At 41.7% G+C, this 57671-nt stretch carries 39 protein-coding genes and 1 tRNA gene (2 of these 40 running past the window's edge); 21 read left to right on the forward strand and 19 right to left on the reverse strand.

What is annotated here, in order from left to right:
- On the forward strand, nucleotides 1–435 hold the end of the coding sequence (locus tag ACHWSC_RS22910) for a hydrogen peroxide-inducible genes activator (RefSeq protein WP_120334676.1). It extends 504 nt beyond the left edge of the window; 435 of the gene's 939 nt are visible here — the last part of the coding sequence; its start codon lies beyond the left edge, outside the window; its stop codon occupies nucleotides 433–435.
- 6 nt (nucleotides 436–441) lie between these two features.
- A complete protein-coding gene (locus ACHWSC_RS22915; RefSeq protein ID WP_394678289.1) occupies nucleotides 442–2241 on the forward strand; it encodes a chloride channel protein in 1800 nt (599 codons plus the stop codon).
- A gap of 91 nt (nucleotides 2242–2332) precedes the next feature.
- On the opposite strand, the gene ACHWSC_RS22920 is transcribed toward ACHWSC_RS22915, so the two are convergent.
- The 7 genes from ACHWSC_RS22920 to ACHWSC_RS22950 form a co-directional block, all read right to left on the reverse strand.
- A complete protein-coding gene (locus tag ACHWSC_RS22920; protein WP_201664830.1) occupies nucleotides 2333–2923 on the reverse strand; it encodes a riboflavin synthase in 591 nt (196 codons plus the stop codon).
- A gap of 672 nt (nucleotides 2924–3595) precedes the next feature.
- Entirely contained in the window at nucleotides 3596–4189 is a 594-nt protein-coding gene (locus tag ACHWSC_RS22925) for an RNA polymerase sigma factor (protein WP_394678290.1), read from the reverse strand.
- Between the two features lie 198 nt (nucleotides 4190–4387).
- Nucleotides 4388–5878 (reverse strand): arylsulfatase, encoded by a 1491-nt coding sequence (locus ACHWSC_RS22930; RefSeq protein ID WP_394678291.1) that lies wholly within the window; start codon nucleotides 5876–5878, stop codon nucleotides 4388–4390.
- Complete coding sequence (locus ACHWSC_RS22935) at nucleotides 5875–7398, reverse strand: sulfatase-like hydrolase/transferase (protein WP_088161080.1); 1524 nt, start codon at nucleotides 7396–7398, stop codon at nucleotides 5875–5877. Before ACHWSC_RS22935 ends, ACHWSC_RS22930 begins: the two co-directional genes overlap by 4 nt.
- Before the next feature lie 55 nt (nucleotides 7399–7453).
- Nucleotides 7454–9109 (reverse strand): RagB/SusD family nutrient uptake outer membrane protein, encoded by a 1656-nt coding sequence (locus ACHWSC_RS22940; protein WP_394678292.1) that lies wholly within the window; start codon nucleotides 9107–9109, stop codon nucleotides 7454–7456.
- A gap of 17 nt (nucleotides 9110–9126) precedes the next feature.
- On the reverse strand, nucleotides 9127–12555 hold the full coding sequence (locus ACHWSC_RS22945; protein ID WP_394678293.1) for a SusC/RagA family TonB-linked outer membrane protein: 3429 nt from the start codon (nucleotides 12553–12555) through the stop codon (nucleotides 9127–9129).
- 184 nt (nucleotides 12556–12739) lie between these two features.
- The gene (locus ACHWSC_RS22950; protein WP_394678294.1) at nucleotides 12740–13915 is read right to left on the reverse strand and encodes a FecR family protein; all 1176 of its coding nucleotides are present in this window, start codon (nucleotides 13913–13915) and stop codon (nucleotides 12740–12742) included.
- Nucleotides 13916–14288: 373 nt separating this feature from the next.
- On the opposite strand from ACHWSC_RS22950, the gene ACHWSC_RS22955 reads away from it, so the two are divergent.
- A complete protein-coding gene (locus ACHWSC_RS22955) occupies nucleotides 14289–14714 on the forward strand; it encodes a hypothetical protein (protein ID WP_394678295.1) in 426 nt (141 codons plus the stop codon).
- Here ACHWSC_RS22955 and ACHWSC_RS22960 read toward each other — a convergent pair.
- From ACHWSC_RS22960 to ACHWSC_RS22975, 4 genes are all read right to left on the reverse strand, one after another.
- Nucleotides 14695–15567: an EamA family transporter gene (locus ACHWSC_RS22960; protein ID WP_394678296.1), complete on the reverse strand. Its 873-nt coding sequence runs from the start codon at nucleotides 15565–15567 to the stop codon at nucleotides 14695–14697. The two genes, ACHWSC_RS22955 and ACHWSC_RS22960, sit on opposite strands and share 20 nt — an antisense overlap.
- Nucleotides 15554–16372 carry an alpha/beta hydrolase gene (locus tag ACHWSC_RS22965; RefSeq protein ID WP_394678297.1) on the reverse strand — a complete coding sequence of 273 codons (819 nt, stop codon included), beginning with the start codon at nucleotides 16370–16372 and terminating at the stop codon, nucleotides 15554–15556. Before ACHWSC_RS22965 ends, ACHWSC_RS22960 begins: the two co-directional genes overlap by 14 nt.
- 74 nt (nucleotides 16373–16446) lie before the next feature.
- Nucleotides 16447–17022, reverse strand: coding sequence for a Crp/Fnr family transcriptional regulator (locus tag ACHWSC_RS22970; protein WP_183043953.1), 576 nt, complete (start codon nucleotides 17020–17022; stop codon nucleotides 16447–16449).
- 112 nt (nucleotides 17023–17134) lie between these two features.
- A complete protein-coding gene (locus tag ACHWSC_RS22975; protein ID WP_394678298.1) occupies nucleotides 17135–17911 on the reverse strand; it encodes a hypothetical protein in 777 nt (258 codons plus the stop codon).
- 356 nt (nucleotides 17912–18267) lie between these two features.
- Between ACHWSC_RS22975 and ACHWSC_RS22980 the strand changes: the two genes are divergently transcribed.
- Both ACHWSC_RS22980 and ACHWSC_RS22985 read left to right on the forward strand, forming a co-directional pair.
- Nucleotides 18268–19095 (forward strand): class I SAM-dependent methyltransferase, encoded by an 828-nt coding sequence (locus ACHWSC_RS22980; RefSeq protein ID WP_394678299.1) that lies wholly within the window; start codon nucleotides 18268–18270, stop codon nucleotides 19093–19095.
- 2 nt (nucleotides 19096–19097) lie between these two features.
- The gene (locus tag ACHWSC_RS22985) at nucleotides 19098–19310 is read left to right on the forward strand and encodes a hypothetical protein (RefSeq protein WP_120334664.1); all 213 of its coding nucleotides are present in this window, start codon (nucleotides 19098–19100) and stop codon (nucleotides 19308–19310) included.
- A gap of 366 nt (nucleotides 19311–19676) precedes the next feature.
- Here the strand turns inward: ACHWSC_RS22985 and ACHWSC_RS22990 are convergent.
- The 4 genes from ACHWSC_RS22990 to ACHWSC_RS23005 all read right to left on the reverse strand — a co-directional run bounded on the left by ACHWSC_RS22990 (nucleotide 19677) and on the right by ACHWSC_RS23005 (nucleotide 23467).
- Nucleotides 19677–19749, reverse strand: a tRNA-Lys gene (locus tag ACHWSC_RS22990).
- A 141-nt stretch (nucleotides 19750–19890) separates the two neighbouring features.
- Nucleotides 19891–20169, reverse strand: coding sequence for a lipopolysaccharide assembly protein LapA domain-containing protein (locus ACHWSC_RS22995; protein WP_182981140.1), 279 nt, complete (start codon nucleotides 20167–20169; stop codon nucleotides 19891–19893).
- A 55-nt stretch (nucleotides 20170–20224) separates the two neighbouring features.
- A complete protein-coding gene (locus tag ACHWSC_RS23000; protein ID WP_394678300.1) occupies nucleotides 20225–22975 on the reverse strand; it encodes a heavy metal translocating P-type ATPase in 2751 nt (916 codons plus the stop codon).
- A 258-nt stretch (nucleotides 22976–23233) separates the two neighbouring features.
- Nucleotides 23234–23467 (reverse strand): hypothetical protein, encoded by a 234-nt coding sequence (locus tag ACHWSC_RS23005; RefSeq protein ID WP_313182968.1) that lies wholly within the window; start codon nucleotides 23465–23467, stop codon nucleotides 23234–23236.
- A 269-nt stretch (nucleotides 23468–23736) separates the two neighbouring features.
- Between ACHWSC_RS23005 and fbp the strand changes: the two genes are divergently transcribed.
- Together fbp and ACHWSC_RS23015 are read left to right on the forward strand one after the other, a co-directional pair.
- Nucleotides 23737–24747 (forward strand): class 1 fructose-bisphosphatase, encoded by a 1011-nt coding sequence (fbp, locus tag ACHWSC_RS23010; RefSeq protein WP_394678301.1) that lies wholly within the window; start codon nucleotides 23737–23739, stop codon nucleotides 24745–24747.
- A 114-nt stretch (nucleotides 24748–24861) separates the two neighbouring features.
- A complete protein-coding gene (locus tag ACHWSC_RS23015) occupies nucleotides 24862–26310 on the forward strand; it encodes a L,D-transpeptidase family protein (protein WP_394678302.1) in 1449 nt (482 codons plus the stop codon).
- 41 nt (nucleotides 26311–26351) lie between these two features.
- Here the strand turns inward: ACHWSC_RS23015 and ACHWSC_RS23020 are convergent, their stop codons facing one another.
- A complete protein-coding gene (locus ACHWSC_RS23020) occupies nucleotides 26352–27884 on the reverse strand; it encodes a DUF3943 domain-containing protein (protein ID WP_394678303.1) in 1533 nt (510 codons plus the stop codon).
- 101 nt (nucleotides 27885–27985) lie between these two features.
- Between ACHWSC_RS23020 and ACHWSC_RS23025 the strand changes: the two genes are divergently transcribed.
- Nucleotides 27986–29518 (forward strand): SulP family inorganic anion transporter, encoded by a 1533-nt coding sequence (locus tag ACHWSC_RS23025; RefSeq protein WP_346067199.1) that lies wholly within the window; start codon nucleotides 27986–27988, stop codon nucleotides 29516–29518.
- A 1-nt stretch (nucleotide 29519) separates the two neighbouring features.
- Here ACHWSC_RS23025 and ACHWSC_RS23030 read toward each other — a convergent pair whose 3' ends face one another.
- Complete coding sequence (locus ACHWSC_RS23030) at nucleotides 29520–30110, reverse strand: methyltransferase domain-containing protein (protein WP_394678304.1); 591 nt, start codon at nucleotides 30108–30110, stop codon at nucleotides 29520–29522.
- A gap of 252 nt (nucleotides 30111–30362) precedes the next feature.
- Between ACHWSC_RS23030 and ACHWSC_RS23035 the strand changes: the two genes are divergently transcribed.
- The 5 genes from ACHWSC_RS23035 to ACHWSC_RS23055 all read left to right on the forward strand — a co-directional run bounded on the left by ACHWSC_RS23035 (nucleotide 30363) and on the right by ACHWSC_RS23055 (nucleotide 38723).
- On the forward strand, nucleotides 30363–30821 hold the full coding sequence (locus ACHWSC_RS23035) for a hypothetical protein (RefSeq protein WP_394678305.1): 459 nt from the start codon (nucleotides 30363–30365) through the stop codon (nucleotides 30819–30821).
- 251 nt (nucleotides 30822–31072) lie between these two features.
- Nucleotides 31073–32344: a glucose-1-phosphate adenylyltransferase gene (locus tag ACHWSC_RS23040; RefSeq protein WP_145327434.1), complete on the forward strand. Its 1272-nt coding sequence runs from the start codon at nucleotides 31073–31075 to the stop codon at nucleotides 32342–32344.
- Nucleotides 32345–32540: 196 nt separating this feature from the next.
- Nucleotides 32541–33317 (forward strand): phosphatase PAP2 family protein, encoded by a 777-nt coding sequence (locus ACHWSC_RS23045; RefSeq protein ID WP_394678306.1) that lies wholly within the window; start codon nucleotides 32541–32543, stop codon nucleotides 33315–33317.
- A 379-nt stretch (nucleotides 33318–33696) separates the two neighbouring features.
- On the forward strand, nucleotides 33697–36942 hold the full coding sequence (locus ACHWSC_RS23050; RefSeq protein WP_394678307.1) for a SusC/RagA family TonB-linked outer membrane protein: 3246 nt from the start codon (nucleotides 33697–33699) through the stop codon (nucleotides 36940–36942).
- Nucleotides 36943–36953: 11 nt separating this feature from the next.
- Nucleotides 36954–38723 (forward strand): RagB/SusD family nutrient uptake outer membrane protein, encoded by a 1770-nt coding sequence (locus ACHWSC_RS23055; RefSeq protein ID WP_394678308.1) that lies wholly within the window; start codon nucleotides 36954–36956, stop codon nucleotides 38721–38723.
- Between the two features lie 110 nt (nucleotides 38724–38833).
- Here ACHWSC_RS23055 and ACHWSC_RS23060 read toward each other — a convergent pair whose 3' ends face one another.
- Nucleotides 38834–39763: a metallophosphoesterase gene (locus ACHWSC_RS23060; protein WP_394678309.1), complete on the reverse strand. Its 930-nt coding sequence runs from the start codon at nucleotides 39761–39763 to the stop codon at nucleotides 38834–38836.
- Nucleotides 39764–40370: 607 nt separating this feature from the next.
- Here ACHWSC_RS23060 and ACHWSC_RS23065 point away from each other — a divergent pair.
- The 8 genes from ACHWSC_RS23065 to ACHWSC_RS23100 all read left to right on the forward strand — a co-directional run bounded on the left by ACHWSC_RS23065 (nucleotide 40371) and on the right by ACHWSC_RS23100 (nucleotide 57287).
- Nucleotides 40371–40703 carry a hypothetical protein gene (locus ACHWSC_RS23065; RefSeq protein WP_394678310.1) on the forward strand — a complete coding sequence of 111 codons (333 nt, stop codon included), beginning with the start codon at nucleotides 40371–40373 and terminating at the stop codon, nucleotides 40701–40703.
- 149 nt (nucleotides 40704–40852) lie between these two features.
- Nucleotides 40853–41443 carry a YdeI family protein gene (locus tag ACHWSC_RS23070; RefSeq protein WP_394678311.1) on the forward strand — a complete coding sequence of 197 codons (591 nt, stop codon included), beginning with the start codon at nucleotides 40853–40855 and terminating at the stop codon, nucleotides 41441–41443.
- A 542-nt stretch (nucleotides 41444–41985) separates the two neighbouring features.
- On the forward strand, nucleotides 41986–45996 hold the full coding sequence (locus tag ACHWSC_RS23075; protein WP_394678312.1) for a two-component regulator propeller domain-containing protein: 4011 nt from the start codon (nucleotides 41986–41988) through the stop codon (nucleotides 45994–45996).
- 182 nt (nucleotides 45997–46178) lie between these two features.
- Entirely contained in the window at nucleotides 46179–49043 is a 2865-nt protein-coding gene (locus ACHWSC_RS23080) for a TIM-barrel domain-containing protein (protein WP_394678313.1), read from the forward strand.
- A 28-nt stretch (nucleotides 49044–49071) separates the two neighbouring features.
- Nucleotides 49072–52209 (forward strand): SusC/RagA family TonB-linked outer membrane protein, encoded by a 3138-nt coding sequence (locus ACHWSC_RS23085; RefSeq protein WP_394678314.1) that lies wholly within the window; start codon nucleotides 49072–49074, stop codon nucleotides 52207–52209.
- Nucleotides 52210–52221: 12 nt separating this feature from the next.
- On the forward strand, nucleotides 52222–53850 hold the full coding sequence (locus ACHWSC_RS23090; RefSeq protein WP_286733551.1) for a RagB/SusD family nutrient uptake outer membrane protein: 1629 nt from the start codon (nucleotides 52222–52224) through the stop codon (nucleotides 53848–53850).
- 49 nt (nucleotides 53851–53899) lie between these two features.
- Entirely contained in the window at nucleotides 53900–54838 is a 939-nt protein-coding gene (locus tag ACHWSC_RS23095; RefSeq protein ID WP_394678315.1) for a hypothetical protein, read from the forward strand.
- The gene (locus ACHWSC_RS23100; protein WP_394678316.1) at nucleotides 54819–57287 is read left to right on the forward strand and encodes a glycoside hydrolase family 2 TIM barrel-domain containing protein; all 2469 of its coding nucleotides are present in this window, start codon (nucleotides 54819–54821) and stop codon (nucleotides 57285–57287) included. Before ACHWSC_RS23095 ends, ACHWSC_RS23100 begins: the two co-directional genes overlap by 20 nt.
- 307 nt (nucleotides 57288–57594) lie before the next feature.
- Here the strand turns inward: ACHWSC_RS23100 and ACHWSC_RS23105 are convergent, their stop codons facing one another.
- Nucleotides 57595–57671, reverse strand: partial view of a transposase gene (locus ACHWSC_RS23105; protein ID WP_394678317.1) — the 3' end only. 142 nt of this gene lie beyond the right edge of the window; 77 of the gene's 219 nt are visible here — the last part of the coding sequence; the start codon falls outside the window, past its right edge — the gene reads right to left on this strand; its stop codon occupies nucleotides 57595–57597.

The following is a 57671-nucleotide window of genomic DNA, read 5'->3' on the forward strand; positions in this document are numbered from 1 at the left end:
ATTTCAGCCAATAGTCCGCTGTTTCCAAAAAAAATACTGAGTGGTGATGATATTGCCGATGATAAACTTTGGTTGCTCAATGAGGGACATTGTATGCGCGGGCAGGTGCTTAATATTTGTCATCATAAACATAATCAAGATCTTACAGGGCGATTTGAGTATAATACGGGTAGCGTAGAGACCCTAAAACGTATGGTAGATATCAACGACGGAATCACGATATTGCCTGAGTTGTCGATTTGGGATTATTCCGATGAACAATTGGATAGGATCCGTTATTTCAAATCACCGGAACCAGTACGGGAGATATCATTGGTGACGACGCAAAATTATGTAAAGAGACATGCAATTCAGGCCTTAGAAAAAGAAATATTGGCCGTAGTGCCCGATAAATTCAAAACAAAAAAGAAAAAGGAAGTGTTGAGCTTTCAATAGGACGATATGAGAAACCTCAAAAGACGTTTTTTTAAAAAAATAGACCAGATCAATCAGTGGCGGATGAAGAAAGTTTCTAACCGGAACTTTATCATCATACTCGCATTTTTGGTTGGAATTGTTGGTGGTATTATGGCATCTGTGCTAAAAAGATTAACCCATTTTATTGCAACGACTATACAGGATGATATCGATTGGAAAGTAAAATACTCGGTTTACTTGATTTTTCCATTGATAGGGATTTTGCTCAGCGTGTTTTTTGTTCGTAAATTTTTGAAAGGGAAGAAGATGGAGCACGGGATTACCCCGATTATTTATGCCATCAGTCGGAAGGGCAGCCGATTGGATCCCAGCAATATTTATTCTCAGGTGGTGACATCGGCTATTACCGTTGGCTTTGGCGGGTCCTGTGGTTTGGAAGCTCCTGTTGCTTTGGGTGGTTCTTCTATCGGTTCTAATATCGCCCGTTTTTTTGGATTGCAGTATAAGGAAGTTACCATGTTATTAGCTTGTGGTGCAGCTGCAGGAATTTCAGGCGCCTTCAACAGTCCTTTGGCAGGAATGATTTTTGCTATCGAGATCTTGCTTCCCGAATTTTCAATTCCAGTGTTTATTCCTTTGCTGATCTCATCGGCATTGGCTTCTGTTGTCTCTCGGGTGCTTTATAATGAACCCTTATTCAGTACGTTCAATTCCGATTGGCAAGTTTCGGCATTACTGTTTTATTTGCTATTAGCTGTGCTGATTGGGCTTTATACGATTTACTTTGCACGTGTTTCCAGGAGTGTGGGGAAATGGTTTTCTAAGATTAAGAATCCCTATAATAAAGTGTGGGTCAGTGGTATTGCCTTGGGTCTGATGATTTTTGTATTCCCAGCGCTGTATGGTGAGGGCTATATTACCATTCAGCAGATTCTCAATGGTCAGTTTAACTCGATTGTTAAGAACAGCTTGTTCTCAGACTACAAGGATATGGGATTAGTAGTTTTGGGCTATACGATATTGACTTTATTTGGAAAATCCCTTGCTGCGTTATTTACATTAAATGGCGGTGGAAACGGTGGGGTATTTGGGCCAAGTTTAGTGATGGGCGGTCTGTTGGGCTTTGCATTTTCTTATGGTGTAAATTTGACGGGAATTGCGGAGCTAAATGTACCAAATTTTGTGGTAGCGGGGATGGCCGGTGCGTTGAGCGGCATTATGCATGCGCCGTTGACAGGTATATTTTTGATTGCAGAAGTGACCGGAGGTTATACGTTGATGGTTCCATTGATGCTGGTTTGTTCCATTTCCTATTTGATTAATCGGTCGGTTTTAAAGCATTCCATTTACACCAAGGTATTGGCGGAGTCTGGCGATCTGATTTCTTATGAAGACAAGGATCGATCCGTGTTAAGTATGATGCGGATAAAATATGTATTGGAAACTAATTTTGTGATCTTACGCCCCGACGAAACACCAAAAGGTCGACAAACAGACATTATCCATAGTAAACGCAATATCTTTCCGGTAGTGGATTACGAAGGCAAATTTATGGGGCTTCTTTATAGCGAGTTTCTATTCTCAGTATTATTGGGTGAAGTGGATGGAGGAGATACGACCTTCGAAAAGTTAGCTCAGAAGCCAAATGATACGGTAGGAATCAATGAAAACATGGAAATCGTGATGGCTAAAATGAATAAGGACGACACGTGGATACTTCCAGTTTTGGGGGGTGAAAATAAGTATATGGGCTTTGTTTCCAAATCGAGTGTATTCAATAAATATCGCGCGTTATTGATACGTCAGGGACACTATTTGGAATAAACTGAGTATACATTGTTAGAACCCGAAACGAAGCGTGTTCGGATATGCTCCCTTGGGTCGGCTTTAAACCCGAGGAAGCATAGCAAATTTTTTAAGCGCGTAAAGCCATTATCTTTGTGACATATTTTCCGATAATATCAAACTCCAAGTTGACTGTGCTACCCACTTCAACTTGTTGCAAGTTGGTATGCTCTAGTGTATACGGAATGATAGCAACTGAAAACTGATCGTCTTTAGAGTCTACTACTGTTAAGCTGATACCATTTACGGTAATGGATCCTTTTTCTACGGTGATATTTTGTTTGGAAACATCATATTGAAAGGTGAAAATAAAACTACCATTTTCATCTTTCTTTTGGATACATCGCGCAGTCTGATCCACATGTCCCTGGACGATATGTCCATCAAATCTTCCTCCTGCCAAAGTACAACGTTCCAGATTGATCAGGTCGCCCACCTTTAATTGAGCGAGATTTGTCTTCTGCAAGGTTTCATCAATTGCCGTCACTTTATGCTGATTATTGTTCAATCCCACAACGGTAAGGCAAACGCCATTATGACTTACACTCTGGTCTATTTTAAGTTCATTGGAAATAGCAGAACTGACGTAAAAATGGATATTGCTTTTTTCCTGTTCGATATTTTCTATTTTTCCTAGGGTTTCTATGATTCCAGTAAACATGATATTTTTTTTGATTGATTCCAAAGTTACTAAATAATTAAATGAAATATCGATGTTTAGATAGCACAATGTGGTAGATAAGAGCTCATGGTGATTACATCTGAAATCAGACTTCACCACCAAGTTAAGTTGAATGGCAAACTTGAAAGTTAAGGGGCAATCAACAATTGTGGCCTGTATTGACGTGTAGGGTATATTTACGGATGCAATTGAGTACTTAAAGATAAAAGTGATAGCTAAAATGAGGGCAGGAGATGACCGGTCATTCTGTTGTAAAGATAAATAATGCAAGGGTTAAATACTGTGGCTGGGACTAGCTGAGCAAAGCAACCAAAAAAATAACCTGTTGAAAAATGCAAAAAGATTGTAGTGTACATTGTACACTTACTATTCCTTTTGTGATTGCTGTGCTAAAACAAATTTATGGGAGTTGAAAAAAAATATAACAAAATTTTTGTTTATATCATTTGAACCACTATCTTTGTCCTAGGTTTAGGTTGATTGCCTCTTACAAAGAGGTATTTATAAAAGCTTAGCAGGTCGCCCGACCGAATGCTAAGCTTTTTTTTGTGATCGTTTTTTTTGATTATTATTCTCGTAAATACTTAATAACAAGCTGTTTAATTTCTTTTATAAATTTCTGGGAGGAGGATGAGGGCTGTGTGGTAGCCGTTAACTTTTGAAGGTATACCATGCTGTCAGCACTAGGATGGTGAGATATTCAAATTTTTTCGATTTGAAACGTTCTTTTAACGCATGCAATGCTTTGGATCTCGCATAATAGATGGTTGATGCGGTTGTGTTCAATGTTTCACAAATTTCATCTGTATTCAAGCCTTCCAAAAAACTGAGCTTGCAGATCTGAGCTTGTTGTTTGGGAAGCAAATTGATTTCAGCAAGTAACAACTCGGTGAGTTCTGTTCGGAATATCTTCTTGAGTACATCTTCATCCGGAACTGACATATGCTGCAGAATATCGAGTTCCTCTTTCCGTATTTTGAATTGCGTAGTTCTTTGCATATCGATACAGGCATTTTTAGTAGCGATAAAAAGAAAGGCTTTGAGGCTTTCATAATGCTCTACCTTTTGTCTATTATTCCAGAGTTTAACAAAAACATCTGAGACAATTTCCTCGGCATCGGTTTTGTTGCGGAGATAAGAAAAGGCAAAATAGCGTAAAGAATGACCAAAATGATCCATAAAAAAGCATAAAGCCATTTCATCACCTTCTTTCAGTGTATTGATGTATGATTCTATTTGCCGCATACTTGGTTATTGATCGTTTTACGTTGGCCTTCGGGATATGTTTTGCTCCTTATGGTCAATACATCATTCAATAGGTAAATTCACATTCGAGCCCCGCTATGGATTGCTTGGCTAAATTACATAAAAAACTTGGGTTGTCATGATTCAATCCGGACAACCCAAGTTTTTTAAGATTAAAAAATTAAGAAAGAAATCGATTTATTTTTTAATCATCTTATTCGCTACAATCTCCCATTCCTGTATATGAGCAGGCTGGTGTTCATTATTGACAATTTCATCGAAATGCTGCAGCATTTGTGGGTGCTGTGCCGCGATATTTTTTTCTTCCCAAGGGTCTGTTGTTAAATCATATAATTGCCATTTTGCTTTAGGGTTTTTCTTCAGATCGAGTTTGACGGCCTTCCAGCGTCCTTCGCGGATGGCGATCTGGCCGCCCTTTTCTGGATATTCGAAATAGAGATATTGATGTTTTTGTTGGTTCTTTTGACCCAGCCAGGTTGGAAGGAGGGAGAGCCCATTACTGTGCCCGGGGCTTTGTTGAACCAGCTGAGCGAAGGTAGCCATGAGATCGTATTGGGCCGAAATCAAGTCTGTTTTGGAATTCGCTTTGATGCGGTTGGGCCACCTGACAATTAACGGAACTTTGATACCGCCTTCAAAAACATCCATTTTCAATCCTCGAAGTGAATCGACACTGCGGAAAAAACGATAATCTATGCCCCCATTAAAGCCAGTTCCGTTGTCACTGGAGAATAGAATAATGGTATTGTCATCTATTCCCAATGCTTTGATATGCTTCATAATCGTGCCGACCTGGTCATCCAGATAGGTGATCATACCGGCATAGGTTGCTCTTGGATAGGGGGTAGCCGTATAGCCGTCCTGTCCGTAATAAGGTTTGTCATGGAAGAGGTCCTTATATTTATCTACATATTCCTGTGGAACTTGTAGTGATAAGTGCGGCAATGTATAAGGAAGGTATAAGAAAAAAGGTTTGCGTTGGTTTTTGTCGATAAAAGCTAGTGCTTTCTCTGTCATTAGTTCAGGTGCATATTCCTTACCGTCAAACTGTTTGAAGTCCTCCGCCGTGGCCTTACTGGAATCTAAAGGAGAATGGACAAATTTTTCCTTGTTTTGAAGGGGATATTTTGTTTCATTTTCCCAAAGATGTGTTGGGTAGTAATTGTGTGCCTGTTTTTGGTCCAGGTAACCGAAGAAATAGTCAAATCCCTGTTTATTGGGGCTTCCGGTGGAATTATTCATTCCAAGTCCCCACTTTCCAATGGCAGCGGTCTGATAACCGGCTTTTTTAAATAGGTGAGCCATGGTATACGTTCCTTCAGGTAGTGGCATCTGGCCACCCTCGAGACTATCTGCGAAACCGCCCAATTCATAATTTCCGCGAATATAAGATTGGCCACCATGCTTGCCCGTTAATAACATGCAACGGGCTGGGGCGCATACTGGAGTACTGGTATAGTGGTTTATAAAGCGTAAACCTTCATGTGCCAGCTGCTGGATATTTGGTGTTTTGATCAATCGTTGTCCATAGGGCTCAGTTTCGGCATAACCTAAATCGTCTGCATAAAAAAATATGATATTGGGCAATTTATGCTGCTTTTTCTTTTGTTGTGCAAAAAGAGTCCCCCATCCGAGGAGGATGAGGGAAAGTCCAACTTTTAGTTTCATTTTTTACGTTCTCCTTCCAATAATTGCTTGAGTTCAGCGACCTTTTCTGGATATTTTGAAGCCACATTATTCTTTTCGCCGATATCATTTTTAAGATCGTATAACTGATCTTCCGGAAGACTTCCTGTTTCTGTATCGGTTAATTTCATGTAGGGGGAACCTTTGCTTGGCGCAATATATTTCCATTCGTCCTTTACGATGGCAAGTGTCTGTGCATGCTGAACCATACTGCTACGTCCCTTATTATCTTGACCGGTTAAGGTTTTCAAGAGCGGCGCGCTGTCTTTTGCTTCATCTGCTTTTAGTGGAACATCCAATAATTGGGCACTTGTTGCCAAGAGGTCTATTTGGCTGATCAATGCATTGGAAACTTTCCCTTGTGCAACGCCCTTGCCGCTTACGATAAAGGGCACGCGAGTTCCGCCTTCGAAGATGCTATATTTACCACCGCGTAGTGGACCTGCGGGTAAATGGCCATTTTGCTGGGCCACAGCGCCATCCATATAGCCGTCGTCGAGAACGGGGCCGTTGTCGCTGCTGAAAATTATAATCGTGTTTTTGTCAAGTCCCAAAAGTTGCAATTGCTGTTGAATTTGTCCGACGGTCCAATCCAATTGAAGAATTGCATCACCGCGGTAACCAAGTTTGCTTTTACCTTTAAATTGTGTTGCTGGCATGCGAGGGACGTGTGGTTCTGTCAAGCAGAAGTAGAGAAAGAACGGTTTGTTTTGGTGTTGTGAAATAAAGTCCTGGGCTTTGTGAAGAAATGTTGTGGAAACTTCTTCGTCTACCCATCTTGCACGTGTTCCACCGCTCATGTAACCAATTCTCCCGATACCGTTGACAATAGTTTGATTATGTCCCTGGCCAGGTGAAGAATGCATTTTGAGCAGTTCGGGATGTTCTTTTCCTGTGGGGTCGTTACCTATTTTCTTTTCATAGTCGACCAGGATTGGATCATTGGCCTCTGCAGCGACGACCTGATCATTTTCAAGGAACACTGTTGGGACGCGATCTGCTGTTGCAGGAAAAATGAATGAATAGTCAAAACCTACATCATTAGGTCCGGGTTTGATGGGAGCATTCCAGTCTTTTTGGACCTGATTTCCGAGTCCCATATGCCATTTGCCAACAATGGCAGTAGCGTAGCCCGCATGTTTAAATACTTTGGGTAAGGTAATTTTATCTGTTGGAACGATTAGCTTGGCATCTCCGGGCAGAATGCCTGTACCTTCCTGACGCCAGGGATACGTACCGGTCATCAATGCAAAACGGGAAGGGGTACAAGTTGCCGAAGTACTATGAGCATTGGTAAATCGTACGCCGCTTTGGGCGAGTTTATCCAGGTTGGGGGTTTCGATTTGCTTGGCACCATAGCTGCTTAAATCACCAAAACCAAGGTCGTCTGCATAAATATAGATCACATTTGGTTTACTAGCCTTTTGGGCAAAACTAACCGTGGGGAGCGCTGCGAAAAGGCTCGAGGAGAGTAATAACGTTAGGGATAGTGGCTTCTTCATATACGTTAAGTTTTGTTTAAAGGGTATCGTTTGACAATTGACGATACCCAAGATACTATTTTAGATTTGGATTGATATTAACTTCATTTTGCGGAATTGGCCAATGTTCATCTTGGCCAGCCCGGAAGGATTTGCTGGTCACATACCATCGGCTATAAGGGTCTTTACTTCCACCGGATTTTATACGAAGATTTTTCGCATTTGGAAATGGGGCGCCATAAAAGTCACCTTTCAGTACATCCTTTGCGATACCCCAACGTAGTAAATCCCAATAACGAAGTCCTTCCAATGCGAGTTCCACACGTCTTTCGTTGCGTAACGTCGTGCGCAAGGTGGTACTACTTTGGACGTTAATGGCTGGCATATTAACGCTGCTTCTTTTTCTGACAGCGTTGATGGTTTTGTCGAGTAGGTCGCTGGTAATAGGATCTCCATTTTCGAGTTTGGCTTCAAGGTAACTCAGGAGAACTTCGGCGTAGCGTACAATAGGAACGTCGGCTCCAGAGTTTTGTAAGTTTCCACTAAACCCCTCGTCGTTGAACTTGCGTAATCCGTAGCCCGTACGTGTGGCCTGTTTTGTGGTTGTCAATTGGTCGATAGATAGGGTGGAATCGGGGTGAGACGTATATTTAAGGTTTTTAAAACGATCACCATTCGTTATCACGGTGAAGGCTAAACGCGGATCTCGGTTTTTGCTAATGTCTTGCGCATTATAGCGCGCATCATCATACGAAAATGCCGTTCCATCGGTGAAACCATAGCTTTCTACAAGACTACCGAGCGGACAGTGAAGATGCCAGCCGCCTGCGATTGCCGGAAAATTGTGCTGAAACATACCGTTTCCGGCAAGATCAACCAAGTACTGCGTGGCAAAAATAATCTCTTTGCTCGTTTCGTTGGTTCCATTAAATAAGCCTGAATAGTTCGGATCTATGCTATTTTCATTGGCATTGATGATCTGCTCATAGCTTTTGATAGCGTCGGCGTAAGATTTTTCTGCCAGTTGGATGCGTCCAAGGAAAGCGAGGGCTGCCTGTTTGCTTGCGCGGCCCCTTTCTGCGGTAGTCAATTTGCCATAACTAGGTAAGTCGTTTGCCGCTTCCTGCAATTCACGCGCGACAAATGTAACCAATTCCTGTTTTTTCGCTTTGGAAACCTGATTCGCTTCACTGGGCGTTAAAGTTTTGGTAACTAAAGGGGCATCACCCCAGTATTGGGACAGGTAGAAATATTGGCAAGCACGAATAAACCGAGCTTCGGCTTTAAAGCGTGCGAGTAGATCTGCTGAAATAGGAGTTTTATCTATATTTTCAAGAAAATAATTTACACGGGCGATTTTCTTGTAGGTATACATCCAATAATTGTCTAAGTTGCTATTATTGCTCGTTAAGGTACCATCGGATAGTTTGTTGAAAACCGAATTATCACCACGTCTATCGTAGGCATTGTCCGAAGCAAACTCCAGGTAAAGAAGTCCGTTATAGGACCACCAATCTGTGGGGCTGAATTCGGCGAGGGAGTTCATTTGTATTTCCGCTTTGTATAATCCTGTCAGCGCTGCTCGGGCATTCGTTTCGTTTGTCCAAAAGGTTTCGTTGGCAAATTTATCCAGTGGATTGGTTTCCAGCTGTTTTTTGCAACTGGTACTTAGGCTTGATGCAAAAAGAATGCATAAGGCCAATTTTATAGGTTTATATGAGATGTGTATCATGTTTTTTTATCGATTGGTTAAAAACTAAGGTTAACCCCAAATGTAAAATTGCGCATAATAGGGTAGTAGGCGCCGCTTGAATTGATTTCGGGATCCCATCCTTTTCTATAATTGCTTGCTGTGAATAGGTTTTCGGCATTTGCGTAAACCCTTAGACCTGACAATTTCCATTTGTTAAGGATATGCTTCGGAATGGTATAGCCCAATTGGATGTTCTTAAGCCGTAGGTAGCTCGCATCCAGTAACCAGTAGTCTGATAGCAGGGTATTTGGTGTGCCGGTATTCGGCAATTGTTCAATTCTTGGGTATATGGCATTTCGATCGGGATTGGCTGCAGTCCATCTGCCGTCAGCTTGCCAGCGTTGGATATTGCCGTTTTGTGTCAACCCAAATCCAGCATAATTGTCCAATAAGCCTTTGACACCGCTTACACCTTGAAGAAGTATTCCTAAGTCAAACCCTTTGTAGTTCATTCCGATATTCATCCCGTAGGTGTATTTGGGGATACGTGATCCAATTACAGTTCGGTCGTACGTAGCGTCTACTTTTCCATCAGGTACACCGTCGGGGCCACTGATGTCCTTGTAGCGGATATCGCCTGGTTGCGGTTTGGGGTTGATGCTGGTTTGATTGGCATAGCTTGCAATATCGGCTGCATCAATAAACAAGCCATCGGCCTGGTAGCCGTAGTAGGCTTGAATCGGGTAACCGATAAATAGGGTTGAACCATTTCCCACTAAGCCATTCGGTTGATTGATATTGCCGACACCCAAATCGACGACCCTATTTTTGACCGTAGAGAAGTTAAGATTGACGTTGTAAGAAAAATCATTTATTTTTTTTTGATGCCCTAGTGTAAATTCCCATCCTGTATTTCGAAGTTTTCCAGAATTTTGTACACCTACTTCAAAACCCAAAATTTTGGAAACACTAGAACCTGGGCTCACCAAAATATCGTAAGTATATCGGTTATAATAGGTACTGCTGAATGTCAGTAAATTTTTAAATAAAGCCACTTCTACGCCCGCATCTGCCGTTCGGGTCGATTCCCAGCGTAGCATAGGGTCAACAATTGTTGTTCGGGCGACCCCTGGAGAAATAGTGTTTCCAAAGGGGTAATTGTAACCTGGATTTAAAACATCCTGGTATGGGTAGTTAGAGACAACGCGCTGTTGGACATTATTGACAATATTTTGGTTACCGAGAACCCCATAAGATCCTTTGATTTTCAATTCGTCTATCCAACTATAGTGGTCCTTTATAAACGATTCTTCACTCAGTAGCCAACCTACTGCAATTGAAGGAAAAGTGGCATACTTTTTATCGGTTGGAAAACGGGAAGACCCATCGTATCGAACAACACCTTCGACCAGGTATTTCTTGGCATAGTTATATTGCACGCGGGCAAATAAAGATTCCAATGCCCACTCAGTAGCTGTACCAGTGTTTTGTTGTCCATCTGGTGAACCTACATTTAACTCGGTAAGATCATTGCTGGGAAAATTCTGGCGGTAAGCGCTTAAACCTTCGCTGTAGCCTTTCTCGAAAGAATAACCGCCCAATATTTTCAAGGAATGTTGCCCAATCGTTTTGTTATAGTCTGCTAAGGCCTGAAACGTTTTATATGTTTCATAAGGAGCAGTTTGATTGAGGCTTGAAGGTCCGAGCGTAATGGAATTGTTGATCCGTTGTGATGCTCTAAAAAGTTTTGTGCGGCCATTCGTCTGCGTATAGCCCCCAATAGCGGACAAGGTCAGATCTGAAATCGGTTTCCAGTCGAGTCTTGCGTTTCCAGAGATATTAGACACTTTTTCTTTGTAGAAGGATTCGCTCTCCAGGAAAGATACCGGTGTCCCCTTCAGGTTATTCCCTGCGCCCCAGTCGCCATTGCTCAGGCGGATCGGGTATATGGCGGGATAGCGAATCACCTGAGAAATGATATCCGTCATGCTGGAGAAGTCAAGCGTTGCCGGTGCTGCCGGTTCGTCTGTTTCGGTCTGAATTGCCGCTACCCGCGTCGTTAATTTGAGCTTGTCATTGAGGTTTGATATGAGATTGAGGCGGACATTGTATTTGTCAAAATTGTTTTTGATGACAATACCTTTTTGATTGAGAAAGCCAGCAGATAAGGTGTATTGTATTTTATCTGTGGTATTGGATATATTTAGGTTGTGGCCTGTTTGCGCCGCTTGGGACTTGAATGAACTGGTTAAGTAATTACTATTTGGGTAGTTGTCGGGATCCGAGCCATCTTTAAATTTTTGGATCTCCTCTGCGGTGTAGCCTCCGCCGCCACTTGTGGTTTCATTGAGCAAGGAAGCGTACTCCCAAGAGTTGACAAATTCGGGGAACGCTGTTGGTTTCTGGATACCGTAATAGCCATTGTAATTGACCGTTAATTTTCCACCTGTTGCCCCGGTTTTTGTTGTAACAAGAATAACGCCGTTGGCGGCTCTAGCTCCGTATATGGCTGCCGAAGAGGCGTCTTTCAGTACCGAGATAGATGCAACATCATTTGGGTCGATATCATTGAAGGAATTGGTGGGTATACCGTCAACTAAAATAAGTGCGTCGGTACTTGCACCGAACGAACCCACACCACGGATCTGTATGGTATTGTTTGCTGCTCCAGGCTGACCAGATCGCTGTATGACGGTTACACCGGGCATTTGACCTGTGAGGGCCTGCGCAAGCTGGGGAACGGAGCGTTTGGCTAGTTGTTTCCCATCAACTTGGGAAACCGAACCGATTAATTCTTTCTTTTTTGTCGTACCGTAGCCTACGACGACGACTTCTTCCAATGCATCGACCTGTTGGCTAAGTTCAATATTCAGGTAAAGCTGGTTGGATAATGGGATTTCTTTGGTTTGGTAGCCGATCATTTTAATCACGAGTACGGCATTATTATTTGCTTCGATCTGAAAGTTACCGCTTTCATCTGTCGTGGTTGCCCTTGTCGAACCTTTTATTATAATCGTCGCGCCCTGAAGCATTGTTCCTTTGCTATCGTGAACATTTCCTTTGAATGTGCGGGTTTGTTGTACTAACGTGTAGTTATTTGGAAGCTCATAAGTCGGATAATTTGTTTTTAACTTCGTTACGACAAGCATATTGTCCTGAAAACTCCAATCGACAGGTTGGTCTTTTAAGAGAACCTGTATGGCTTTTTCTAAAGGCATATTACGAACCTGCGCCTCAATTTTAATGTCGGCAAGTTCTTTACCATTCAACAGAAAGGGGACGCCACTCTGTTTTTGGATGGTACGTAATACCTGCACCAAAGACATTTTTTTGGCGTTAATAGTAATTGATTGTGCGTAGCTAGCTGCAGACAGCTTAACAACGCATGCAAGGGTAAAAAAGGCACTAAGCTTCATTTTGGTCTTCCATTGCTTGGGTATGTTCACAGCAATTCGATTTCTATGAACAAGAAAATTAAAATTCATAAATTTGTTGAATTAGGGATATAATCTATTATTAAACTGATTGGGTAAATCGGTCAAAAATGGAGATCACTATTATGGCCGATTAATGTTCGTAGCATTGGTCGGCTTTTTTAGTATCTCGTTTGGTCTCGTTAGGTTGGTTTTCTCATAATTGTTGTTTTTGGGTTATTTCATGGATAATTGGTTAGTTTGAAACAAAGAGTTTACGAACTCCATTTTCTTGGATCAAGTCAAATTTAATATGGCTACGCTCCAGGATCTTTAGGACTGCCGCGAGACTTTTCGTGCGTTTAATTTCGCCATATAAAAGTGTTTCTTTTATCGGTTGCGTGTAGATGATTTGCAGGTCATACCATTGGCCGATCAGTTGTAGAGCAGTATGGAGGTCCGTTTCATTAAAATAGAATTTATTGTCGAGCCATGCGATGTAATTAGCGGGATCGACCACTTTTTTGGATAGTTGACCCGAAGCTAAGAGCGCTTGCTGATTGGGCTTGAGCTGTAACGTTTGCCCTTGCGCCGATAGATTGATACTCCCCTCTACAAGCGTTGTACTACTTTGGGATTTTGAATAGGTATTTACGTTGAATTCAGTGCCCGTGACTTCAATTTGTTGCCCGTTGGAAAGAACATGGAAGGGTACCTTTTTATTTTTTGCAATTTTAAAATAGGCTTCACCGTCCACTTCAACAACACGTTTGTTTTTTGCAAAATGAAGCGGGTATTTGAGTGTTGTTTTTGCATTGAGCGTAATCTCCGATCCATCTTCCAGTTGGAGTTGCAGCATCGTGCCAGCAGGGGTGTTGACGGTGGCCATCAGATCTCCTTTTAAAGATGCGTTTTGAAGGATAGTACCGTCTTCGTAGGTTAAATTTTCTCCTGAAACCAAGGCTCCTTTCTGACTCGATACCTGGAGCACTTTGCCGTTCGAAAGCCGTATTTCTGCCTGGTTGCTCTGTGCTTCTACGTCATTTAAGACGATTCGATTACTGACCGGTGCAACTTGTTTTCTAACCATGAAATACATCAAACCTCCTAAGATTATGCTTATTAAAGCTGCTGCGTAGGGAAGCAGGTGTTTTATGTTTCTGATAGGAGATGGTTTAACGGCAGAGGTCCGAATAGTTTCTAGGGTCTTTGCTTTTAACCTTTCGTTCCAATCCATTGTATCTGAAGCCTGAAGCTCGCTCCATTGATTCAAGTCGTTTATCAAATCATGGTTATCCAGGAGGTCTTCAAAAAAAACACGATGTTCTGATGATTCATCCAACCATAACTTTAAATCGGTCTTTTCATCGGACGTTAAGTTGTCGCCAATGTACTTTATGATTAGTTGTTTGATATCATCAGTCAATCTCATGGTATATAATTTTAGATAGATACGTAACAGGGAGGATAAACCTTAGTAAAAAAAGTAAAAAAATAATTAGGTGCAGCACGTCGACAAATATTAAGCTCCAACCGACCAATATCGTCAATACCACGTCCAATATTGCTTTGGCATTTATCTTAACGGATTAATTCGCATCTTTAAAGAAGATTATTGTTTTTACTTAAAGCTTGATGGTTAAAGGGATTTATCAGCTGTAACTTGTAAAAGGTCGGCGTTGAAATCAGTTTTGGGATTGCCACTCCCCGCAGGAACTGGTCGAAATGTATTAAAGGGAATAGGAAGGAACGAGGAGTTCAGGCCTATTCGCCGCTTTGTTTATTTATTTTAAAATAGTGTGCTGATGAAAAGGAAGCTAAGTTTTATTTTCCTGCAAATTATAGGGTTTAGTGTATTGACGACCTTTGTCCTTACAGCCATACTTCAGGCAAATAATGAGGCTGCAAAAAGAGCACGTTGCTACATGCCCTTTTTTACAGAATTGTTGCTTTCATTCGTGGCACTCTGTATTGCGATTGGTACGATATCTATTTTTCTAAATCTAAATAAGCAATTCAGAAACAGTAGGGTTGGACGGGCACTATCCTTTGTTTTATTGCCCGCCGCTATTAGCCTATTGTTTTCGTCCTTTCTGATCCAAGCTGGTGGAGCATCCAATATATTTGAAATGCTCCACATGGCTGCAACCGTAGTTCCGGTATGGGGGTTGATCTTATGGCAATATAATAGATTTAATCATTGGCTGGCTACTACGGCTTACCAACATTAATTATAATGACAGCCATTAAAATCAGGAGTATGCCAAACCATTGGAATCCTGAAACAACTTCCTGTAGAACCAACATGGCAGATAAGGTTGAAACAGGGATCTCCAGACTTGAAATAATATTTCCCATCGCTATTCCGGTTTTTGGGATTCCTTTTGTAAATAGTAAGGGTGGAAGAATAGTTCCAAAAATGGCAATCAATAACCCCCAAGGCAATGCATTAGGTTGCATATACCGAATAATATCAATGTTCCAAAATGCTACGATGAGTAGCAGTCCGCCTAAGACCAAGAATTGGCTACGTACCGGACTCGGCAACTCTTTCTCCACTGTGCTTGAAGCATAAATTGCCAGCGCATAACTTATTCCCGCTCCGAAACCCAGTATTATTCCTCTGTAATCAAGGTGATTATTGTTTTGGAATAGATTGGTTGCTAAGGTCGTTCCGAGCAAAACAATAATAACTCCTGTTATCTTGCCTTTTGATGGAAACTTTTTCAACAGCACTGCTTCTGCAACCAAACTTATCCAAATGGATTGCATCAGTAAAATAATTCCAGCGGATACGGGGATATATTGGATGGAGAGATAGTAAAGTGTTGTTGTCAGACCAAGGGAAATGCCCCAGACCATCAGTTTAATTTTTGATGAAAATTTGATGGCATTATGTTCTTCTGCATTACGCTTTGATAACAGATTAAAGGCCAACAAAAAGAGAAAACCAAACATAAACTGCAGAAAGGTTAACAAACTTGTGTGTATCCCTAAATGGTTTGCGTATTTCACAATTGTTGCGAGCAGTCCGTAACTGCAAGCGCCGGCAGCAACATAGAGTGTCGATTTATAATCCTTCATGTTGAAAGTAGTTTTGAAATAAAGCCAACTGTTGTGATAGTGATTTGCTCCAATAAGCAGTATCGTGTCCTCCTTTTGATTCGATGTAAAGATGCTCGATATTTTTGTCGGTCAGATGCTTGTGGAATGTGCGGTTCATTTCCAGCATTTGCAGGTCTTCAGTTCCACAATCGAGGATATAGCGTTGTTTATTGTGCTTCATTTTATCTTCGTTGCTGTAGATGCGGTCTACATCGTTCAGATTTTTATAGTCGCCCAATACCTTGTCTACCTGATATTGCTGGTAAGCTTGTCCGAAGCGGTCGAAATCAAGAGCACCGCATGAACTTCCGACGATCGAAAATGTCTGTGGATAGGCTATGCCGATGTGCAATGCTCCGTAGCCACCCATGCTCCAGCCCAGTATTCCGCGCGCATTTCGGTTTTGTTGGGTCGGGTAGTGATGATCGATGTAACTTACTAGCTCATTTCCGATAAAAGTGGTGTACTGTGCATGTGGATCGATGGGACTATCTACGTACCAAGAATTGAAATTTCCATCGGGTAGCACGTAAATAGTCTGAAATGTTTTTGCTTTTTGGATTAAGTCCGGAATGTCTTCTTGCACGGTACGGGTGGGGTTGCCGCTATAACCATGGAGAATATAAACTGTTTTATAATTGATCCCGTCTTGCATGTCGGGCGTAATTATAATGGTTTCAATGTTTTTGTCCATTTTGGCACTATGGATTTTTGTCCTAACGACTTTTTGTGCCGCCAGTGGTAGGCTAAGGGCAGAAAATAGGAGTGTGTATACTGTTTTCATAGCTTAAAATTTTGTCTTTATAAGGCAAAATTCAACAGTATAATCTTTAAAAACGTATACACATGTTGATGGAATTATTCTTTTAATTCCTTACGGATGCGACTTAATTGCGTGGGAGTTACACCAAGATAGGAGGCGATATGATGCTGCTTGAGGCGTTTGAAAAGCACCTGATTCTTATGAAGTTCAAGATAACGTTCCTTTGCAGATTCCCACTTGAGCTCGATTTCAAGTGGTTCTTTTTTGACCACCCAATTCTTTTCCAGGTAGGCTATCTGAAAGAGCGCCAAATCATGCTTTGTGCGGACAAGCTCACGGAAAGCCTTGGCTGAATATTGAATTAACTCCACATCTTCGAGTGCAATGATGTTGAAGGTGCTCGGTTTTTCTTCAATGATGGCGGCGGTGGAAGCGCAAAAGCTATTTTCTTCAAAAAACATTTTGTAGATAATATTGCCATCAGCGTTTGATTTATAATAACCTAATAATCCTTTGCATATAAAATAATAGTACTTAGCATATTCTCCAGCACGTAGAATATGTTCATTTTTTTTGAACTGCTTCACCTGAAAGATCGTTTTCAAAATTTCTGTCGTAGCTGGGCTAAGCGCAGCATAAGTATTCATTTCGAAGAGGAGTTTTTCTATCATCAATAGGTAACTGTTTTGTAAATGACCGATCTATCTATTTAACAAAGTTAGTGAAATGATAGCTTCAATTGTACTTTAACGGATTGTAACTTGGAAACTAAAGATTCTTACACTAGTCTTTGATGTAGTACTCGGTTCCATTCAGACCGACATATATTTCCTTGTCGAGGTCGCCGCGATAGCCAGTAAACAGCGGATACTGCTGTTCACGCAATGGATTATTATAAAGCTCCTCAATACTCGCATACTTTGCTTTTACAATGATTTGGTTAGTCTCACTATTTTTTATTCCTTTTAGTAAAGTGTTCTCACTGGTAAAATCTACGTAAGGTATTTCTTTTCTTTTGGGGCGGAAAATCAATTTAACTCCTTCCTCAATCAACTCCTTATTTTTTATGCGAAATTCCTGCATGGATTGCTCTTCCGGAAATATTTGTTTTCCACTCTGGTTGTCTTTGATATGTTGAAAGAGTGTGTTTTCATCTATACTGTCGCTAAAATAAACAGTTGAATTTTTATACAGATAAATTGTTGTTTCACCTGTTTTAAAATCGGCGGCATTGTATTTATATACTCGTGTACCCTTTTTATCGATACGGTAGCGTTCGCCATTGAATAGTACCCAAGCATAGTCTTCTGTTCCATATTTAATGATCTCGGGATTCTTTACATGGAAAAGTTGGAAATTGTAATCAGCTTCGAATAGTTCTGCTTTTTCAAAAAGTGCCTTTATTTTAACGTTTAGTGATTTGTCACAGTAGCCAAATAAGCCGTTCTGCATGAGTGTCGGAATTAAATCAGGATACACCAAATCCGTTAAAGCTAATTTATCTTGAGCATGAGTAGGTATACTTAAGAAAGTTAAAAGAAGTAAAACAAAATTTTTCATCCGTTGTGCTATTTAATGTGCATAACAAAACTATCAAATTAGATCCGTTAAAAAATCAATGAAAATAGTGATTTTTTAATCGGGGAATATTAGTGTCAATTCAACGTTAAAAATTAATCCAAATTTTCTATCTTTGTGGTCTGTTATACTATATCTAACATATTATCTGGTCTTACTCGAAAGACAACTCTAAAACAGAGTGATTAATGCATTGAAATTTTTTGGTTTTTAATGCACAGATAATCCTATCGACTTATTTCTTAATCTTAAACAAAACAAACGATTATCAAATCGGTTGCATTATCACTTTTGCGGTGTATTCAACATTTCAAAATGTGCTGAAACGATGAATAAAAATGAATAGTAAACAGTTAATAAGTAGAGATATCGAGCTATTTTACAATAGAGCATCCGAAGAAACTCGACTTGACAAAGGAATGGGCGTATTTGAATTTGAAAGAATTAAATCACTCGTAGAAAAATATATACCAACTTCATCTTCAAAAATAATAGACATTGGTGGTGGTACGGGAAAGTATTCGGAATGGCTTGCTAAAAAAGGACATCAAGTTCATTTGGTAGAGCCAGTTGCAAAACATATACAAATAGCCCAAAACAGAGCGAATAGATTAAAGAACAGGTTTTCTGTACATTTAGGAGAAGCTCGAAAATTGGAATTTCCAGATAATTATGCAGACCTAATAATACTGCACGGCCCTCTTTATCATCTTCAAAAAAAGGAGGATAGAGATTTAGCCATTTGCGAAGCTAAACGTATTTTAAAGAATGATGGGATTATTTTGGGTTTTGCCATCAATTATACGGCATCAACATTGGTTGGTCTTTTAAACGGCTTAATTCACAAAAAGCCATTTTTTGACATGTGCAAAGAAGAGTTAATAAGGGGGATGCACAATCCGCCCGATGATTTCCCTTGGCTTTTAGCAGAAGCATTTTATCATAAGCCAGAACAGCTAAAAGATGAATTTATAAATCAAGGCTTAGCCTATCTAAATACTTATGCCGTTGAGGGTATGGCATGGTTGGATAAAGAATACTTTGCTAATATGCTGAATAACAAAAAGCGAAGAACATTAATGGAACTTATTCAAGTTACTGAAAACGACAGCTATCTTTTACCCTTTAGTCCACACATGATGATAGCTGTGCAAAAAAAAATATAATTATGGAAAATAAAGAAAAATATTACAGAGCATTAATAGAAAATGACGGTCAACTCAATGAAATTGACCTCGGGGAAAAAATAGGACTTAATGAAGATGAAACAAACGAAATAATTGTACAGCTTCTAGCTGAACATAAAATTGAATATGCAGAAAACAGAGCGTGTAATTACAGTCTAATGAAAAGGGTAAGAAAGAAAAATAACAGCAGATAATGATAGCTAAATTTTACAACGAAACATCGTCTAAACTGGAAAAGGCAATCAATGAATTGGAAATTGAAACCGATTGTTCCGTATAACGGATGGAGGCTGTTATACACTTTATCCTTGAAGCACAGTCCTGAGCCTCCATTGGATCGAACCCGGCCGGCCCTTCTTTCGAATCCTAATAGCTTCAAAACAAGAAAAACTAATCTCTCGATTAGCTTTCTTCTTTGTGATCCCGCTGGGATTGGCTCAGCCCCTCATTTCCCAAACACATCCCTGAGCCTCCATTGGATCGAACCCGGCCGACCCTTCTTTCGAATCCTAATAATCTTAAAACAAGAAAAGCTAATCTCTCGATTAGCTTTTCTTTAGTGATCCCGCTGGGATTCGAACCCAGGACCCATACATTAAAAGTGTATTGCTCTACCAGCTGAGCTACGGAATCTTACTTCTTTGTTTTTGAACTACCGTTCCTTGTTTGAAGTGATGCAAAGATAGGGTTAATCCCTATTCCACGCAAGTATTTGTGCGATAAAAATGCGCTACGGCTGTTTAGGGCTTCATTTTTAGTGATTTATTTTTTTATTTAGGATAGAAATTCCCGGTCTTCATCCGATAATTGGGACTTTCTGTCGCTGTTTTCTTCTTCCGATTCGTCTATTTCTTCCTCTTCATACGCCCGCTGTTTCTTTTTTCCGATTTTCAATAGAGATACAAATACAATTCCTGCAATAAAAAAGGCTAATAATAGCTTCCATAGTGCCACTTGTGATTCCCCGAGAAAATTGAGCTGCACCGATTGCGGGTTTTTGACACACACAACTGTGATGATAACCGTTATCAAGATTAAAAAGATATTACGCATGTTACTGTAAACTATATGTCGTTATTCTAACAGCGAATATAGGGAATATCTGTTTTTAATCGATATCGATCTTTGCACGATTTAAGCGTAAAGAATTCAAGATAACCGAAACGGAACTGAAACTCATCGCAGCGGCAGCAATCATCGGGGACAGGAGAATTCCGAAAGTAGGATATAGAAGTCCAGCAGCCAATGGAATTCCGAGTATATTATAGACGAAAGCAAAACCCAGGTTCTCCTTAATATTACGGAGCAGTTTTTGGCTCAGTACCTTTGCTTTGGCTATTCCGATAAGGTCTCCTTTCAGCAAAGTGAGTGAAGCGCTTTGTATGGCAACATCGGTACCTGTGCCCATGGCAATGCCGATATCGGCTTGAGCAAGGGCAGGGGCATCATTGATACCATCACCAGCCATAGCCACCACATGTCCTTTTTGCTGTAACGCATGAATTTCCTGCAATTTATCTTTGGGCAAGGCATTGGCTTTGAAATGCTTGATGCCAACTTGATCCGCCACAGCCCTTGCCGTATGGATATTATCTCCCGTCAGCATAACGACATCGACTTTATGCTGTATAAGATATTGGATTGCACGCTTCGAAGAGGCTTTTATTTGATCTGAAATACTAAAATACCCCAATAAGCTACTGTCTTTTGCCAGGAAGGATACCGTCTTTCCATGGGATTGAGCAGTTTCGGCCAGCTGCTTCATATCATGAGGAATTGTTATGCCGATAGACTCAATCAACAATTGATTGCCCAGTGCTATGCTATGTCCAGCTATGTTTCCCTTGATTCCTTGCCCGGCAACATTTTCAAAATCGGAAACTGCAAGGTCCGTTTTACTATTTTCCTTTTTCGCCCTTTCAATAATAGCATGACCTAATGGATGTGTGCTATTGGCGTTTAAAGCGGCTGCCAAAGATAATATCTCGTCTTTGCTGCTGGAAGAGTTTGGCTGAATATCATCAACGGTAGGTTTTCCTTCGGTGATGGTACCTGTTTTGTCTGTTAGAACCACATCTACATGGTTCATTTTTTCCAGCGCACTTGCATCTTTGATCAGGATCCCATGTTTGGCCCCTTTGCCGACACCCACCATGACAGACATCGGTGTAGCGAGTCCCAAGGCACAGGGGCAGGCGACAATAAGTACGGCAAGTGCATTGGCAAAGCCGAATGCTAAGGAAGCGGAAGGAACCCAAAGCCACCAGGTAAGAAATGTCAAAATTGCAATAATGATGACAATCGGGACAAATATCTCGGATACTTTATCCGTTAATCGTTGAATGGGTGCCTTGCTTCTGCTCGCATCATTGACGAGTTGAATGATCTGAGCCAGTAGGGTGTCCGAACCGATACGTTCTGCTTTCATGAGGAAACTGCGGTCGCCATTGATTGTTCCCGAACTAACATGATCTCCTTCCTGTTTTTCTACCGGAATAGGTTCACCCGTCAGCATGGATTCATCAATGTTACTGTTGCCATCCATAATCTGCCCGTCAACGGGGATTTTGTCCCCGGGTTTTACTTTGAGTATATCTCCGAGTTGAATTTGATCTATGCCGATCTTTTTATCTATTCCATTTTCTACGCGCGTAGCTTCGGAAGGGCTCAGCTTGATCAGCTCTTTGATTGCCGAATTGGTTTTGGAATGTGCTTTGGCCTCCATCACCTGGCCTAATAATACCAAAGTCAATATGACGGTAACGGATTCGAAGTAAAGTGCAATGTAGCCATGATGATTTTTTAATTCAGCAGGGAAGACCTGCGGAAAAAATAGGCCAACCAAACTATAGACAAACGCAGCTCCAGCACCAAGTGCAATCAGGCTAAACATATTAAGGCGCCAGGTTTTGAAAGATACCCAGCCCCGTTGAAAAAAAGACCAGCAGGTATAAAAAACAACCGGCAGGGATAAAGCCAGCTGAACCCAGCCAGACAAACTCGGCGAAATGATTTTACCTATTGGATTACCGGCAAGCATTTCGCCCATGGAAAGTATAAAGATCGGGACCGTAAATAGGATAGAGACCCATAATTTCATACGTAGATCACGATAAGTGTGATCGTCGGCCTCATCATTCCCATTGGCTATAGGCACAAGGTCCATACCGCATATGGGGCAATTTCCAGGATGATCTTGTACAATCTCAGGATGCATAGGACAGGTATATTGAAGGTCTGTCTTTAACATGGGGACCTTTTCCAGATTCATGCCGCATACCGGACAGTTTCCAGGTTCGTTATAAAGTTTGTCGCCCTCACAATGCATCGGACAATAGTATTTATCAGCGGATGTATGACCATGTGCTTTGTCAGCTGTAGATATTGTCTGTGATCGATGTATCGTGGCATTTGACTGAGCGGAATGGTTGTGTTGCTGTTCGTGATGGATATGCGAGGTTGCTGCATGCTCAGTATGCAGCCTATTTTTAATTGCTGTTTCTGCATCGAGCTTAACCAAATGCATACCACAGATCGGACAATTTCCTGGCTGGCTGTACGTTTTTTCACCTTCGCAATGCATGGGGCAGCCATACCTGTCTGAAGCTTGTGCTACAATGTGTTGATCGGACTGTATGTCACCCTGATGCTTATGTATTTCATCGACCTGGTAAGGACCTAATTTTGATATTATTTCCTGTAATTGCTGTAACGGAATATGTTTCTGGGATGTTACTGTCATGCTTGGCGGGTTTAAAGTTACCTCGGCATGAACCCCAGGAAGCTCATTCAATGCATGTTCGATTGTGGACCTACATCCATCACAGGACATTCCTGAAAGTGTATAGTGGTGTTGCATAGCGTTGTCTTTGTTGCCTAAAGTTAAACGTTATATCGAGGTGATTTTTACACTTTTACCGGGTTTTCTTGTAAAATTTCCCGTTGATAATATGTGCTTCCGGTTTGCTCTCATTTTCTAGGTCGAACCAGCTTTATAGTCTTCGGGAGACGGAATATGGTGAAAAAAAAACAGCGAAATTACGCTATGATAAACACAATCGAGCGATGTTTTGTTTGCTCTGGGGATAGGTATGAGGATAGGGGAATTTCCCTTTGATTAAGCCAGTAGCATTACTTGGGGATGTTTGATCAAGGTATTGATGGTTACTTGTTCTTTCAGAACTGCTTCGTGAAAAGGCGCCGGGATCATCAATTTAAATGTTTTTTTTGTGGTTTTGATTACAAATAAGGCACCGTGAACGACCTGTTTATCATCTATGATCAACGTGTACTGTTTTGCCAATTGATTTCCTAATTTTTCCTTTTCGATGAGTTGTATAAGTTGTTGCATTGTATCAGAATATTTAGCCAAAATTACCAAATACTTAGCATTTATTGTTTTTTTTCTAATCGTTGCTATTTGAAATTTATCCACTGCTTTCAACCTTTTATTATTTTTTTAATAGCTAATAATCGTTTTAGCAAAGAAGAGATTTCAAAACATAGCGCAATCGATTGCGTATTTAGTCTGCTAAAATGCTAAATATGAGAAGGATGTATTTGCTAAAGTTTGTTTAACTTTTTTAGCTTTGTGCAACAAATATCCAATAAAACAACATTATGAGTGGTATAACTACACTAGGTCAATTTATCATTGAAAAACAGGCTGATTTTCCGTATGCTAAAGGGGAGCTTTCTAGACTACTGCGCGATATTGGAATCGCAGCAAAAATTGTAAATAGAGAGGTTAATAAAGCGGGATTGGTTGATATTTTAGGCGATGCAGGCCAGGTCAATGTGCAGGGCGAGGGACAAAAGAAACTGGATGTTTATGCCGATGAGCAGTTTATCAAAGCGCTTCAAAGTGGGGGAGAATGCTGTGTAGTTGCCTCAGAGGAACATGAAAATCCCGTGTATATCCAATCAGGGGTTTCCAAAAATGCGAAATATATTGTGTGTATTGACCCGCTGGATGGCTCAAGCAATATCGATGTTAACGTATCTGTGGGGACGATTTTTTCCATTTATCGACGAATTTCTGATACAGGTGTTTCTTGTAATAGCAATGATATTTTACAGCATGGAACGAAGCAGGTCGCTGCAGGTTATGTGATCTATGGTAGTTCAACCATGTTGGTGTACACAACGGGAAAGGGCGTAAACGGATTCACATTGGATCCTTCGATCGGCGAGTTTTGTTTATCCCATCCTGATATGAAAATTCCGGCTTCGGGTCAAATTTATTCAATTAACGAAGGAAATTATTCCAAATTTCCAAAAGGCGTTAAGCAATATATCAAATATTGCCAAATGGAAGACAGTGCAACGCAACGTCCCTATGCGTCACGGTATATCGGCTCAATGGTGGCCGATATTCACCGCAATCTCCTCAAAGGGGGCATCTTTCTTTATCCAACGACTTCTGCCCACCCTAACGGTAAACTAAGATTGATGTATGAGTGCAATCCAATTGCCTTCATCATTGAGCAGGCAGGGGGTAAAGCTTCGAATGGATCGCAGCGTATACTCGATATTGAGCCAAAAACATTGCACCAGCGATCAGCAGCTTTTTTGGGCAATACCGATATGGTGGAATTGCTGGAAGATTTCCTGAAAAAATACAGTGATTGATTCTGTAGTGATTCAATGACAGGTAAGATTCTTTAGACAATAAGAATTATTTATCTTTGTCCTCAGAAAATGGCTTCATTATTGCGAAGCCATTTCTTTTTCACGATTTGTAATATGTTACGATTTTTAGTTTTTATTTCATTTGTTTCAGTAGTATTTTTTTCTTGTAAGGATAATCCTCCGACTTATGGCGATGTGTTGGCGAGAGAGTTTGAAAATAAGTCCTATAAGGATTTTGACACAGCAGCTTATGTAAAAGTCTTCCATGAAGTATATGGCAAGGAAAAATCTCAATTGGTTAATCCGAGCTGGATGAAGGAATTATCGGATTCTACTGAAGGGATGACTTTAATTGCCGAACACCTTTTTGATGGTAGTATCGACACCATGTTAACTTATTTTGAGCGGAGTGATGCACATGGTATTCGAGCCAGTTATTTCCATACAGCTGCGATTAAGGAAACACTATCTTCGCTTCGAACACTGAAAAGCAAAGATGTTGCTGAAGTTTATCCATTATTGGCCAAACTTGACTTATTGAGTACTGACGGGCTCGTGGCTTATATCAGCAGCATAAAATATGGTGTGGTCAACCCCAAACGCCTTTATGGAAGATATTTCGTTCCTCAAAAGCGTATGAGCTATGGTAAAGTTGTACAAATGCTGGATAGTGTAAAAATTGGAACTGTGTTGACCGATATCCAACCTAAAAATCAGTATTACACCAGGTTTCAGGATTTATTGGAAAATGGGAACCTAAACAGTGCACAACGTAGCCAGGTGTTAATGGTATTGGAAAAATTGCGCTGGATGGGAGATGCTTTTCCGGAGAAATATGTATTTGTGAACATACCTGAACAACGGTTACATATTATGGAAGAAGGGAAGACAAGTCAACTGATGAATGTGTGTGTCGGTGAAACTGATAATCCCGCCTATACGCGGAAAGGTGAGAACCACGAGACGCCTGTCATGCAAGGAATGTTGGATGCCATGCAAGTAAATCCTGTATGGAATATTCCAAGCAGTATTGTCAAGAAAGAGTTATTGTCAAGCGTTCGAAATAATCCAAACTATCTGGCCTCGCGTAATATGGTAGCCTATTACAAAGGTAAACAAGTGGACCCTGCAACGGTCAACTGGAATTCGGATTCTGTGGAGAATTTTCGTTTTAAACAAAATCCTGGTTCGGATAATTCATTGGGGAATGTGAAGTTTTTGTTTGAGAACCCCTATTCCATTTATCTGCACGATACGCCTGCAAAACAAATGTTTGGGCAGAGCAATCGCGCCGTGAGCCATGGTTGTGTGCGTGTTGAAAAACCCGTTGATTTGGCGTCTTACCTTGTCAATAATGAAAAACAGGCCGAAAAAATTGCAAAAGAAATTACCACAGATTCGATCTCAAAATCACGTTGGGTAACACTTAAACGGCAGATGCCAGTTTATATCACCTACTATACAACCTGGTTGGATGACGAAGGGAAAATTGTTACGTATCCGGATATATATGGTTATGATCCGCGTTTGAAGGAAGCGTTAAAGAAATATTGGACAAATTAATCAAAAAGGCTTAACTCATTTAGTTAAGCCTTTTTTTATAGCTAGTATTCAGAGTTGTAGGCTAGTGCTATCCGGACAAAAGGATAGTCTTTGTTGACATTGTTATGGTCTTGATAATGACCTTCCAATCTAAAATAACCGGAGTAAAGGTTGATACCGAAATTTTTCCAGATACGCATTGAAGCACTCGTGGATACCGCGTGTAGAAAATGGTGGGATTTGTTGCCACTGATTGTGACAAAATATCCGCCACGATAATCTACACCAAATTTAAAGCGGTTTAATGTGCTCAATGTGGCTGAAGCCCTAACATCTGCCCCGGGGCCATAATCGTATGTGCGGCTTTCACCAAAATGGAGATAAGGATCAGGTACAGCAGCCAATACCACTGGACCACCACCAAGGATGGTTGTCAGCTTGGTACGGCTACCAATATTGAAGTTTGAAAAGACATTGTAATTGATGCTCTGTGATCCGTAATAAAAAGCTTCATTGCGTAGAAAGTCGAAATGCGCAGACACGATACCACGATGACGTCCTGTTAAATTGGATAAAATACGGTTACCGTATAACGAGGCATACACATTGACCGCATTGACGATGGAACTATCATCTGATCCAAGTTCCAAATTGAGGAAGAAGTCATCAAAGGGTTTCTTTTTGTCTAGATCATCGTTGGTGTAAATCAGTTTGATACGGGCATAGATGTCATTCTTTCCTTTATTCAAGATGTCATGTTCCTTGGCATCAAACCGTCTTAGCCCCAATTCAACTTCAGTGTGTACTAAAGAACTGTCGACCACCGCACCTTTTACCTTATCTCCCCAGCGCCCGTCGAGCAGACGGTTGAGCCCGTTTATTGGATTGATCAGCATGGCCAATAGTTCTTTTTTATTACGTTGTCCTTTGGTCAGGCTTGGGCGCGAAAGAATATGATGCGATAGTCTATGGGTCATTTCACCTAAAATAGTACCGCCAAAACTTGTGTTGATGATATCATTGATCGATGGTGGTTCTGTTTCACCTGCAGTTTCCCAGATATAGCTACCAGCTACGGTTGCGGCTGTCGATTGTAGAAAACTGTAGTTGTTGGATCGGAACGAATTAAAATAAAACTGACCGTGATAAGGATGCGCTATTTGATTTGTTGCAAAAAGATTGTCGTCCCAGGTCCAGGCTGACAGTTTTAAATGGCTAAAGAAGTTTTTAAAGGAAATATGGGAAACAGGATCTTTTCGAATGAAGTAATTAACCGAAGCAGGAATAGCTTGGATGGAAAACCACTCAATTCCCGCCCTTAAGAAGTTCTTCTTTTGGTAATCGAATAAACTGTCTGTTTGTTTTACATTGATAAGATGATTGTTCCAAAGTCGTGGTTGCTCATCGTGGTACATGGGATATTTTTCGACAGGTTTCGCTCGAAATAGGCTATCTGAAGTAACTAAGGAGTCTCTAGCTGGTAGGAATGCAGCCTTACTAGGCCCTATACTCCCGAGCTGGACAAGCAACAAAATGATATATATTAAGAGACTATAATGACGTTGGTTAATGCGTTGTTTAATCGAAATGAACATACTGTTTTGCGATAAAATTTGTAAAGAATAACAAATATTGGGGAAAAGTGTTTGTGTGATTAGTACCTTTGCGGCAATTATCCTGTTCAAGTAATTTAAAAATGAACAATACCTTTGAAATATTCAATATAAAATCGATTAATCTTAAGAATGAGTTGTTTGCAGGATTAACGGTCGCAATGACGATGATTCCGGAATCACTCTCATTTGCAATTTTAGCCGGGCTACCACCATTGACGGGACTTTATGCAGCATTTTTAATGGGTTTGGTGACCTCCATTTTGGGAGGTAGGCCAGGGATGGTATCCGGAGGTGCTGGCGCAACAGTGGTCGTTTTGATGGCCCTGGCGGCAAGTCACGGGATTGATTACCTGTTTGCTGCTGTCGTCTTGGCGGGGCTCCTGCAATTTTTAGTTGGGCTTTTTAAATGGGGAAAATTTGTACGCTTGATTCCGCAGCCCGTTATGTACGGTTTTTTGAACGGACTGGCCATTATTATTTTTATGGCTCAAGTAGTCCAATTTAAGGTGAATACCGGACAGGGAGCGGAGTGGATGTCGGGAAGTACCTTATACATCATGGGGGGACTGACTCTGCTGACGATGTTGATTGTGATTGGATTTCCTCGGATAACGAAGGCTGTTCCAGCCTCTTTAATCGCGATTCTGGTTGTATTTGGCCTGGTTTCTCTTTTAGGTATTGATACCAAAAAAGTAGTAGATATTGCCTCTGTTAGTGGGACATTACCTCATCTACATTTACCTAATGTTCCCCTGAACTGGGAAACATTGCAACTGATTTTCCCGTATTCTTTGGTGATGGCTGGAGTAGGGTTGGTGGAGTCGCTTCTGACATTGAACATGGTAGACGAAATAACAGCGAGTAAAGGAAATGCAAACCGCGAATCCATGGCGCAGGGGATAGCCAATACAATCAATGGATTTTTTGGGGGAATGGGTGGCTGTGCCATGGTTGCTCAAACATTGGTCAATTTAAATGCTGGTGCACGCACGCGACTTTCTTCTTTTATTGGAGCGATGACCATCTTAGTGATTATTTTGGTAGGTGCTCCTTTTATTGAGCAGATACCCATGGCCGCGCTGGTCGGTGTGATGATGATGGTGGCCATTGGAACCTTCCAATGGGTGAGCTTACGGATTGTCAATAAATTTCCCAAATCAGATATTTTCGTTGGGATTATTGTCGCCGGAATTACCGTGGTTTTACATAATTTGGCACTTGCGGTGCTTATTGGTGTAGTAGTATCCGCACTTGTATTTGCCTGGGATAATGCGAAGCGCATTCGGGCAAGAAAATATTTGGATGCCGAGGGCATCAAGCATTATGAAATCTATGGACCTCTTTTCTTTGGTTCGACAGCTAATTTTTTGGATAAATTTGATGTTTTGGAAGATCCCGAGCGTGTGATTTTAGATTTTAAGGAAAGCCGTGTGGTGGATATGTCCGCCGTGGATGCACTCAACAAAATTACCGAACGCTACGCTGCACAAGGGAAAAAAATCGAATTGTGGCACCTCAGTGAAGATTGTCGCTCTTTGTTAAAAAATGCTGCGGGCATTGTGAAGGTCAATATCATGGAAGATCCAACCTATCGGGTCATGCCGGGCAAGTAGACTATTTTTTGCGCAGCTCAAAAAATAGTTCATTTCCCTGTCTTTGGGGAATACTGTTGGTTGAATCTGTCAGCTGTAAAATGTCAAATTGCGATGCGAATAATTGTTGATATTCCGTTTGATCTCCACCGAAAGGTGGTCCCTGTTGTGCAAATTCCCGTTTGAACAATAAGCCCATCAGAATACCCTGCTGCTTGAGCAGAGTATGCATTTGTTGTACGTAACTGCGGCGTAATGAAGGATCCAGTGCACAAAAAAATGTTTGCTCAATTATATAGTCGTACTGACCCTGGTGCTGGAAGAAATCTTGACATACGATTTGGATCTGAGGGCTATTGGCGAATTCCTTTCTTACCTTCGCAACGAGGGTCGGAGCGATATCAAGTAAGGTAATCTGATGGAACCCCATGTCAAGTAGAGCCTTTGCTTCATAAGCATTTCCACAACCGGGAACTAGAATAGATGCATCTTTGGCGATAGACTCCGCTGCATAGTTGATAATAGCAGGAGAAGCATAACCAATATCCCAGCCTATTGCTTTGTTCTTATAACGTTCATCCCAATAATTTCCATCCAATAGTGAAGAATTCATAGTTGTTTTGTTCTATATGCTTAGCAATTTACATAAATATTAGGCCAAGATTGCCTTCCCAAGGATGAAAATTTCATTTAGTTATCCTTCCGGAAGTTGATTTTATTTAGTTGATTTGCGCTATTATGGTCAAAGTTCGATTGGCAAGATGTCGTATTGGAGAGAAATCTTGAAATTCACTTTTGTTCCATACGATATTAAAATTTATAGCGTTCAATTACTCTAGTAGGGATAATCCCCTGATGTTTTTAGATGAATTATATTAAAATAATCTTATTTATTGTTTTATTTCTAATTGTTGGTCTTGCCTACGCTAATCAAAATTGGAATGGTTTGGAGAGTGTGCATCACTATATCGGTTATTTGTTGTTATCACTATATATATCGGGCTCAACACTGTTTATGTATAAGCCTCTTAAAGGGGATAGAAAATTAAAACGACATTTTTTCATTCGATTTTCTGTAGTCTGTATCGCCTTTCTGCTACTTCTTGTTCCATATTTGATTCTTAAACAACAAAATGATGGTTTGGGGGCTGGATATTTACTCTATTTTATGACCGTCAGTCTTGCAGCACCGTTGTCCATTTATGCCTTTATTGAGATCCTATGGTTATTTACCCAAAAGAAATATCCGCCAATAGGTGTTAACCTATTACTTGTTGGCTATATCTACTGCCTTTTTTTATTCAGTGGTCTATTTGGATATTAAACCTATGGGAGACACGGACTTGTCATCATCGTCTTTTAATCGGTTAAAATTAAGCATGTTTCTGCTCGTTTTTCTAGAATTACTTTTTTGTGAAAAGAATCGTTGATTAAAATTGTTGTTTGCTTCTTATCCGGAAAATTGCTAATTTAATAAGGATTCTTAAACCTGAATTTAAAGAATCTCGAGACTAAACCTGATCAGGTCCTTGTTCTTGAAGATAACAATTTTATAACCAATTAATGGATTGAGGTATGATACACAAAGTAGTTTCCCTTGTATTGGGAGGAGGTCGAGGGTCGCGCCTTTTCCCATTGACACAGCAACGGTCGAAACCAGCGGTTCCAATAGCTGGAAAATATCGTTTGGTCGATATTCCGATTTCGAACTGTTTGAATTCTGGCTATAATAAGATCTTCGTACTGACGCAGTTCAATTCAGCCTCTTTGAACACACACATCAAAAATTCTTACAATTTCAGCATTTTCAGTAAGGGCTTTGTTGACATCTTGGCTGCTGAGCAGACCAATGAGGGCGATCGTTGGTTTGAGGGTACGGCTGATGCTGTTAGGCGAACGCAGAAACATCTCCTGAATGTAGATTACGACTACATTCTTGTCTTGTCTGGTGATCAGTTATACCAAATGGATTATTCGAAGCTGATTGACTTCCATGTTGAAAATGGGGGGGATGTTACCATTGCGACTATACCGGTCAATGGTAAGGATGCTACGGGATTTGGTATTTTAAAAGCGAATGAAGCAAATGAAATTACCGCTTTTGTTGAAAAGCCCGATAAGGATGAAGTATTAAATTGGACCTCCGAGGTCTCCGAGGTTTTGCATAAGCAGGGAAGGCATTATCTGGCATCCATGGGGATTTATGTTTTCTCAAAAAACATCTTGCGCAACCTTTTAATTGCCAATCCGGGGATGGATTTTGGCAAGGAAATTATACCGGATGCCATTGAAGCACTTCGCGTGTTAAGTTATCAATTTGATGGTTATTGGACCGATATCGGAACCATCAAATCTTTTTTCGATGCCAATATCGGATTAACGGATGACATTCCGGATTTCAACTTGTTTAATGAGACCGTATACACACGTGCGCGGATGCTTCCACCTTCGAAAATTTCGGGGACAACCTTGAATAATACGGTAATTGCCGATGGATGTATTTTAAATGGAGATAAACTGGAGAGGTCTGTTATTGGGATACGCTCCCGTATTGGCGAAGGGACGGTTATTAAATCGACCTACATGATGGGAACTGATTACTATGAGCAATTGGAAGAAGTATTGGAATTGGGAAATACACAAAAGCCACCACCGGTAGGCGTGGGTAAACGTTGTTATATTGAAAATGCAATTTTGGATAAGAACTGCCGTATTGGAGATGACGTTCGTATCATTGGTGGACCGGGCTTGAATGATGGCGATTTTGATACGCATATGATCTGTGACGGCATCGTTGTTGTGAAAAAAGATGCTATCATTGCCAACGGGGTTACGATAGGATTTTGATAATTTATCTATTTTGAAGTTAAAGTCTGCTGTTTATATAAATGGTGTAAACAGCAGACTTTCGTTGCTTTTTCCTTTGTTTTACTGATAAAATGGAGATTGATGCCCAATATTACCGTGCTGTATGGATTAATACTGTTAAAGAGGTAGTTTATAAATATTATCTTTGCGCATTATAAAATTTTTTAAGGCTAAAATGATCGATTACAGGAAACAGATTGTTTTTTATTGGCTACTGGTTTTACTTTTTGTAATGCCGGTTACCTCATTTGCGCAGATCTTGTCGGAACAACCTTCGGATTCGAGCAGCGGATCTCATTTTTTTAAGAAAATTCCTTACAAAGAACTGGCTGTTCCTGTAGGATTGATCACCTATGGTATCGTTGCCAAAGGGAATCCCTTTTTAAAAGGGATAGATGAAGACATTAGAGATGGTGTATCGAGAGGGAACAATCAAAAAATTAAGTTGGACGATTTCACCCGTTTTGCTGGAACTGCCGGAGTTTTTGTGCTGGATGCGGTCGGGGTACCTGCGAAACATAACCTTAAACAACGCCTGTTCACAGCAGCGGTTTCCAATATTATTATGACTTCGACCGTCAAAATTATGAAATCGACCATTCCTGTATGGCGACCGGATAGTTCAGCGAACAATTCCTTTCCTTCAGGGCATGCTGCCACTGCATTTGTTGGTGCGGAACTGCTTTGGCAGGAATACAGGCAGGAATCAATTTGGTACGGAATAGCAGGTTATGCTGTTGCCGCAGGTACCGGTTATCTGCGGATGCATAATGATAAGCACTGGTTCTCGGATATCGCTATGGGAGCTGGGGTCGGTATCTTAAGTACTAAAATCGCCTATTGGTTGCTACCGCTGGTAGACAGTCGATTGCAGAATTCAAAAAAGAGTTATGTGGTATTACCAACCTATAATGGACGGCAATTTTGCCTAAATGCCAGCTTACAGTTTTAGGCTCTTATTTTTTTAAGCCCTATTCGGAGCCTCTACATTGATCGTACTCGGCTCGCCTGAAAATAAAATTTCCTAGATATTATTCGTACAGGGATAAAAATCCACTTTAAATCCCTGTGTTCACTACCGTTTTTAGGTGTCCTACCTGAAGATTGGGACTGCTGTGTCCGGCATTTCCATTCCCTGTTTTAAGCATGTAACGTTTCTGTGAATTTTGGATTAAAAAATCATATTAGTTTCGTTAATAAGATTTTGTTTTTTAAATTTAATAGACAATCTAATCCACTTTTGCTGTTTTTTATAAAAAGAAAGGCATGCAAAGTCAATAAACCAAAGTTGAACCCCACGGTTCTTTATTATTTTAAACCAATTTGTAATTATGATGAGAAATTTTTTTCTTCATGGAAAGGCGAGACCCATTAGCCTTTTGGGGCTCTGCCTGCTGTTTAGTCAGCCCGATTCTTACGCGCTGAATCTGGATCCGATCAATGCTATTGTCGATCAAGATCAGGTTACAGGGATCATCAAAGATGAGAAAGGTCAGGCATTAGCCGGTGCTACCATCACTGTCAAAGGAACATCCGTTCAAACGTCCTCCAATCAACAAGGTATTTTTTCTATTCGCGCAAAGCGTGGTGATGTTTTGGTCGTGAACTACCAGGGGTTTACAAAACAGGAGGTGGCTGTTTCCGCAAGTGATGTGAACGTGGTCATGGTATCGAGTGATCAAGCACTCGAAGAGGTCGTGATCATTGGCTATGGTAAGCAGCGGAAAGGGAATATTACTGGCTCGGTCGCTACCGTCAATGCAGAACAGTTAAAAAACATCCCCAGTTCAAATCTTTCCAATTCACTCGCCGGTAGAGCCGCGGGAGTCAATGTCACCAATACTTCGGGGATGGCCGGAGCATCGTCGAGCTTGCGTATACGGGGGAGTTTTGCCGAGCCACTCTATGTAATTGATGGCGTGGTTCGCGATAAAGCTGCATTCGATGTCCTTGAAGCGAACGAGGTTGACCAAATGACCTTTTTAAAAGATGCTGCAACTGCCGCAGTGTATGGCACCCGGGCCGGTAATGGTGTAGTGGTGGTAACGACAAAAAAAGGAACGGCGCAAGCTCCTGTTTTTAATGTACAAAGTAATTATACTTTCAATACGCCAACGCAGGAGCTCCTTGCTAATTTAACGACCGCGCAAGATGAACTTACCTATCAAAATCGGGTAGCCGAATTTCGTGGTCTTTCCATCCCAAATGGACAAAAAGAGTTTGATTATTTCAAGGACAAAAATTACAATGCCAATGACGTTATCTGGCGCAACCCGTTTACACATCGACAATCGATATCGGTTAATGGGGGTGGCGACAAAATTACTTATTATAGCTTGCTGAGCTACCGTAAAGAAAATGGATCTTATAAATCTTTGGATCATGAGAAATTTAATTTAAGGAGCAATATTTCCGCGCAGATTACCGAAGATTTTAGCATGGATTTTAATATTTCTGCCAACCAGACCAATTCGAAGCGCTTTTTTTGGCCATTCAGCACATCTTCGAATGATGATGATTTTGACGTATCCGATTTCTACCGTGTCACATTCAACTGGCCAAAGATGTATCCGTTTTACCTGAATGCAGACGGAACTCCGAGCAATACACCAACGGCTTATCCTGTACAGACACCTATGGGAAGCTGGCAGGCGTGGAATGTGATCGATCAGGTCATCGGAGATCGCTATATAGACCGTAAAGTGCGGCAGGTCAATCCTATTATGACCCTAAACTTGAAGCTGGATAAATTGGTACAGGGCCTTTCGACAAAAGTTGTAGGAAGTTACATTGCTCAAGACTATATGCGCAAGCGTTATATGAGTTTTCAAAAGAACTATACTTTTACCTCTTTAAACCCGAATGACAACCGCTTTATACCAGCTCCGCCATCAGAAGCTAATATTAATATTTTTACTTTTAGTCAGAGCCAGCCTTTCATGGATTACAGCCCACAACGATTGTGGGAATATCAGGTAAACTGGTTTTTAAACTATAACCGCAAGTTTGGTAAACATTCGGTAGACGGAACATTGGTTTATGAACAGTCCAAAAAAGGAGGGACTTATGTCACTTCACGGGCAGAAAATCCAATTACAGCCCTGGATCAAATGTTTATTTATCCTACAGATCGCAACTTTAGGTCGACAACTGCCAATGAAACGATCGATTCGAGACGTGGTATCATCGGGCGTGCTAACTACAATTATGCGGATAAATATATTGCGGAGTTTTCTTTCCGTTACGATGGTTCACCATTATTTCCGACGGATAAGCGGTGGGGATTTTTTCCTTCAGTATCGGCAGCCTGGCGTGTATCGGACGAAAACTTCTTTACGGATATAAAAAATACAATATCGGATTTGAAGTTCAGAGCTTCTTATGGTACAACGGGTAATGATTTGGATGTCAATGCCAATCGAATCGGGCAATTTGGTTATTTAGAAAAGTATACCACCTCGGGCGGCTATATGTTTGGTGACCGCTATTATAATGGTATTGCGTATGGTGCAACCCCAACACAAAATCTAACCTGGACAACCTCTAAGAGTGTCAACTTGGGTTTGGATTTTGGATTTGTTAATAATAAGCTGACCGGTAGCCTTGATCTGTTTTCACGCAAGGAAACCAATATTCTTGGTCCAAGATCGCTGAAGGTCCCTGACAATTACGGTCGCGCACTTGCTCCCGAAAATTATGCGGCGAGAAGTTATAAAGGCGGCGAGATTTCTTTTAACTGGAATGACAAGGTTGGTGAAGTGGCTTATGGTCTCAATGCCAATCTGGGGTATGCCAAAGACCGTTGGGACATCATTGACGAAGAACCATCTTATGCATCGGGCCAACCGCAGAACTTTCGCTCCAGAATTGGACGACCTGAGAATAGAATTATCGGCTTAGAATCCCTTGGTTTGGTTAGGACACAGGCTGAAGCTGATGCGTTGAAAGCAAAAGGATTTAAGACCTACGGAAGGGATCCGTTTCCTGGGATGATCTTATATAAAGATATTCAGGGGGCGAACTATTCAGGTGGCCCGGATGGGAAAATTGATGATAACGATTTGCAGTTATTGTCGGACAATAATTCTCCGCGCATCAATTATGGATTTGGATTCAATGCGAGCTGGAAGGGCTTTTATGTCTCGGCTTTATTTCAGGGAGTTCTTGCTTATGATCGCATGATCAGTAATCAAGAAGGCGGTGGAATGCGCCAGCACGGTGATACCTTCCGTCCATATTATCCAATTTGGGCTTCCGATGTCTGGACACCGGATAATACCGACGCCAAATATCCGCGACCAACGGGGTACTCTGGATGGGCCGAATCCGGTGCAGCACCTTCGTCATTCTGGATAAGAAATGGAGCCTATTTACGCTTACGTGATCTTAATGTTTCTTATCGATTGCCGAAAAGCATGACAGAGAAACTGCGTGTGAAAGATGTCAATCTGTTTTTTAATGGAACCAATTTGTTTGTTTTTTCGCCAATGAAAGAGTTTCATGATCCCGAACAAAAGCTGTATGATTCTTATCCAGTCATGAAAACCTTTACGTTTGGACTTGATGTTAAATTTTAAATGAAAAAAAGATGAAAAAAATATATTATCCTTTAATTGCATTGGCCTTGTGCATGTCCTCCTGTAAAAATGTATTGGACATTGAGGACCTCAATTCGCTGGATGAAGCTAAGGTATGGGCTGATCCAAATCTAGTGAACGGCTATCTTGCCAATTTATATCCACTATTTGGTAACTGGAATTCTGGTGCGGATGGAAACTCGGAACAACTAATCGGGATCGCTTTTCCATTGGATGCGGTTACCGTCAACAATACTTCTTACAAATCGTGGGATTATACAACCATCCGGAAAATCAATACAGCCATACAGAAGGTCAATGAAAGTAGTTCGTTAAAAGACGATTTTAAAAAAACGGTGATTGGCCAAGCGTTGTTTATGCGTGCCTTTATGTATTTTAACATGGTTAGGATCCACGGCGGTGTCCCTTATATTACTGTACCGCAAGATCTAAAAAATGATGATCTTAATGTGCCTCGCAATTCGACAAAAGAATGTTTTGAGCTGATTGTTAAAGATTTGGATCAGGCTATTTCACAATTGCCAAAAACAATTGCCAAAGGAACGGCAGATTATGGGAAAATTGATGGTGATTTTGCGGCCGCTTTTAAAGCAAAGGTATTGTTATATAAGGCTTCTCCACAGTTTAACCCTTCCAATCCTTATGGAAATCCCTATTGGCAGGAGGCCAATACCGCAAATAAATTAGCTTATGATCAGCTTAAGGCGGATGGCTATAGTTTGACTTCAGATTATTCCAACATTGCGCTGGTAGAAAAGGGGCCAGAGGTTGTTTTTGCTGTGATTAATACCTATCCAAATAAAGTTGCCAATTGGGATAATGGTGTACGTCCAGGGTCCGAAAGTAGGGGCCCGGCAGGTTCCGTTCCATCCTGGGAATTTGTAAAAGCTTTTCCAATGAAAGATGGAAAGTTATATTCCGATCAAGCGGGTAAATACCATAAGACAGAAGATCAATTTTTACAATCCTATTGGGAAAACCGCGATCCGCGTTTTGACAAGTCTATTGTGTGGAATGCCAAAATCTATGAAGTTTCCGGCAAGACCGGCAAAAGACAATACACTTCTGTCGGTATTGCTCCGGCTTTAGATGACTTTGGCATTAACCCGAAGGCAAAAACTCCATCGTCCAATTTGGATCGATATAGCGGGTTTTTTATCTTAAAAAATTCCAAACTGTCATTAAAGCAAACCGAAGTGGAAACTCAGTATGATGTCGACTTTGTGTTGATGCGCTATGCCGAAGTTATATTGAATTATGCTGAGACGGCCAATGAAACAGGAGATTTTGCGACAGCCTTAGACCTGGTTACGCAAATTAGGAAAAGAGCGGGAATCGAGCCGGGCGCAGATAATAAATATGGCATAACAGCGACCACGAAGGAGCAAATGCGTGAAGCCATTTTGGCAGAGCGTAATATTGAGTTCTGTTTTGAGGGACATCGTTTTTGGGATTTAAGAAGGTTGCGTAAGCTCAATATACTGAACAATACAACCAAACATGGAGTTGAAGCGATAGCAATAAATTCAAATGGAACCGAGATGAATCTGGATGATGCCAATGCATTGGCCAAAACATATACATTGAAGGAAAATCAGTTCAAATATAGCGTCTTGCAGGTGCCCAGTACAGGAAACAAAGTGAATTTGGTACCCGATACCTATTATTTCTTTCCCGTCGCGCAGTCGGTCATTGACAAGAACCCAAATATCAAGCAGAATAAAGATTGGGGTGGAACATTTAATCCAACCATGGAATAGTATTTTTGTCTAAACCCATTCAATAAAAAACACCCGCAACAGCTAAAGCCGTTGCGGGTGTTTTATTTAAATCTCATTTATGGTGAGTTTATTAATCACCCGATTGAGCCTTATTTGGATGATAATTTAAAAACTCTTGAACTGAGTCTACCCTGACCTTTGATTTTGATTTCTTTCGGATAGAGTTCCAAAAGTCCATAGGCATTGCTGGTAGCTGTTTCGATCATGCCTTCCATGGTTACAAAAGGAATATTATTTGCCATTACATAATTGCCTTTATGATTATGACCGGAAAGTACCAGCTTAACTTCGGGGAATTTGTATAGTATATCAAGAACCTCCCGGTTATTGAGTGTTTCATAGCCATTTTCTGGCAATAAAGGATGATGTGTCAATACAATCACATGCTCTTTGTTTTTCCGCGCTTGGGCAAGTTCGTTTTGTAACCATTCGAGTTGTTTTCGATCAACCCCGCCATTCCAGGGTTGCGTATTTTTCCTTCCGCCTGCCTGTAGGCTATCCACCAAGGTTTTCCATTCAAGTTGGTCTGCTGAATTGGGCGTTGTGGCATATTCACTGAGCGCATTCGTATTTAAGAAAACAAATCGCCATTTTCCTTTTGTAAATGCGTAGTATTTAGCTGGCATCCCAAAAGTAGTGTGCAAAAGATCTGGTTTGGATACGTTGACATAGTCGTGGTTTCCAAGTAGACAATAAGTCGTTTTTTTTAAGGGGGAGAGATGTTCTAACAGTACTGGAAGATCTTTTGGACCTTCGTCGACAAGATCGCCAAGAATCAATGAAAAATCGACCTTATTGCGATTGAAGAAGTCTACAGCCGTATCGACCTTCATTAATGAATTGTGGTAGAAACGGCTACCGTGGTCTGTTTTGTCTGCGTATTGCATATCGGCCATGATACCGATACGGAGGACCGGTGTGTTGGATTGTGCCATGCTGAATAAGCCGGGTAAAGAGCAGATGACGAATATGGAAAGAAGCTTCCATTCCTGTTTGATTTTTAAGCCAATCTGTTTCATTTTTTTAGCGTTTTAAAATATGTTGCTATAAGAATATATTAGTCCGTATTCCGGTAATGTTGCTTTGCTGTCTGTTTAGTCTATTTTTTGAACCACTGTTCTGGGTAATTGATTATAATGTTATCACGAGTATACTGAGAATAAATTAGAGATTCAAGTAAATTGAATACACAAACGTTTGTGTAAATTGATGGATCACTAACGAATTATAAATGATTGCCAACACATATAAACTATCGATTTTTTAGCTATTGTAATACTGTAAATTGGCGATTGTGGTGTTTAACGAATAAAAGGTTTAGGTATATAGATCATATGAAATTGATTCGTGCAATAACAATTATTCTGCTTACTTGTTATGGTATTTTGTTACCAATTTATCTCGGAATTATACTTCCCGAATATTGGGCTTGTCGGAAATGTATTTATGAGGGGGCTATGGGCACTGATATATGGGGAAACTCAGTACAGTGTTTTGGCGACAGTAAAGCGTTTGGTGAAGCTATTTTCCAGTTTTCGTCTTTTCTGGTCTCGGGATTAACAGCTGTGTTGATCATAATCTTTTTAAGGACTTATTATTTGAAACGAAATGCAAAAATAAATACGTATGATAAAGAAAATCCTGATTAGCTTGACTTCAATTACCATTATTGGCTGTTGCTGGTTTTTTTTTACGCTATTCGACGCTATCGACTTGGCGCCTACGAAAAATAATCATTTGGCAAGTGAGGAAAAATGGGAAATAGAGCAGCGGGCTGATATCGACAGCTGTGAAAAGCATCTGCTGAAAAATCAGATCGATTTACGGCGCAGAAACGCAAAACGAGTCTCTGAACTCGCTTTTCGAACGCAAACTATTTTGTTTTTTGTAATCTGTATACAGATTGTTCTACTCTTAATACTTCTATTAGTTCCCAAAAGATATATTCTTAAAATTTAAGAATGAAAATACTGTTGAATAATTTGAGGTTGTCAATAGCACAAGCTGGTCGTTGTTGTGCAAAACATGGATGACTAGTATTCAAAAAAAACGTATTTTCACAATAGACAAATTTTATCCATACCAGTCAGGACTAAAAAACTATATCAATGATCAAACAGAATTCGGCGGAGAGAATCACTATTTACCTGAATACAAAGGAAGAGTGGCGATTTTGGCTCGAAAACAATCATCACATAGCACAATCAATTTGGGTGATCTGTAATACTAAAAAATCAAATTTACCGGTGGTCAACTGGACTGAACTTGTGGATGAAGCATTGTGTTTTGGTTGGATTGATAGCACACGGAGGCCGATTGATGCCTATTCATTCATGCAGTTATTTAGCCGAAGAAAACCCAATAGTACCTGGTCTAAAATTAACAAAGAAAAAGTTAAAAAACTAATCGAGGCGAATCTAATGACTCCAGCGGGGCATGAGGTTATAAAAATAGCACAAGAAAATGGCTCTTGGTCAATTTTGGATAATGTGGAAGAGTTAATTATTCCCGAGGATTTGGAGGAAGCATTTCAACATTATGCTGGTTCAAAAGATTATTTTCTTGGATTGAGTAAATCCGTCAAAAAAATGATATTGCAATGGATTGTTCTCGCCAAAAGACCAGATACCCGCAAAAAACGCATTGATGAGATTGCCGCAAGAGCAGCAGAAAAAGACAGACCTAAGCAATTTCAGTAAGTTTCCAGTATTTTGAACTACTATTTCGAGTGGTAAATAAAGAATTTTTAGTCAGATCTAAACATCTGGTTTTAGCAATTCTATTGCCTGATAGGGCTGTTTAAATAGTGCTATTTTCATGGCTATTGAATAGCAATCTTTTGGAAGCGCTTCATTGTAAAACTGATCTTCAATTTTTCCTACAAAACGTATTAATTGATTTATACCAGTTCTACTATTAGTAGGGGTTTAACAGGGGGATAACAGGGGGTTAACAGGGGTATAACAGGGGTAAACCCTTGTTAACCCCTAGTTATATCCCTGTAAAAATGGTATTATTCCGATTTAACTTACGAACGTGATCACAATGTGGTAACATGGTTAGGGGGATAAAGAATAGTTGTCTCAATAATGCCATTTTTTATATTGGAAATATGATAAGTGGTGGTAGTGCGTGTTGTATAATGATTAAACGATCAAAAGACCATATTAAAGCTTATATGAATAGCAACTTGATTTGCTGTATTTGCTCAATTTTTGTATCATTGGGGAGATGATAACCAATGCAGCAGCTTAAGTCTTTTTTATACGCGTATCTCCAACTTTTTCTTTTCCTTTTCTTAGGGCAATCTTCAGTTTGGAGCCAGGTCAATACGTATGCGTTTAAAACCTTAACTTCTGACCAGGGCCTGGTCCATAATCATGTCAATTGCGCACTCAGGGATAAGTACAATTACCTCTGGTTTGGTACCGAATCTGGCCTTAGCCGATTTGATGGAGCGCAATTCACAAATTTTCGCTATTCCGCTAATAAACGTACCGGGCTGAGTGGAAATTCGATTTCCGCAATCTTTGAGGGACCAGAAGGCAATGTATGGATCCGTACCAGCAACCGGATGAATGTGTATGATCAGCATTCAGGCATTATCGTCCAGCAGCTTGATTCCATACTGACCCGCTTAAAGTTGCCCGTCAAAGACGTACATACGATAAGACAGCTGGAAGGGCAGACCTTTGCACTATTGTATAGTGATCGTTCGCTGATCTTGTACGATAGCCTAAAGAAAACCTATCGTACTGTACCGCAGTTGACCAAAAACAACCGAATAGCCGATGTGATAGCTGGGCAAGGGCAGACGATCTGGGTAATCTACGAAAATGGCCTGCTGGGTCACATTGATACGAAATCACTGCGAAGTACCAAAACTAGCTTATTGCCGATCAGCAATAAGCTGGTAAATTATAATCTATTTGCCGATCAGGATGGGGCGATATGGATCTTCTCAAAGGATATTCCAATCGGTGTATACTGGTTTGACCCGAAAGATGGATCAATTCAACATCTCCAAAAAGAACTATCCAATCCTTTTGTAGGCAATATCGTGCAAGATGATAAAGGGCATCTCTGGCTAGGAACTGACCATGGTGGGATCAATGTTTATGATAAAAAAACAAAAAGTGTACAAATCATCGGTAACGATAAATATGATTTACGGAGCCTACCTTACAATAGCATAACGGCTTTATATCGGGATAAGTCCGGTATTATCTGGACGGGAACATACAAAGGCGGCATCAGTTATTATCATCCCAACTTGTTATTATTCTCCTTAGTCAAGAACTATCCTGGACTTCCCAAATCACTTCCCTTTGACGACGTCAATAAGTTTGTACAGGATCGAAAGGGTAATCTCTGGATTGGGACAAATGGTGGGGGATTGCTCTATTATGATATCAGTCAGAAAACCTTTACGCAATACCTGCATGATCCTCAGGATCCCAATAGTTTGAGCAGCAACGTGATTGTTTCCTTATTGCTGGATGCGGAAGACAGGCTGTGGATAGGAACTTATCGAGGTGGTATGTGTCGATTTGACGGCAAAAGTTTTAAGGTTTTCCACCGTGACGCGGCTCCAGGGAAATTGAATGACGATAGTGTATGGGAGATCTATGAAGATAGTCAACATCGGTTTTGGATAGGAACGCTAAGTACCGGCCTGTACCTGTTTGATAAAAAAACAGAACAGTTTTCGAAAACATATACACGGCAGGGCCAAACCATCAACAGCAATTATATCTCTGTCTTATTTGAGGATTCAAAAAAACGTCTCTGGATCGGCACAGCTACAGGATTGGCATTGTTGGCCCCCGACGACAAGGTTACTTATATCAATACATCCAGTTCGCCTATGAAACTCATGAATGATTTAATTTATGATATCAAAGAGGACAAAACTGGTCGTATTTGGGTAGCGACACAAGAGGGACTGCATGTAATTGATGGTGCAAAAATAAGCTATCTTACACAGCAAGATGGGCTTAGCGACGATGCAATCCTGGCACTCTTGGTCGATGATCAAGGTGATGTTTGGGCTTCCACAAACAAAGGCCTGTCGGCGATTGTCGGTACAGGACAGGCAGAGAAGTTTATCATCCGCAATTTTACGCAGGAATTGGGCCTTCAGGGGAATGTATTCAATGAAAACGCTGCTTTAAAAATGCGGGACGGAAGACTTGTTTTTGGTGGGCCAAAGGGGTTCAATTTTATTGATCCTGCGAAAATTAGCCGCGAAAGTGAACTGATCTTGCCGCTTTTGTCCAATCTCTATTTATTCAACAAGCGGGTAGCCGTAGGTGAAGAATTTTCGGGCCGGGTCATTTACGATCAAGCCCTGAATAATCTTAAGGAACTGAGGCTTCCGTACAACCTCAATGCCATTTCGCTGGAGTTCTCAACCTTTGACTACCTACAGCAACATAATGGACTCTACCAATATCAGCTTGCTGGTCTAAGTGATGAATGGTTTGATTTTGAACCGGGAACCATGCGGGCCAGTTTTACCAATCTGGACACCCGCAGCTACAGCTTGTATATTCGGCATGCTATCGATTCAAGTAGCTGGTCAGATGGTGTACTACTTTTGACAATCGATATACAGCCACCGTTTTGGCGTTCAACAATGGCTTTTCTTTTTTACGCCTGTTTGATACTAGTCGTCCTATGGGCTTATTTTTATTTGACAAAACTGCGTGTCAGGACGCGTAATCAACTTTACCTCGCTCAGGAACAGGCTGCACAGGCAAAGGAATTGGATGCGTTGAAAACACGTTTCTTTACCAATATAAGCCATGAATTCAGGACTCCGATCAGCTTGATTCTAACTCCAGCACAGCAGCTGCTGGATGAAGAGCTGCATCCAGAAAAAAAAGCCGACCTAAACTTGATCAAGAAGAATGCAGACCGTCTGCTTAAATTGGTCAACCAGCTGCTAGACTTTAGAAAATTGGAGAAAAGTGAACTTGAACTGAACGAAGAATATGGGGACCTCATGGGATTTATCCGCGAACAGCTCGATGCCTTTGCCGGGATAGCTCAAAGCAATCAAATCTCGCTGCAGGTCAATATCGCTCCAGACACATATCTGTCCTGGTTTGACAAAAACAAATTGGAAAGCATTATTTTCAATCTGATGTCAAATGCGGTCAAATTTAGCCCAGTATCCGGTATTGTGGCATTCCATGCCGAAATCACTGAACAAGAAAAAGGAAAGATACTGTGTATTGAAGTTCAAAATCAGGGTATAGCGATTCCCGAAAATTTACAAGCCCGCGTTTTTGAACGTTACATACAACTGGATGTGCCAAATGGAAAACTGAATCAAGGTACAGGCATCGGGCTTTCTATTGTTAAAGACTATGTCGAATTCTTGAGTGGAAATATCAGGCTGAGTAGCAATGCGCACTGGACGACATTTAATGTTCAGTTGCCCATAAATAAGGCCGTAGCGAGCGCCGATCCCGTCGAAAGCAGTAAGCAGGATAAACCCGCTATTTTATTAGTGGAAGATGATATTGACTTCCTTCATTACTTGGAGCGAACCCTGAGTTCGGTCTACCTAGTTCACGCTGCACAAAGTATTAATGATGCAAAATTGATCCTAAGCAAGCAGCAGGTCGATCTTGTCATCACCGATCTCAGCCTGCCTGGAGAGAGCGGACTGGATTTTTGCCGCTTTATAAAAGCCCAGGCTAAGCTGGTTCATATCCCTGTGCTGATTGTAACTGCGGTAGTCAATCAGAAGATTGAACTGGAGGCCTTACAGGCCGGTGCAACAGATTATATCAACAAACCTTTTAATATCAGTCTACTGCGTTCAAAACTGGCGCAGATACTCCATCAGCAGCAGACGTTAGTAAAACGGTATAAAAAACAGATCAACGTTAATCTGGCGCAGCCCGATATCGTATCTGCTGATGAACAGTTTATCCGTGTGCTTGTAAAGGAAATTGAACAGGATCTCAGTGACTCTTCGCTTTCTGTCGAACTGCTAGCCAAAAGAATGAACCTCACCCGCGTAGGGCTTTATAAAAAGGTGCTTGCCATCACAGGCTATTCACCGATGGAATACATCCGACATATTCGGCTCAAACGTGCCATGCATCTGGTTCAGAACTCGAAATTATCGATGGCTGAAATTGCTTATGAAGTAGGATTCGGAAATCCGAAACAATTCAGCAAATATTTTAAATCTGCATTTGGTAACCTGCCGTCTTTTTATCGAAAAACCTTATAAATAAATGGTTTAGTGGCAATGTCGTCTGCATGTCTTCCCGCACATGTTAACAAAATAACCCCTAAAAGTTAACAAAACATACCCCTTATACAACCGGTTGCATTCTATATTTGATCTGTTCTTTCAATAGGAAAGGACGCGTAATAACCAAGGGAATATAATAACCAATAAATCTTATTTAAATGCGCAACTTAACGTACGCTTTAAGTGGTTTGATGCTCTTCGCAATCGTGCAGCAGGGATTTAGCCAAGCCAATAAAGCTCATTATGAAAAAATGCCTTCCGGTATTAAGGTCAGCTTCAAAAATTCGGAAACCTCCATTGATCAGGATATTTATTTGGATGTCGTAACCGACAAGATTGTGCGTGTCACAGCTGTTCCAGCGGGTGCAGTCTTACCGGGACAAACGAGCTTAGTGATCGTCGATTCACTGCGCCGGCAAGTAAAATCACTCGCGGTAAGCTCGACCGACTCGACGGTAAATGTACAAACGGCCAATATGCAGGCAGTGGTTTCTTTGATGAATGGTAAAGTGGAATTTTTTGACCTTAAGGGGCAATCCATCCTTAAAGAAGCAAAGCGGAATTCAAGTTCTTTCTTAACCAATAGTTATCAAGGTGATGCATTTTACCACATTAACCAAGACTTTATTGTCAATGCGGAAGAAGGGATCTATGGGCTCGGCCAACATCAGAATGCGGTGATGAATTATAACCGCGGAAACCAGGTTTCGCTGCTGCAATATAATACAGAAATCGGAATACCCTTTTTACTGTCTACCAATAACTATGGTATTTTATGGCACAATTACTCCATTACAAAAGCGGGCGACGTGAGGCCATTATTACCCTTAAATGCTTTTAAGCTACAGTCAAAAGAAGGTGAACCGGGGTGGCTCACAGCAACCTATGTAAATCGGAACAAGGGCGAAGAGGTTTATCTATCCCGGCCGGAATCGATCATTGACTATGGCTACCTAACAGATCAGCACAAGTTTCCAAAGGGCGTAAATCTGGCCGAAAGCAAAGTCATCTATGCCGGAAGTTTCTCTTCGCCCTACACAGGCAAACATGTGCTGCATTTTAAATATTCGGGTTATATGAAAGTCTGGATTGACGGGGAGCAGGTCGCTGACCGCTGGCGGCAATCCTGGAATGCAGGTACCTTTGAGATTGAGAGAGACCTCCAGAAAGATAAGACCCACCAGATCCGCATGGAATGGATACCAGATGGAGGGGAGTCTTATTTTACCTTAAACTGGCAGAGTCCTATCCCAGAAGGGCGTAAAAACATATTTTCCTTTAATTCGGAAGCTGGCGATGCCATTGACTATTACTTTGTTCAGGGCGCATCAATGGATGAGGTCATTGCAGGTTATCGCCACTTGTCCGGCAAGGCACCGATTATGCCGCTTTGGAGCTTCGGATTTTGGCAGAGCAGAGAACGCTACAAGACGCAAGCGGAAATTGAAGCGGTCGCAGCTGAATTTCGCAAACGTAAGATTCCAATCGACAATATTGTGCAGGATTGGTCTTACTGGGCTGAAAATGACTGGGGGAGCCAGAAATTTGATGTAAAGCGTTTCCCAGATCCTCAGGCCATGGTGAAGAAGCTGCATGATCAGCACTTTAAGATCATGATTTCGGCCTGGCCCAAAATCAATGAAGAGTCTTCCGTATACCAAGAATTTAAAGCCAACAAATGGATCTATCCACGAAATATTTATGATGGCAGAAAAGACTGGATCGGAAAGGGCTATACCTCGACATTTTATGATCCTTTCAACAAAGCGGCACGCGATGGGTTCTGGAAATTGTTGAACAACAACCTGTTCAAAATTGGGATCGATGCCTGGTGGATGGATGCCAGCGAACCAGATATTCACTCCAATATTGATCTGGATGAGCGTAAATCGGTTTTTCAGCCGAGTATAGGGTCATCTGTTCGCTATTATAATGCGTTCCCTTTGCAAAATGCCAAGGGTATCTATGAGGGCCAGCGTGAAACAGATCCTAACAAACGGGTATTTATTCTGACGCGATCTTTTTTTGCAGGGCAGCAGCGCTATGCGGCGGCGGCCTGGAGCGGCGATATTGCTTCCAGATGGCATGACATGAAAGATCAGATTGCCGGGGGCATCAATTTCTCGATGTCTGGTACACCCTATTGGACCATGGATGCGGGTGGCTTTTTGGTTGAAAACAGGTTTCACAAACCTAATGCGGCGGACTTGGAGGAGTGGCGCGAGCTAAATAGCCGCTGGTACCAATACGGGGCATTCTTGCCTTTGTTCAGGGCGCATGGACAATATCCCTACCGTGAGCCGTATAATATCGCTCCTGTGGATCATCCGGCCTATAAAAGCATGACCTATGCGATCAATCTACGGTATAAATTACTGGCCTATAATTATAGTCTTGCCGCGAAGACTTTTTTTGAAGACTATTCGATGATACGTGGACTTCCCATGGATTTCCCGCAGGACAAAGATGGATTCGACAGCAACGACCAATATCTTTGGGGACCATCCTTGCTCATCAGTCCAGTCACTGAAAAAGGAGCGACCTCACGCAAGATACATTTTCCAAAAGGAGCCAGCTGGTATGATCTATACAGTGGCAAGATGGTAGTAGGCGGGCAGGAGCTGGTTGTTGCAGCACCATACGAACGTATCCCTGTTTATGTCAGAGCCGGAGCAATAGTGCCCATTGGACCTGTCATGCAGTATACGGCCGAGAAAAAGCCGGATGTGCTGGATATTTATATCTATGCCGGAGCAGACGGTCAGTTTTCACTCTATGAAGACGAAGGGAGCAATTATAATTATGAAAAAGGGAAATATAGCCGCATTGATTTCAGCTACGATAATTCTGCACAGATACTGTCTTTGGCCAGCCGTCAGGGAGATTTCGACGGCATGCTGACCAAAAGAAAGTTCAATATCATTTTTGTCAGCGACAGGAATGCCGTCGGACTGGATGTTTCATCAGCAAAATCTACTGTGGTAACCTATACAGGCAAAGCTTTGCAGGTCAAATTAAAATAATAAAAAACCAATTTATAAATCAAGACATATGATAAGCAAACAATTGTTGAGCAGGGGCATGGCCGTCGTTGTCATGACCAGCGTGACCTCTTTGGTCTGGGCACAATCCTTCACCGGATCGGTTGTTTCGGCTGATTCAGGATTGCCGATCGGGGGCGCGAGTATCAGCGTAAAGAATCAGAAGATTTCAACGAGCAGCGATGAATCGGGCAAGTTTTCTCTTGCAGCCAGCACAGGGACTGTATTGACCATTACTTACGTAGGGTACAAAACGGAGGAAGTTAAAATTACTGGTCCCAATATGGTGATCCGCCTACAGCCGCAAGCTTCCGATCTCGAAGAGGTGGTAGTCATTGGTTACGGTGTACAAAAGAAAAAACTGAATACAGGAGCCAATTTGAAGGTGGAGGGTGAAGAACTGCAGAAACGCAATCAATTGAACCCGCTGCAGTCGCTTCAGGGGCAAGCACCGGGTGTATCCATTACATCAACTTCCGGTCAGCCGGGAGCAGATATGAAGGTCGTCGTCCGCGGGCTGGGAACAATCGGTAATTCGGGTCCCTTGTACGTTATCGACGGCGTTCCGGGAGGGGATATTTCGGTCTTGAATGCGGCCGATATCCAATCTATCGACGTACTGAAAGACGCAGCTTCGGCCGCTATCTATGGTTCGCAAGCTGCCAATGGGGTTATCCTGGTCACCACTAAAATGGGCGCTGCGGGAAAAAATGTGCTGTCGTTTGATGGCTATACGGGCATTCAGAATGTTTCGCGTAAAGCAAAATTGCTGGATGCAGATCAGTACAAGCTGATCATGAATGAGCAATCGCTGAATTCGGGGGCCGCGCTGATTGATTTTAACGGCATGGACGGTCTGGCCAATACCAATTGGATGGATTATATGTTCAAGGATAATGCAAAAATGGACAATTACAATGTTGCCCTGACCGGCGGCAATGAAAAATCCACCTACGCCTTATCGATGAATTATATTGGTCAGGAGGGGATTGTCGGTGGTAAAGACGTTTCCAACTATCAGCGTTATGGTTTCCGGACGAATTCGGAACATAAACTCTTTGATAACTTGGTGAAAATAGGTCAGCACCTCAACTTTAACTACATCAAAAATCGAGGCATCAGTGTAGGCAATCAGTACAGCAATACGCTGCGCGGTGCGTTTGCCACTTCGCCCTTGTCACCGGTGTATTCAGACAACGGCTTGTACGGAAGTCCTTTCAATGATACTTCCAATTCACCTTGGTACAATGGGGACAGCAATCCATACGGGGTGATGATGACCAATTCGAACAACGCCAATGATGGCCAAAAATTATTGGCCGATATCTTTGCGGAAATCGAACCGATCAAAGGCCTAAAGGTGCGGTCATTGCTGGGATTCAACTATTATGCTTCAGAATACAGAAGTTTTACGCCCTTATACCGCTTCTCCATCTACACCTACAACCAAGATCATACAACAACCTCGCAGAACATGAGCAAAGGTCATACGCTGACCTGGACAAATACAGCTTCTTATGACTTTGATATCAATACGGATCATCGCTTTTCGGCGATGGTCGGTATGGAATCGCTACGTTACCAAGGAACTTACCTTTCGGGGTCCAACTGGAATCTGCTTTCGCAGTTCAATGATTTTGCACATGCTTACCTGGACAATACTACAGGCCAGGCACACCTGGATGAAAAAGGAAACGTCGTCGAAACGCGTACGGTGTCTGGAAAACCTGAGAACATCACCCGTAGGGTCTCGTACTTTGGACGGCTAGGCTACAATTATAAAGAAAAGTACCTGTTGAATGCTACATTGCGTGCAGATGGATCCTCTAAATTTTCGCGCAGCAACCGCTGGGGATATTTCCCTTCGGTATCGGCAGGCTGGGTAATTTCTTCGGAAGAGTTTTTTAAAGAACATTTAGCGGCTGTAAACTTCTTTAAACTTCGTGCTTCATGGGGGCAAGTGGGTAATCAGGATATCGCTGATTTTCAATATGCGGCACCAATTAGTACCTCAACAGGCATTACATCGTCCAACCCCGGCGCACATTATGTCTTTGGAACGAGCAACAATAATATCGCCGGGGCTTATCCGAGCCGCTTATCCAATCCGAATCTGACCTGGGAAACTTCCGAACAGACCAATATCGGATTTGATGCCAAATTTGCGAACAGCCGTCTGGATGTTGTTGCCGACTTTTATGTCAAAAAAACGAAAAACTGGCTGGTTACAGCGCCTGTTTTGGCGACAACCGGAACGTTGCCCCCTTTTATCAATGGCGGCGACGTGAAGAATACAGGGGTGGAACTGGGACTAAATTGGGCGGATAAGATCAATGAAGTCAAATATCGCCTTGGGGTAAATGGTGCCTATAACAAAAATAAGGTGGGACAGATACCAACTGAAGATGGTATTATCCACGGACAGACAGCCATGTTATACGATAATTCGGAAGAATTTTACCGTGCCGCAAACGGCCTGCCCATTGGCTACTTCTGGGGGTATAAAACAGACGGTCTATTCCAGAACCAAGCCGAGATCGACGCCTGGAAAACAGCTGGAAAAGGTATCCTTCAAGCGGATGTAAAACCGGGCGATGTGAAATATGTAGATCAGAATAACGATGGTATTATCAATGCCTCGGATAAGACAAATTTGGGCGTGGGCATGCCTAATTTTACCTATGGATTTAATATTGGACTGGATTATAAAGGATTTGATTTCTCGGTGAGTGCTTACGGTTCCCTTGGAAACAAGATTGTACAGTCTTACCGCAATCATGCCAATAAACAAGCAAACTATACCACACGAATATTAGACCGATGGACCGGGGAAGGTACTTCCAGTACGATCCCCCGTGTTACGGAAACTAATGTCAATTGGCAGTTTTCAGACCTTTATATTCAGGATGGAGACTTTCTTCGGATCAGCAATGTGACCTTAGGTTATGATCTGTCGAAGCTGATCAAATGGAAGTATGCTAATCAGATCCGCTTCTACGTACAAGGTCAAAACCTGTTTACGTTCACCAAATATGATGGGATGGATCCCGAGATCGGTTATGGAACAGATGGTTGGGTATCGGGTATCGACCTCGGTTACTATCCAAGACCAAGGACTGTATTATTTGGCCTAAATGTTAAATTCTAAACACAAGAAATCATGAAAAAAACGAGCTATATCTATCATTCCATGTTATTTGGATCCTTAATCTTAGGATCATGTTCATCCAGTTTTTTGGATGTCGAACCGATGACAAGCGTTTTGGAAAGCAATTTTTATAAAACCGTAGCCGATGCTGACATGGCTCTGGTCGGCTGTTATGATGGTTATCAACGGACGACCTCCAATGGGAGCCAGTCTTTCTATCTGACAGCAGAGGTGGCCGCCGACAATTGTTTTGGCGGAACAGGTACAACAGACGGTCGCTCATTTCAGGCAATAGACCGTTTTGATATTGCGCAGTCCCAATCGGACAATAATATCTTTGATGGTACCTGGTCTGATTACTACGCGGGAATTTTTCGCTGCAATACGCTATTGGGAAAATTGGACGGTACTGATTTTTCAGGCAACACAACAGCGCGGGCACGTATCGAAGGGGAAACGAAATTCCTGCGGGCCACCATGTACTTTGATCTCGTCCGTCTATTCGAAAACATCCCTTTGCTAACGAGCCCGACCAATGAGAATATTCCACAGTCGGACCCCAAAGCGATTTATCAACTGATTGTTTCAGACCTTAAATTTGCGGCTGCCAATATCCCAGCAACAGCTTACCCCAAGTCAGCTGCGGCAACCAATGATGGTCGGGCAACTCCATTTGCTGCTAAAGCGCTACTGGCCCGTGTTTATCTATTTTATGCAGGCTATTATGGCGGCGAAGATATCGGTGTCTCCAAGGCCGAAGCCCTGGCGGGACTCGAAGAAGTTATCAGCAGTGGCCAGTTTGCGCTGGTGGCAGATTTCAAAAATCTGTGGCCGGCAGCGAGTTATATCCCCAATGCAAGCAATAATACGCTAGATATTTCCAAATATGCCGGTAAGGGAAATGCTGAGGTTGTATTTGCACAGAAATTCAACAATACATCGAACTACAACGGTTATGTTGATGGCAACCGCTGGGTCGTCTTTCTGGGCTTGCGTGGTAAAAATTGGTCGCCTTATGGCCAAGGATGGGGGGCATGTACGGTAAGCAAAAAGTTCTTCAATGAGTTTGACAACATGGATACACGCAAAACTGCCTCAATTATTGATATCGATGGCGAGAATATCACGGGATTCGACCTGAAAGACCAGCGTGAGTATACAGGTTACACCATAAAAAAATACGCCCCCACGGCATTGCCGGATGGCACCACCAATACTGGAGGGGATAAGGATATGCAACTGTCCCAAGACCAGGATTACTTTGTCATCCGCTATGCTGATGTCTTGCTTATGGCGGCAGAACTCGGTTCCGCAAACGCACAGAAATACTTTGACGAGGTAAGGAAAAGAGCGTATAAGACCAATTTTGTGTCGCTAGCAGTTTCAAAAAACAATATTCTGAAGGAAAGAAAATTTGAATTTGCGTTTGAAGGTATCCGCTATTGGGATGTATTGCGGCAGGGGCTGAATAACGCCGCCGCTACACTGGAAACAACCGAAGATGTGCTCAGTGGATCTGTACCGGAGAAGGTCACTGTGACTAAAGAGCGTTTTTTGACAACGAAAGGATTTATGCAAATACCTAACAAGCAGATTACCTTATCCAATGGTGTACTGAAACAAAATGCTGGATGGAACTAAACACAGGTATACTAGGACTTACTATTGGTTGAATTATAACTAGACAAACATGAAAAAGATATTCACATATGCCATCTGCTTTTTTGCGGCGATGGTACTCTTTGGAGCTTGTTCTCCCGAGAATTATACACTGGGAGACATCGATGTCACTTCGGCGCAGTTGGAGAAGGGAAAGGCCTTTACTGTTGAACATGATGCCAGCAATCCCAATATTGTGTATTTAACCAGCTTGATGGATTCAAAATACACCCCATTGTGGGAACATCCACAAGGACGGAGTCAGGAGAAAAAGGTAACTCTGAAAATGCCTTTTCCTGGTGAGTACACCGTTAAATTTGGTGTCGAGACGCGTGGTGGCATCGTCTACGGCGAGCCTGTGACATTTAAAATCGATCAGATGTATGCCGAGTTTATCAGTGACGAGACCTGGACCTTATTGACGGGCGGGGCAGGGGAAGAGAAAACCTGGTACCTCGATCTGGATGCTGAGGGCATTTCCCGCTACTTTAAAGGTCCAATGTATTTTTACGGCACCGGTGACTGGTGGGGAAGCATCAATAGAACAGCCGCGCCTTTAAACAGCGATAGCTGGAGCTGGGAACCCGATTGGAAAGGCAATAGCTGGCTTATGCCTGCCGGCGATTATGGAAGTATGACTTTTGATCTGAAAGGCGGTGCAAATATCAATGTGAATCATGCTATGCTGGGGAAAGTTCAGAAGGGGACTTTTAATATCGATACCGAAAAGAAAACCATCCGTATGACTGGGGCTTCGCCTTTACATGGAAAGCCACAAGATGGGATCGTTGTCGACTGGGGCGATGTCCGTATTATGTCACTGACCGAGAATACGATGCAACTGGCGGTATTGCGGGATCCCGTGCTTTCGAACGACGGAGCAGCTATGCTGACCTTTAATTTTATCAGCAAGGCCTACAAGGAGAGTTTGACCGAAGATTCCTCGGCGGATGGCAGTAAGACTAAATAAGCCTATGTTGAAGCGACTATTTCACACAGGATATAGCCGAATGATGATCCTGCTCTTCCTGTTATTGGCGACCGCGGGTTCCTTAAGTGGACAGTCCAGAAAGGTTATTGATTTTAATGGGGGCTGGTGGTTTAAACTGGATAGCAGCCAGCAATATAGCCATGGACGAAAAGGAGAGGGCTGGCGAAAGCTCGATCTACCCCATGACTGGAGTATCGAAATGCCATTTAGAGAAAACAGCCCCGCAGGTAGCGGGGCTGCTTACCTCGATGGTGGCGTAGGATGGTATCAAAAAACGTTTAAGCTGGCTCAGGCTGAGCAAGGGCAACGGATATTTATTGCATTCGAAGGTGTATACGAAAACAGTGAAGTCTGGATCAATGGGCATTTTTTAGGAAAAAGACCCAATGGTTATATCGGATTTGAATATGAGCTTTCCCCTTATTTATACTGGGATGGTAGAGACAACCTGCTTTCAGTAAAAGTAAACAATAAGAATCAGCCCAACTCGCGTTTCTATTCGGGGTCGGGGATCTATCGGGATGTCAAATTAATTAGCCGGAATCCAGTCAGCATAGGAACGAACAGTACCTTCATAAGAGCTGGGCAGCTCAGTGAGAAACGTGCTGTCGTGGATCTCTCCCTGGAAATTGAGCATAACCTTGAGGAATCAAAAAAGATTACGCTACTGACAGAGGTTCTTTCGGCTCAAGGTGCTGTTGTCGCAAGCGAACGTACCACGTTGAGCGCTGTCAAAGCAGGTCTGTACTCCATCGCTCAGCAGATAGTCCTCGAAAATCCCGTCTTATGGGGTATTGAAAATCCCTATCAATATACTGCAAAAATTAAACTTATTGTTGATGGTCGGGTTTTAGATGAACAGCTTACGAAATTTGGCTTACGTAATTTTAGCTTCGATCAGCAACGGGGCTTTATACTGAATGGGAGGCAGCTTAAAATCCGGGGTGTCTGTTTACATAGTGATCTCGGCGCTTTGGGCATGGCATTCAATACGTCGGCAGCATTACGTCAGCTCCGCATCATGAAAGCAATGGGGGTCAATGGGATACGCACCTCACACAACCCTGCGGCTCCAGTGTTTTTGGACCTTTGCGACAGCTTGGGTTTTGTCGTGATGAGCGAAACTTTCGATGTCTGGAAAGGGCATAAAAATCCCTATGACTATCATTTATATTGGGACGAATGGTACAAGCGGGACTTTGTTGATCATGTCAAAAGGGATCGGAATCATCCGTCGCTGTTTATCTGGTGCCTGGGCAATGAAGCGCAGGAGCAATGGCATTCCAAAGCTGATGGTACAGCCATTCCGATCGCGCTGGCAGCAATCGTCGATAGTCTAGATGGTACACGTCCAACCACCATTGCCAATAATGAGCTCTCCAAAGCAAATCCGGTGCTGATGAGTTCGGCGGTAGATCTGATTGGCTACAACTATAACCATAAGAAATGGGCAAGCTTCCCACAGGACCATCCCGGAAAGAAGTTTATCGTAACGGAAAGCACTTCGGCGTTGGAAAGCCGCGGAACGTATGATTTGGTTCCTTATGATTCTAGTCGCATGTGGCCTGAACGATGGGATATTCCTTTTTCTGGCGGGAATGAAGACAGGAACATATCGGCTTACGACAATGTATTTACACCATGGGGTTCAAATCATCAGACAAGCTTGAGGTTGATGGAAAGGTATGACCATATTGCTGGGATGTATGTATGGACGGGATTTGATTATCTCGGCGAACCCACACCGTATACCTGGCCGGCACGAAGTTCGTACTTTGGTATTGTGGATCTAGCTGGATTTCCGAAAGATGTCTACTATCTGTATCAAAGCGTATGGACAGAAAAGCCGGTCTTACATGTATTGCCTCATTGGAATTGGAAGCAAGGTGACCGGGTAGATATCGTCGTGTATTTTAATCAGGCTGACCGGGTGGAGCTTTATCTGAACGGTAAAAAGATAGGGGAGCAGTCCAAAGACCCCGGCCGGTACGACCTTGTATTTAAGGCCGTTGAATTTGAACCAGGGGAGATTGAAGTAATATCGTTTCAAGGTGGCAAGAAACTGCTAAGTAAAACGATTCGTACGGCAGGGAGAGCGCATCGTATACAATTGTCTTCAGAAAACGTGACTTTCAATTCGGCAAACAAAGAACTTTCCTTTGTGCATGCCTATATCGTGGACGAGTTTGGTACGATTGTTCCTGATGCAGACGATAAAATCGAATTTGAGGTGGAAGGAGACGCTGCAAAAATTGTGGCGACAGACAATGGCAATACAACGGATCTGACAAGCTTCCAATCAGCTTCACGCAATGCTTTTCATGGTAAAGTCTTGGCGATTGTCACGAGTAAAAACAAAGGTAAAATACGGGTAAGGGCAAAAAGTGAAGGACTAATTTTGGGGGTTATTCAGCTTGAATCCAATTAGTTATTGGCTCTGGTTTGCGCTGGATTTGTATGTTTTTTTACTAATACGAGCAAGATCTTACCATGGTAAGATCTTGCTCGTATTAGTAAAAAATATAACCATATTTAGTATTACACTGTCTAACTATAGAATGTATTATAGAAACTAAAGAATGAATAAACTCCTTCGATTTCAGTAACGCGAACTTGAACAATTGTTTCATTTTTGGTGTCCTCAGCTTTTTCAAAATTTCCACCAATTTGATAATAATATTTTAAATGTTTAGTTTGTCGATAGGCGTTATGGCAAGCAATAACTGTTTCAAAACCTAATTGCGTATTATCCGTTTTAAACGAGCATTTTCTTCTTGGAGTACTTTTAGTTCTTTAAGGTGTTGAGCATCCA

The organism is uncultured Sphingobacterium sp. (assembly GCF_964277905.1).
GTDB lineage: Bacteria > Bacteroidota > Bacteroidia > Sphingobacteriales > Sphingobacteriaceae > Sphingobacterium > Sphingobacterium siyangense.

What these genes read in the sequence shown, in the direction of transcription:
- ACHWSC_RS22915 (WP_394678289.1), top strand. Translation starts at nt 442, where the DNA reads ATGAGAAACCTCAAAAGACGTTTTTTTAAAAAAATAGACCAGATCAAT.
- ACHWSC_RS22920 (WP_201664830.1), bottom strand. Translation starts at nt 2,923, where the DNA reads ATGTTTACTGGAATCATAGAAACCCTAGGAAAAATAGAAAATATCGAA.
- ACHWSC_RS22925 (WP_394678290.1), bottom strand. Translation starts at nt 4,189, where the DNA reads ATGCGGCAAATAGAATCATACATCAATACACTGAAAGAAGGTGATGAA.
- ACHWSC_RS22930 (WP_394678291.1), bottom strand. Translation starts at nt 5,878, where the DNA reads ATGAAACTAAAAGTTGGACTTTCCCTCATCCTCCTCGGATGGGGGACT.
- ACHWSC_RS22935 (WP_088161080.1), bottom strand. Translation starts at nt 7,398, where the DNA reads ATGAAGAAGCCACTATCCCTAACGTTATTACTCTCCTCGAGCCTTTTC.
- ACHWSC_RS22940 (WP_394678292.1), bottom strand. Translation starts at nt 9,109, where the DNA reads ATGATACACATCTCATATAAACCTATAAAATTGGCCTTATGCATTCTT.
- ACHWSC_RS22945 (WP_394678293.1), bottom strand. Translation starts at nt 12,555, where the DNA reads ATGAATTTTAATTTTCTTGTTCATAGAAATCGAATTGCTGTGAACATA.
- ACHWSC_RS22950 (WP_394678294.1), bottom strand. Translation starts at nt 13,915, where the DNA reads ATGAGATTGACTGATGATATCAAACAACTAATCATAAAGTACATTGGC.
- ACHWSC_RS22955 (WP_394678295.1), top strand. Translation starts at nt 14,289, where the DNA reads ATGAAAAGGAAGCTAAGTTTTATTTTCCTGCAAATTATAGGGTTTAGT.
- ACHWSC_RS22960 (WP_394678296.1), bottom strand. Translation starts at nt 15,567, where the DNA reads ATGAAGGATTATAAATCGACACTCTATGTTGCTGCCGGCGCTTGCAGT.
- ACHWSC_RS22965 (WP_394678297.1), bottom strand. Translation starts at nt 16,372, where the DNA reads ATGAAAACAGTATACACACTCCTATTTTCTGCCCTTAGCCTACCACTG.
- ACHWSC_RS22970 (WP_183043953.1), bottom strand. Translation starts at nt 17,022, where the DNA reads ATGATAGAAAAACTCCTCTTCGAAATGAATACTTATGCTGCGCTTAGC.
- ACHWSC_RS22975 (WP_394678298.1), bottom strand. Translation starts at nt 17,911, where the DNA reads ATGAAAAATTTTGTTTTACTTCTTTTAACTTTCTTAAGTATACCTACT.
- ACHWSC_RS22980 (WP_394678299.1), top strand. Translation starts at nt 18,268, where the DNA reads ATGAATAGTAAACAGTTAATAAGTAGAGATATCGAGCTATTTTACAAT.
- ACHWSC_RS22985 (WP_120334664.1), top strand. Translation starts at nt 19,098, where the DNA reads ATGGAAAATAAAGAAAAATATTACAGAGCATTAATAGAAAATGACGGT.
- ACHWSC_RS22995 (WP_182981140.1), bottom strand. Translation starts at nt 20,169, where the DNA reads ATGCGTAATATCTTTTTAATCTTGATAACGGTTATCATCACAGTTGTG.
- ACHWSC_RS23000 (WP_394678300.1), bottom strand. Translation starts at nt 22,975, where the DNA reads ATGCAACACCACTATACACTTTCAGGAATGTCCTGTGATGGATGTAGG.
- ACHWSC_RS23005 (WP_313182968.1), bottom strand. Translation starts at nt 23,467, where the DNA reads ATGCAACAACTTATACAACTCATCGAAAAGGAAAAATTAGGAAATCAA.
- fbp (WP_394678301.1), top strand. Translation starts at nt 23,737, where the DNA reads ATGAGTGGTATAACTACACTAGGTCAATTTATCATTGAAAAACAGGCT.
- ACHWSC_RS23015 (WP_394678302.1), top strand. Translation starts at nt 24,862, where the DNA reads ATGTTACGATTTTTAGTTTTTATTTCATTTGTTTCAGTAGTATTTTTT.
- ACHWSC_RS23020 (WP_394678303.1), bottom strand. Translation starts at nt 27,884, where the DNA reads ATGTTCATTTCGATTAAACAACGCATTAACCAACGTCATTATAGTCTC.
- ACHWSC_RS23025 (WP_346067199.1), top strand. Translation starts at nt 27,986, where the DNA reads ATGAACAATACCTTTGAAATATTCAATATAAAATCGATTAATCTTAAG.
- ACHWSC_RS23030 (WP_394678304.1), bottom strand. Translation starts at nt 30,110, where the DNA reads ATGAATTCTTCACTATTGGATGGAAATTATTGGGATGAACGTTATAAG.
- ACHWSC_RS23035 (WP_394678305.1), top strand. Translation starts at nt 30,363, where the DNA reads ATGAATTATATTAAAATAATCTTATTTATTGTTTTATTTCTAATTGTT.
- ACHWSC_RS23040 (WP_145327434.1), top strand. Translation starts at nt 31,073, where the DNA reads ATGATACACAAAGTAGTTTCCCTTGTATTGGGAGGAGGTCGAGGGTCG.
- ACHWSC_RS23045 (WP_394678306.1), top strand. Translation starts at nt 32,541, where the DNA reads ATGATCGATTACAGGAAACAGATTGTTTTTTATTGGCTACTGGTTTTA.
- ACHWSC_RS23050 (WP_394678307.1), top strand. Translation starts at nt 33,697, where the DNA reads ATGATGAGAAATTTTTTTCTTCATGGAAAGGCGAGACCCATTAGCCTT.
- ACHWSC_RS23055 (WP_394678308.1), top strand. Translation starts at nt 36,954, where the DNA reads ATGAAAAAAATATATTATCCTTTAATTGCATTGGCCTTGTGCATGTCC.
- ACHWSC_RS23060 (WP_394678309.1), bottom strand. Translation starts at nt 39,763, where the DNA reads ATGAAACAGATTGGCTTAAAAATCAAACAGGAATGGAAGCTTCTTTCC.
- ACHWSC_RS23065 (WP_394678310.1), top strand. Translation starts at nt 40,371, where the DNA reads ATGATAAAGAAAATCCTGATTAGCTTGACTTCAATTACCATTATTGGC.
- ACHWSC_RS23070 (WP_394678311.1), top strand. Translation starts at nt 40,853, where the DNA reads ATGATCAAACAGAATTCGGCGGAGAGAATCACTATTTACCTGAATACA.
- ACHWSC_RS23075 (WP_394678312.1), top strand. Translation starts at nt 41,986, where the DNA reads ATGCAGCAGCTTAAGTCTTTTTTATACGCGTATCTCCAACTTTTTCTT.
- ACHWSC_RS23080 (WP_394678313.1), top strand. Translation starts at nt 46,179, where the DNA reads ATGCGCAACTTAACGTACGCTTTAAGTGGTTTGATGCTCTTCGCAATC.
- ACHWSC_RS23085 (WP_394678314.1), top strand. Translation starts at nt 49,072, where the DNA reads ATGATAAGCAAACAATTGTTGAGCAGGGGCATGGCCGTCGTTGTCATG.
- ACHWSC_RS23090 (WP_286733551.1), top strand. Translation starts at nt 52,222, where the DNA reads ATGAAAAAAACGAGCTATATCTATCATTCCATGTTATTTGGATCCTTA.
- ACHWSC_RS23095 (WP_394678315.1), top strand. Translation starts at nt 53,900, where the DNA reads ATGAAAAAGATATTCACATATGCCATCTGCTTTTTTGCGGCGATGGTA.
- ACHWSC_RS23100 (WP_394678316.1), top strand. Translation starts at nt 54,819, where the DNA reads ATGGCAGTAAGACTAAATAAGCCTATGTTGAAGCGACTATTTCACACA.